52 protein-coding genes (2 of these 52 cut by a window edge) are annotated in these 57,671 nt (G+C 38.4%); 19 read left to right on the top strand and 33 right to left on the bottom strand.

All coding sequences use genetic code 11. From position 1 onward, the window contains the following. The 5 genes from JMN32_RS07435 to JMN32_RS07415 form a co-directional block, all read left to right on the top strand. Window positions 1–964, top strand: the 3' portion of a protein-coding gene (locus JMN32_RS07435; protein ID WP_202855680.1) for a 5-(carboxyamino)imidazole ribonucleotide synthase. The gene continues 179 nt to the left of window position 1, outside the view; only the last 964 of its 1,143 coding nucleotides appear in the window; the start codon falls outside the window, past its left edge; the stop codon is at window positions 962–964. 3 nt (window positions 965–967) lie between these two features. After that, window positions 968–1,489, top strand: coding sequence for a 5-(carboxyamino)imidazole ribonucleotide mutase (gene purE / locus JMN32_RS07430; protein ID WP_202855679.1), 522 nt, complete (start codon window positions 968–970; stop codon window positions 1,487–1,489). 99 nt (window positions 1,490–1,588) lie between these two features. Beyond that, the gene (locus tag JMN32_RS07425) at window positions 1,589–2,305 is read left to right on the top strand and encodes a sulfotransferase-like domain-containing protein (protein WP_202855678.1); all 717 of its coding nucleotides are present in this window, start codon (window positions 1,589–1,591) and stop codon (window positions 2,303–2,305) included. A gap of 1 nt (window position 2,306) precedes the next feature. Further along, on the top strand, window positions 2,307–3,218 hold the full coding sequence (locus JMN32_RS07420; RefSeq protein ID WP_202855677.1) for an aminotransferase class IV: 912 nt from the start codon (window positions 2,307–2,309) through the stop codon (window positions 3,216–3,218). Window positions 3,219–3,261: 43 nt separating this feature from the next. After that, window positions 3,262–4,539, top strand: coding sequence for a hypothetical protein (locus tag JMN32_RS07415; RefSeq protein WP_202855676.1), 1,278 nt, complete (start codon window positions 3,262–3,264; stop codon window positions 4,537–4,539). A 1-nt stretch (window position 4,540) separates the two neighbouring features. Here JMN32_RS07415 and JMN32_RS07410 read toward each other — a convergent pair whose 3' ends face one another. From JMN32_RS07410 to JMN32_RS07400, 3 genes are all read right to left on the bottom strand, one after another. Further along, entirely contained in the window at window positions 4,541–5,497 is a 957-nt protein-coding gene (locus JMN32_RS07410) for a TerC/Alx family metal homeostasis membrane protein (RefSeq protein ID WP_202855675.1), read from the bottom strand. A 176-nt stretch (window positions 5,498–5,673) separates the two neighbouring features. After that, the gene (locus JMN32_RS07405) at window positions 5,674–6,081 is read right to left on the bottom strand and encodes a Fur family transcriptional regulator (protein ID WP_202855674.1); all 408 of its coding nucleotides are present in this window, start codon (window positions 6,079–6,081) and stop codon (window positions 5,674–5,676) included. Between the two features lie 10 nt (window positions 6,082–6,091). Beyond that, a complete protein-coding gene (locus JMN32_RS07400) occupies window positions 6,092–7,888 on the bottom strand; it encodes an ABC transporter ATP-binding protein (RefSeq protein WP_202855673.1) in 1,797 nt (598 codons plus the stop codon). Window positions 7,889–8,048: 160 nt separating this feature from the next. On the opposite strand from JMN32_RS07400, the gene JMN32_RS07395 reads away from it, so the two are divergent. Then, a complete protein-coding gene (locus tag JMN32_RS07395; RefSeq protein WP_202855672.1) occupies window positions 8,049–8,960 on the top strand; it encodes a universal stress protein in 912 nt (303 codons plus the stop codon). Here the strand turns inward: JMN32_RS07395 and JMN32_RS07390 are convergent. Together JMN32_RS07390 and gpmI are read right to left on the bottom strand one after the other, a co-directional pair. After that, the gene (locus JMN32_RS07390; protein WP_202855671.1) at window positions 8,957–9,535 is read right to left on the bottom strand and encodes a hypothetical protein; all 579 of its coding nucleotides are present in this window, start codon (window positions 9,533–9,535) and stop codon (window positions 8,957–8,959) included. The genes JMN32_RS07395 and JMN32_RS07390 overlap by 4 nt on opposite strands. A 4-nt stretch (window positions 9,536–9,539) precedes the next feature. Then, window positions 9,540–11,060 (bottom strand): 2,3-bisphosphoglycerate-independent phosphoglycerate mutase, encoded by a 1,521-nt coding sequence (gene gpmI, locus JMN32_RS07385; protein WP_202855670.1) that lies wholly within the window; start codon window positions 11,058–11,060, stop codon window positions 9,540–9,542. A 247-nt stretch (window positions 11,061–11,307) separates the two neighbouring features. Here gpmI and radA point away from each other — a divergent pair, with 247 nt between their 5' ends. Both radA and JMN32_RS07375 read left to right on the top strand, forming a co-directional pair. Continuing rightward, window positions 11,308–12,687, top strand: a complete 1,380-nt coding sequence (gene radA, locus JMN32_RS07380; protein WP_202855669.1) for a DNA repair protein RadA — start codon at window positions 11,308–11,310, stop codon at window positions 12,685–12,687. A gap of 23 nt (window positions 12,688–12,710) precedes the next feature. Continuing rightward, complete coding sequence (locus tag JMN32_RS07375) at window positions 12,711–13,316, top strand: DUF2179 domain-containing protein (protein ID WP_202855668.1); 606 nt, start codon at window positions 12,711–12,713, stop codon at window positions 13,314–13,316. A gap of 19 nt (window positions 13,317–13,335) precedes the next feature. Here JMN32_RS07375 and JMN32_RS07370 read toward each other — a convergent pair whose 3' ends face one another. From JMN32_RS07370 to JMN32_RS07350, 5 genes are all read right to left on the bottom strand, one after another. Next, window positions 13,336–14,235 carry a 1-aminocyclopropane-1-carboxylate deaminase/D-cysteine desulfhydrase gene (locus tag JMN32_RS07370; protein WP_317191767.1) on the bottom strand — a complete coding sequence of 300 codons (900 nt, stop codon included), beginning with the start codon at window positions 14,233–14,235 and terminating at the stop codon, window positions 13,336–13,338. Then, window positions 14,232–15,536 carry an amidohydrolase gene (locus tag JMN32_RS07365; protein WP_202855667.1) on the bottom strand — a complete coding sequence of 435 codons (1,305 nt, stop codon included), beginning with the start codon at window positions 15,534–15,536 and terminating at the stop codon, window positions 14,232–14,234. Before JMN32_RS07365 ends, JMN32_RS07370 begins: the two co-directional genes overlap by 4 nt. 80 nt (window positions 15,537–15,616) lie before the next feature. Continuing rightward, window positions 15,617–16,771 (bottom strand): DUF4097 family beta strand repeat-containing protein, encoded by a 1,155-nt coding sequence (locus JMN32_RS07360; RefSeq protein WP_202855666.1) that lies wholly within the window; start codon window positions 16,769–16,771, stop codon window positions 15,617–15,619. Further along, the gene (locus tag JMN32_RS07355; RefSeq protein ID WP_202855665.1) at window positions 16,734–17,261 is read right to left on the bottom strand and encodes a hypothetical protein; all 528 of its coding nucleotides are present in this window, start codon (window positions 17,259–17,261) and stop codon (window positions 16,734–16,736) included. The genes JMN32_RS07360 and JMN32_RS07355 overlap by 38 nt, the downstream gene beginning before the upstream one ends. After that, the gene (locus JMN32_RS07350; protein ID WP_202855664.1) at window positions 17,245–17,811 is read right to left on the bottom strand and encodes an RNA polymerase sigma factor; all 567 of its coding nucleotides are present in this window, start codon (window positions 17,809–17,811) and stop codon (window positions 17,245–17,247) included. Before JMN32_RS07350 ends, JMN32_RS07355 begins: the two co-directional genes overlap by 17 nt. Before the next feature lie 134 nt (window positions 17,812–17,945). Between JMN32_RS07350 and JMN32_RS07345 the strand changes: the two genes are divergently transcribed. The 4 genes from JMN32_RS07345 to JMN32_RS07330 all read left to right on the top strand — a co-directional run bounded on the left by JMN32_RS07345 (window position 17,946) and on the right by JMN32_RS07330 (window position 21,061). Next, the gene (locus tag JMN32_RS07345; protein WP_202855663.1) at window positions 17,946–18,539 is read left to right on the top strand and encodes a DUF6134 family protein; all 594 of its coding nucleotides are present in this window, start codon (window positions 17,946–17,948) and stop codon (window positions 18,537–18,539) included. A gap of 63 nt (window positions 18,540–18,602) precedes the next feature. Then, the gene (locus tag JMN32_RS07340) at window positions 18,603–19,526 is read left to right on the top strand and encodes a sterol desaturase family protein (RefSeq protein ID WP_202855662.1); all 924 of its coding nucleotides are present in this window, start codon (window positions 18,603–18,605) and stop codon (window positions 19,524–19,526) included. Then, window positions 19,519–19,944, top strand: a complete 426-nt coding sequence (locus JMN32_RS07335; protein WP_202855661.1) for a VOC family protein — start codon at window positions 19,519–19,521, stop codon at window positions 19,942–19,944. Before JMN32_RS07340 ends, JMN32_RS07335 begins: the two co-directional genes overlap by 8 nt. 97 nt (window positions 19,945–20,041) lie before the next feature. Beyond that, window positions 20,042–21,061: a hypothetical protein gene (locus JMN32_RS07330; protein WP_202855660.1), complete on the top strand. Its 1,020-nt coding sequence runs from the start codon at window positions 20,042–20,044 to the stop codon at window positions 21,059–21,061. A gap of 94 nt (window positions 21,062–21,155) precedes the next feature. On the opposite strand, the gene JMN32_RS07325 is transcribed toward JMN32_RS07330, so the two are convergent. Further along, window positions 21,156–25,121, bottom strand: a complete 3,966-nt coding sequence (locus tag JMN32_RS07325) for a pectinesterase family protein (RefSeq protein ID WP_238354375.1) — start codon at window positions 25,119–25,121, stop codon at window positions 21,156–21,158. A gap of 678 nt (window positions 25,122–25,799) precedes the next feature. Between JMN32_RS07325 and JMN32_RS07320 the strand changes: the two genes are divergently transcribed. Beyond that, window positions 25,800–26,330 carry a hypothetical protein gene (locus tag JMN32_RS07320; protein ID WP_202855658.1) on the top strand — a complete coding sequence of 177 codons (531 nt, stop codon included), beginning with the start codon at window positions 25,800–25,802 and terminating at the stop codon, window positions 26,328–26,330. 41 nt (window positions 26,331–26,371) lie between these two features. On the opposite strand, the gene JMN32_RS07315 is transcribed toward JMN32_RS07320, so the two are convergent. Beyond that, window positions 26,372–27,334, bottom strand: a complete 963-nt coding sequence (locus JMN32_RS07315) for an App1 family protein (protein ID WP_202855657.1) — start codon at window positions 27,332–27,334, stop codon at window positions 26,372–26,374. 259 nt (window positions 27,335–27,593) lie between these two features. Here JMN32_RS07315 and JMN32_RS07310 point away from each other — a divergent pair, with 259 nt between their 5' ends. Continuing rightward, a complete protein-coding gene (locus JMN32_RS07310; RefSeq protein WP_202855656.1) occupies window positions 27,594–28,481 on the top strand; it encodes a diacylglycerol/lipid kinase family protein in 888 nt (295 codons plus the stop codon). A 54-nt stretch (window positions 28,482–28,535) separates the two neighbouring features. Here the strand turns inward: JMN32_RS07310 and JMN32_RS07305 are convergent, their stop codons facing one another. From JMN32_RS07305 to JMN32_RS07290, 4 genes are all read right to left on the bottom strand, one after another. Next, on the bottom strand, window positions 28,536–30,365 hold the full coding sequence (locus JMN32_RS07305) for an acyl-CoA dehydrogenase family protein (RefSeq protein ID WP_202855655.1): 1,830 nt from the start codon (window positions 30,363–30,365) through the stop codon (window positions 28,536–28,538). A 153-nt stretch (window positions 30,366–30,518) separates the two neighbouring features. Next, entirely contained in the window at window positions 30,519–31,691 is a 1,173-nt protein-coding gene (locus JMN32_RS07300) for a thiolase family protein (RefSeq protein WP_202855654.1), read from the bottom strand. Between the two features lie 84 nt (window positions 31,692–31,775). After that, the gene (locus JMN32_RS07295; RefSeq protein ID WP_202855653.1) at window positions 31,776–34,178 is read right to left on the bottom strand and encodes a 3-hydroxyacyl-CoA dehydrogenase/enoyl-CoA hydratase family protein; all 2,403 of its coding nucleotides are present in this window, start codon (window positions 34,176–34,178) and stop codon (window positions 31,776–31,778) included. After that, complete coding sequence (locus JMN32_RS07290; protein ID WP_202855652.1) at window positions 34,175–34,636, bottom strand: MarR family winged helix-turn-helix transcriptional regulator; 462 nt, start codon at window positions 34,634–34,636, stop codon at window positions 34,175–34,177. The genes JMN32_RS07295 and JMN32_RS07290 overlap by 4 nt, the downstream gene beginning before the upstream one ends. A gap of 244 nt (window positions 34,637–34,880) precedes the next feature. Here JMN32_RS07290 and JMN32_RS07285 point away from each other — a divergent pair, with 244 nt between their 5' ends. The 4 genes from JMN32_RS07285 (at window position 34,881) to JMN32_RS07270 (ending at window position 39,641) form a co-directional block, all read left to right on the top strand. Then, window positions 34,881–35,216 (top strand): PadR family transcriptional regulator, encoded by a 336-nt coding sequence (locus JMN32_RS07285; RefSeq protein WP_202855651.1) that lies wholly within the window; start codon window positions 34,881–34,883, stop codon window positions 35,214–35,216. A 4-nt stretch (window positions 35,217–35,220) separates the two neighbouring features. Then, the gene (locus JMN32_RS07280; RefSeq protein ID WP_202855650.1) at window positions 35,221–37,917 is read left to right on the top strand and encodes an ABC transporter permease; all 2,697 of its coding nucleotides are present in this window, start codon (window positions 35,221–35,223) and stop codon (window positions 37,915–37,917) included. Window positions 37,918–37,971: 54 nt separating this feature from the next. Further along, the gene (locus JMN32_RS07275; RefSeq protein WP_202855649.1) at window positions 37,972–38,547 is read left to right on the top strand and encodes a Crp/Fnr family transcriptional regulator; all 576 of its coding nucleotides are present in this window, start codon (window positions 37,972–37,974) and stop codon (window positions 38,545–38,547) included. A 263-nt stretch (window positions 38,548–38,810) separates the two neighbouring features. Then, on the top strand, window positions 38,811–39,641 hold the full coding sequence (locus tag JMN32_RS07270; protein WP_202855648.1) for an alpha/beta hydrolase family protein: 831 nt from the start codon (window positions 38,811–38,813) through the stop codon (window positions 39,639–39,641). Between the two features lie 62 nt (window positions 39,642–39,703). On the opposite strand, the gene JMN32_RS07265 is transcribed toward JMN32_RS07270, so the two are convergent. The 12 genes from JMN32_RS07265 to JMN32_RS07210 all read right to left on the bottom strand — a co-directional run bounded on the left by JMN32_RS07265 (window position 39,704) and on the right by JMN32_RS07210 (window position 48,827). Next, the gene (locus JMN32_RS07265) at window positions 39,704–40,030 is read right to left on the bottom strand and encodes a hypothetical protein (RefSeq protein ID WP_202855647.1); all 327 of its coding nucleotides are present in this window, start codon (window positions 40,028–40,030) and stop codon (window positions 39,704–39,706) included. Between the two features lie 97 nt (window positions 40,031–40,127). Next, on the bottom strand, window positions 40,128–41,114 hold the full coding sequence (locus JMN32_RS07260) for a hypothetical protein (RefSeq protein ID WP_202855646.1): 987 nt from the start codon (window positions 41,112–41,114) through the stop codon (window positions 40,128–40,130). Further along, complete coding sequence (locus JMN32_RS07255) at window positions 41,111–41,809, bottom strand: hypothetical protein (RefSeq protein ID WP_202855645.1); 699 nt, start codon at window positions 41,807–41,809, stop codon at window positions 41,111–41,113. The genes JMN32_RS07260 and JMN32_RS07255 overlap by 4 nt, the downstream gene beginning before the upstream one ends. Before the next feature lie 16 nt (window positions 41,810–41,825). Continuing rightward, window positions 41,826–43,148 (bottom strand): phospholipase D-like domain-containing protein, encoded by a 1,323-nt coding sequence (locus tag JMN32_RS07250; RefSeq protein WP_202855644.1) that lies wholly within the window; start codon window positions 43,146–43,148, stop codon window positions 41,826–41,828. 89 nt (window positions 43,149–43,237) lie between these two features. Beyond that, entirely contained in the window at window positions 43,238–43,402 is a 165-nt protein-coding gene (locus JMN32_RS07245; protein WP_202855643.1) for a hypothetical protein, read from the bottom strand. Between the two features lie 98 nt (window positions 43,403–43,500). Next, entirely contained in the window at window positions 43,501–43,881 is a 381-nt protein-coding gene (locus JMN32_RS07240; protein ID WP_202855642.1) for a hypothetical protein, read from the bottom strand. Between the two features lie 189 nt (window positions 43,882–44,070). Then, on the bottom strand, window positions 44,071–44,226 hold the full coding sequence (locus tag JMN32_RS27710) for a DUF4236 domain-containing protein (RefSeq protein ID WP_202855641.1): 156 nt from the start codon (window positions 44,224–44,226) through the stop codon (window positions 44,071–44,073). Beyond that, window positions 44,223–44,627, bottom strand: a complete 405-nt coding sequence (locus JMN32_RS07230) for a hypothetical protein (RefSeq protein WP_202855640.1) — start codon at window positions 44,625–44,627, stop codon at window positions 44,223–44,225. The genes JMN32_RS27710 and JMN32_RS07230 overlap by 4 nt, the downstream gene beginning before the upstream one ends. 101 nt (window positions 44,628–44,728) lie before the next feature. Next, window positions 44,729–45,850 (bottom strand): toll/interleukin-1 receptor domain-containing protein, encoded by a 1,122-nt coding sequence (locus JMN32_RS07225; protein WP_202855639.1) that lies wholly within the window; start codon window positions 45,848–45,850, stop codon window positions 44,729–44,731. An 89-nt stretch (window positions 45,851–45,939) separates the two neighbouring features. Then, window positions 45,940–46,665 (bottom strand): response regulator, encoded by a 726-nt coding sequence (locus tag JMN32_RS07220; protein ID WP_202855638.1) that lies wholly within the window; start codon window positions 46,663–46,665, stop codon window positions 45,940–45,942. A 6-nt stretch (window positions 46,666–46,671) separates the two neighbouring features. After that, on the bottom strand, window positions 46,672–48,552 hold the full coding sequence (locus JMN32_RS07215; RefSeq protein WP_202855637.1) for a tetratricopeptide repeat-containing sensor histidine kinase: 1,881 nt from the start codon (window positions 48,550–48,552) through the stop codon (window positions 46,672–46,674). An 89-nt stretch (window positions 48,553–48,641) separates the two neighbouring features. Then, complete coding sequence (locus JMN32_RS07210; RefSeq protein ID WP_202855636.1) at window positions 48,642–48,827, bottom strand: hypothetical protein; 186 nt, start codon at window positions 48,825–48,827, stop codon at window positions 48,642–48,644. A gap of 368 nt (window positions 48,828–49,195) precedes the next feature. On the opposite strand from JMN32_RS07210, the gene JMN32_RS07205 reads away from it, so the two are divergent. Continuing rightward, the gene (locus JMN32_RS07205; RefSeq protein ID WP_202855635.1) at window positions 49,196–49,957 is read left to right on the top strand and encodes a hypothetical protein; all 762 of its coding nucleotides are present in this window, start codon (window positions 49,196–49,198) and stop codon (window positions 49,955–49,957) included. A gap of 18 nt (window positions 49,958–49,975) precedes the next feature. Here JMN32_RS07205 and JMN32_RS07200 read toward each other — a convergent pair whose 3' ends face one another. The 5 genes from JMN32_RS07200 to mnmG form a co-directional block, all read right to left on the bottom strand. Further along, window positions 49,976–51,739 carry an AMP-dependent synthetase/ligase gene (locus JMN32_RS07200; RefSeq protein WP_202855634.1) on the bottom strand — a complete coding sequence of 588 codons (1,764 nt, stop codon included), beginning with the start codon at window positions 51,737–51,739 and terminating at the stop codon, window positions 49,976–49,978. Window positions 51,740–51,791: 52 nt separating this feature from the next. Next, on the bottom strand, window positions 51,792–53,630 hold the full coding sequence (locus tag JMN32_RS07195) for a tetratricopeptide repeat protein (protein ID WP_202855633.1): 1,839 nt from the start codon (window positions 53,628–53,630) through the stop codon (window positions 51,792–51,794). Window positions 53,631–54,019: 389 nt separating this feature from the next. Continuing rightward, entirely contained in the window at window positions 54,020–55,840 is a 1,821-nt protein-coding gene (locus tag JMN32_RS07190) for an Ig-like domain-containing protein (RefSeq protein ID WP_202855632.1), read from the bottom strand. Then, window positions 55,837–56,721, bottom strand: a complete 885-nt coding sequence (locus JMN32_RS07185; protein WP_202855631.1) for a class I SAM-dependent methyltransferase — start codon at window positions 56,719–56,721, stop codon at window positions 55,837–55,839. The genes JMN32_RS07190 and JMN32_RS07185 overlap by 4 nt, the downstream gene beginning before the upstream one ends. 2 nt (window positions 56,722–56,723) lie before the next feature. Then, window positions 56,724–57,671, bottom strand: the 3' portion of a protein-coding gene (mnmG, locus tag JMN32_RS07180) for a tRNA uridine-5-carboxymethylaminomethyl(34) synthesis enzyme MnmG (RefSeq protein ID WP_202855630.1). Its footprint extends 918 nt past the window's final position; 948 of the gene's 1,866 nt are visible here — the last part of the coding sequence; the start codon falls outside the window, past its right edge — the gene reads right to left on this strand; its stop codon occupies window positions 56,724–56,726.

Below are 57,671 nucleotides of genomic sequence, written 5' to 3'. Positions count from 1 at the left end.
TGATACAGTCTATAACTTTGGAAAGGACTGTGATATTATCAGCATCGAAATAGAAAATGTTAATACGGATGCCCTAAAAAGGCTACAGTCAGAAGGTAAAAAGGTGTTTCCTCAGCCTGAAGTTATAGAGCTTATACAGGACAAACGTATTCAGAAACAATTCTATCAAGCAAACAATATCCCTACTGCTGAATTCATACTTACCGAGAATCGAAATGATGTCAGCAACTACAAAGACTTTCTTCCCGCTGTCAACAAACTAGGAAAAGAGGGGTATGATGGCAGGGGGGTTCAGGTATTAAGATCAGAATCTGATCTTGGAAAAGCCTTCGATGCCAAAGGTCTGCTTGAAAAACTGATAAATTTCAAGAAAGAAATAGCTGTAATCGTTGCACGTAACGAACATGGTGAAATAACGAGTTTCCCCCCTGTGGAACTAGTCTTCCATCCAGAGGCAAATCTGGTTGAGTACCTCTTTGCCCCTGCTGAAATTTCTAAAGCTGTAGCTCTGGAAGCAGACACCATAGCCAAAAAGGTTATTTCCAAACTTAACATGGTTGGGTTATTAGCTGTGGAAATGTTTGTAGATCAGGACGATCAGGTTCTGGTCAACGAAGTGGCTCCGCGTCCGCATAATAGCGGTCACCAGACTATTGAAGCCAACTATACATCGCAATATGAGCAACATTTAAGGGCTATATTTGACTTACCTCTTGGTAGTACTGAAGCACTCATTCCTTCAGCGATGGTCAACCTGCTGGGGGAAGATGGATACTCTGGTCAGGCTAAATATGAAGGGTTAAATGCGGTTATGGAGCAAAAGGGTGTCCATATCCATCTTTATGGTAAGAAGTTGACCAAACCGTTTAGAAAAATGGGGCATGTCACGATAGTTGACCGTGATGTGGCCGCCTTGAAAGAGAAAGTAAATTTTGTAAAACAAACGTTAAAAGTGATCGCATAAGTTATGAGTAAGCCAGTAGTAGGAATAATCATGGGCAGTCAGTCCGACCTTAAAGTAATGAAAGAAGCTGCGGAAATTCTCGAGGAGCTTCAGGTTGCATACAAACTGACCATCGTGTCGGCTCATCGTACACCAGACCGAATGATTGATTATGCACGTTCTGCGCGTTCAAAAGGCTTAAAAGTAATTATTGCCGGGGCAGGAGGTGCTGCTCACCTTCCTGGCATGGTAGCTTCCATGACTACATTGCCCGTTATTGGGGTTCCTGTTAAATCCAGCAATTCCATTGATGGGTGGGATTCTGTTCTGTCTATTCTACAAATGCCAGGTGGCATTCCTGTAGCAACAGTTGCCCTGGACGGAGCCAAAAATGCGGGTATCCTGGCAGCGGAAATGGTAGGTGCTTTTGATGAGTCAGTAGCCAAAAACCTGGAAAAGTACAAAGATGAATTGAAAGAAAAGGTATTAAAATCAGCCGAAAGTATAGAAGAAAAAGGCTGGAGAGGAAGCAAGATAGGTTTTTAGATCTCAGACCCTTTTCTCTACATATTCAGGGGTTTAGCCTAAACGTAATCCGGTATGATTGCTATTGTATATTCTATACCTTTTTAATAGCTTTCGGCAATGAAAATTTTATCTCTATGGTCTGGCCCGCGTAATGTATCCACCGCACTGATGTATTCATTTGCGCAGCGCCCCGACACCAAGGTAATAGATGAACCGCTTTACGCACACTACTTATCAAGAACTATTGCAAACCACCCTGGTGAGCAAGAAGTCCTTAATAGTATGGATCATGATGGTACCAGAGTATTAAATGATCTACAAAAATACTCTACTGACCGAGACATACTTTTTTTGAAGAGTATGGGCCATCATTGGGTAGACCTTGATGAAAAGCTACTGGATAGCATGGAGCACCTTTTTCTAATCAGAGACCCAAAAGAAATGTTGCCTTCTCTGATCAACCAATTAGAGGAGCCTGCATTAAGAGATACAGGACTAAAAGTGCAAAAAGACCTATTCCAGGTTCTCGAAAAAAAAGGTAAAAAAGTTCCTGTAATTGATGCTAAGCATCTCCTTAATGACCCACAACGAATACTTCAAAAAGTTTGTGACGCATTAGACATTCCTTTTTATCCTTCAATGCTGAAATGGGAAAAAGGACCTCGGCCTGAGGATGGGGTTTGGGCTAAGTATTGGTATCACCGAGTACACCAGTCAGAAGGTTTTACACCATATGAAAGTAAAAAAGAGCCTTTCCCAAAACGATTAAAGCCTCTTTTAGATGAATGCGAACCTTATTATAAATTTCTATACCAAAAAGCTTTAAAAATCTGATATGCGAAATGTACAACTTCCAGACCCAAGAAACGAAAACATTCTCATCAATATAAATGGTAAATTGTATCCCAGGGAGGAGGCTAGGATATCTGTTTTTGACAGTGTGGTTCAAGGTGGTGATGCTGTTTGGGAAGGTTTACGAATCTATAATGGAAAGGTATTTATGCTCGAGGAGCATATTGACCGTATGATCTCATCAGCAAAAGCAATGGCTTTCACCGAGATACCATCACGAGACTACATAAAAGAAGAGGTTTTTAAAACACTCCATGCAAATAAGATGTACGATGAAAGTCATATTCGTCTTACCCTGACCCGAGGCAAAAAGGTAACTTCAGGCATGAGTCCTCATTTTAACCAATACGGCCCAACCCTTATAGTATTGGCTGAGTGGAAAAAACCTGTCTATAGTTCTGAAGGTATTAAGTTAATTACATCCTCTATCAGAAGAAACCCTCCTCAATGTGTAGATTCAAAAATCCACCACAATAACCTGATTAATAACATACTTGCGAAAATTGAAGCTAACCTTGCCGGAGTTGATGATGCGGTAATGCTGGATATAGACGGATTCGTTTCAGAAACTAATGCAACCAACATTTTCCTTGTGGATAACGGAGCAATAAAGACTCCTTTTGCTGACAGCTGCCTACCAGGAATAACCCGACGAAATGTTATTAATCTCGCTAAGGAAAATAATATGGAAATGGAGGAAAAACGAATTTCAATAGCCGAAATGTACATCGCTGATGAAGTTTTTGTTACCGGTACCATGGGCGAAATATCCCCTGTATTGAATATAGATGGAAGGACCATTGGCTCTGGCGAAAAAGGCGAAGTCACTAGCAATGTCCTTGCCCTGTACCGAGAAAAAGCTAAGAGTCAAGGTGTTGTTATCCCTCGCTCATAAATACCTTCTCGGGTGTTAAAATAAAACTGTTTAAATTCTGCCTATGAATCCTTCAAAAAAGGGCTGGCTTAGTGAGTTTCTTCATTATAGAAAGAACCTGTTCTTAAGGTCCAGAGAATTCGAAAAGACTAAAAAGGGGCAGCACCCAGACCAATCTTTTTATGGCATAATTCAGCCCACTGGTATTATGTATGGATACCCCATACACGTCTACGACCTTGAGAGGGATTATGGGTGGCAACAGCTTGACACCGTTAAGGTTCTACTTGCGGATAGTTTTATTAATATAACAGAGTTATACACATCAAGTCCCGTAGAAACATTAGATTCTTTTTATAAGCTTATGTATGAGACCATGGATAGCGTTAACCATTTCTACAATGGTGTTTACCCAGAAATCTCTACCGCATTGACCAATTGGCTGGGCCAAAAAAAGGATGTCTTATTAACTACTGAAAAGATACTAGAAAAACGGCTTGATATTATTTTTAAAAAGAGCAGAAACTTTTGGACGGATTTCTTCAACCACAGTCAGTTATTTCTTGATATTTATATTTTCGGACAATGGAGCCACACTAACCCAGACCGGGTATTATTGGAATTTTTTAAAGATGAAAAGGAAGAGTTAAGTTATACTGCTGTAAAAGTAATGGCTGCAGCCGCCCATGCTAATAAACGCGTAGAAAGTGAGGAAGAAAAGCTCTTTGAGCATTTTATAGAAAATTCCGGACTGCCTGCAGAAAAGAGGCGTGTTGCTTATGAGTATTTTGGACACGGGTTGGCTATTCAAGATATTCCTGTTGAAGCGACTGACCCATGGGTGATCAGGAAGTATTTTCTGGAGCTTGCCATACTTACTATTTGGTCAGATAAATTGGTTGAAGGTATAGAATGGGATTTCCTGAATAACTTTAATAAGTCGCTAGGCTTCTCGAGTGAGGACTTTGACAGTAGCATGATAGCTGTTGAGGGCTTTGTGCTTCAAAACTGGCACCAGCTGGATAGCCTTCAGCTCAACAAAGATCACCGAGCTATTAGTCTGGACTATGTTGGGCGTATAGCAAGAGTCACGGAGAAGTATAAGAATAGAATAAAGCTTGAAATGACTAATGATCTCGAGCTGATTGAAATCCTAAAGAAGGGAAAAATATCAGAGCTCTCTGAGGAAGAAAAAGAAATACTTCGGGTGAAGTTTATTAATATACTTAAAACTATCCCGAGCTTTAGGGTAATTGCACTACCTAAAGACTTTCTTTCCTATGAAGTTTTATTGAAAGTTGTACCCAAAAGTGTCATTACAGAAATGGCAAAGGGCAGCTAAATTAATTCACCGAATCGGCTTTTGGAATAACCAAAGACATTATTATCGATGCAGTCAGTGTCACTATAATAACAGTAAAGGAGACTACAATATCCACATGGATGTTGACTATCTCCAATAACATTTTGGCTCCGATAAAGATAAGTATGAATGAAAGTCCCTTTTGCAGAAGGTGGAACTTATCAATTATACCAGCAAGCAAAAAGAACTTGGCTCTCAACCCAAGTACAGCAAAAATATTGGATGTGTAAATAATAAATTCGCTCTGGGTAATGGCAAAAGCAGCAGGGATGGAATCGACCGCAAAGATTAAATCCGTGGTCTCAATCAATAGAATTACCAGAAACAATGGGGTAAACAAAATAGAGCCTCCCTTTTTAACGATAAACCTTCCTCCAAAGTCACTTTTTGTGATTTTTAGATACTTTCTTGCAAACCTCAATAAGGGGTTTTTGCCAGGATCAATGTCCTCATCTTCTCCCTCAAAAAATATTTTAATCCCTGAGTAAACAAGAAAAACACCGAAAATATAAAGAATCCAATAAAACTGACCAATGAGATATGCTCCTACGAAGATGAATATTGCCCTGAAAACCAGAGCCCCAAGTATACCCCAAAAAAGGATATTGTGATAGTATTCCTCCTTTACCTGAAAATACCTTAGGATAAGAAGTATTACAAAAATGTTATCAACCGATAATGCATACTCAGTAAGGTAGGCAGAAAAATATGTTAAGGCTTTGGTTGAACCTCCATCGTACAGGTAGATAAGATAACCAAATGCAACCGAGATCACAACCCAAAAAATAGATTGGTACAAGGCCGACTTAGTAGAAATACGATGGGCTTCCTTATTAAATATCCCCAAGTCAATAACAAGGAAAAGCAGTATAACCACCCCAAATACGGCGAACAGTATGGACTCATGTGTATTATCAAAAAGAGCAAAAAGGAACATACCCTGTACGTCTTCTACTGGAGTAATTAAATTTTAAATTAAAGGGTAACAACAGCTAAAAAGAACAAATTATTACCAACCATATCCAAGCAAAACTACAAAAATAAACCCATGATAATATCACGTAAACAGTTAATTTTTGAATCTTTAAAATGGTGCTCAATATAACATTTTAATCAGTTACATTGGTTACATATTCCTTGAATCAATAAATTTTTTTGGTGGGCTTTAAACCCCGCAGGCAGGCTTATATCAGGAATTTGTATTTCATCAAGACATTGCGTGTGCCCACATTGTTCACATTTAAAATGAACATGTTCATGGTTATGTTCTTCTTTGGAGCACTCACTACAAAGCGCATATTTAGTAACTCCCTCATCATCAAGAACCTTATGTATTAGACCCTTATCCAAAAAAGTCTTTAAGGTACGATAAACCGTGACTCTGTCAAAAGAATGGTCAACCTCTTGCTCTATGTCAGAGTGAGATAAAGCATGTTCATTATTGAAAAGTAATGTCAGGACCTCCGCTCTGCATGGAGTAGATTTAAGTTTGAAATTATTCAGTACATTCTTAAGGTCCATTTTCTAATTTTTAAGTGAGTTGAAACTGAAGCTTTAGCAGATAACTATATATACCCTCATCGTATCTGGATAGTTCCTCATGAGTACCCGTCTCAACAATTTCTCCTCCTTTAACTACAAAAATATTATCTACTTTTCTGATGGTGGCCAGCCTATGAGCAATAATAATCGTAGTCCTTCCCTTCATCAGCTCATCCAATGCCTCCTGGACCAATACTTCTGATTCCGCATCGAGCGAACTTGTAGCTTCATCAAGTATCAACAATGCAGGATCTTTCAAAATTGCTCTTGCTATGGCTATACGCTGCCGCTGGCCTCCTGAAAGCTTTATACCCCGGTCTCCTACTAATGTATCAAAGCCTTCAGGAAAACCTGTGATAAAATCATAAGCATTAGCTTTACGTGCAGCCTCAACTATTTCCTCGTCAGTAGCATTTGGCTTTCCATAAGCTATATTTTCTCTTATACTACCACCAAACAATATAACTTCCTGGGGCACTATCCCAACATTTCGTCTGTAATAGGCCAGATCATACTCATTAATATCATTCCCATCGACCTGTATAGCTCCGCTGGAAGCTTGGTAAAACCTCATCAGCAATTGTATAATCGTAGACTTCCCTGCTCCACTGGGGCCAACTAGTGCTACTTTTTGTCCTGCTTCAATATTTAATGACAGACTCTTCAATACTTTTAACTTTTTTCTGGAAGGGTATGCAAAAGAAACCTCGCTAAACATAATATCTCCTTGCAGCTTACCCTTGCCTACAATCCCCTCTGTGGTTTCAGCATCCTCATTAATAATTTCAAGAACACGCTCCGAAGCACCAATCGCACGCTGAAGGTGCCCATATATGTCGCCAAGACCGGCTATCGAACCCCCAATAAAAGTTGTGTATAACACAAAAGAAAGAAGCCCTCCAATGGTCATAACATCATCAGCAACCAGATTGGCGCCGTACCACATAACCCCAACTATACCCCCAAACAGAGCAAAAATGACGAAGGAAATAAATACACCTCGATATTTAGCCGCTTTTATAGCAGTATTAACGGTGTCTTTCAAAGCCTTGCCATATCTATTGATCTCTAGTCCTTCATTAGTATAAGCTTTGACCGTATTCACAGAATGCAGAGTTTCTTCAACAACCACATTGGCTCCAGCCAATTTATCCTGAGTAGATTTAGAAAGGTTTCTTATAAATTTTCCAAAGAACAGTGCTGCGATAATCAGTATGGGAAAAGTCGCCAACATAAATACGGTTAGCCTTGGTGCAAGATAAAGTATAATTCCTGTTCCAATAATCAATGTAGCAAACTGCCTGAATAATTCAGCCAAGGTAACCGAAAAGGTATCCTGAAGCATAGAAACATCTGAAGTAATCCTACTGATCAGCTCCCCCACTCTCCGACTGTCAAAGAACTTTACTGGCAACGTTATCAACTTACTGTAAGTGGATAGCCTTACATCAGCCATTGAGCGCTCACTTACCTGAGCAAACAGGTACACTCTGAAAAATGAAAAAATACTTTGAGTTAATAGTACGCCAACCAAAGCTACAGCTACTTTATTGACGCTATTAAGTACCCACACTTCTCCACTAGCTACATCTATCAGCTTACCTGTCAGGTAGGGAAAAGCTAAAAGTATAGTGCTACTAAAAAACAGACATACCATACCAAGAATAAACAAGCCTTTGTAGGGCAGCGTATATTTGAATATGCCTATTAGCTTTTTAAAGTTTGTTTTATTGAGTTTTCTTTTTTCCTCAGCACTCAGAGGGTCTTTTCCTCTACTTTTCGCCATTATGATTTATTAATTATGCCTTATATAGCGTTTAATCCGCAAATCTATTCAGATAAAGCGTCTTAGACTAATTTATAAATAAAAATCCCGGAAGTAGCACCGGATAACCTTCTGCAATTTATTTTTTTGGCCTAACTTTAGCCATCATAAATATAGACATATGTATCAGGTAAAAAGACTGTTAGTAGGGCTTGATCTATCCGAAATGGACGAAAAGCTTATTTCATATACTTCTGGGTTAGTTAAGTTGTTTGGCGTTGAGATGGTCTATTTTTTTCATGTAGCTAAATCATTCGATTTACCTAAAAAACTGATAGAGAAATACCCAGATCTCGTAGCACCTGTTGATGAAGCCCTGGAAAGAGATATTAGAGAGAAAGTTAAAAAGCATTTTACTGCTACATGTGATTTTCAGGTGGCCGTTCGGGAGGGTAATGCCGAGGATAAAATATTAAGGTTCGCTGACCTGAAAGAGATCGACCTTATGGTGATGGGCAGAAAGCAAGAGTTAAAAGGTCAAGGTGTGCTGCCTGGTAGGTTAGCGAAAACTATACACTGCTCTGTTTTACTTGTTCCTGAAAATGCAACTGATAGAATTACAAAAATTCTAGTCCCGGTAGATTTTTCCAAGACTTCTTCTATGGCCTTGGACGAAGCTGTTTTTATTAAAAAGTCAACAGGTGCAGATATTTTATTGCATAACTCTTACCGTGTACCTTCAGGTTATCATCTCAGTGGAAAGTCATATGAAGAGTTTGGGGAAATCATGAAAAGCAATGCTTATGAAGATGCCGTCGAGTTTTTACAAAGATCTGAGCTTAAAGCAAGTGATGTAGAAATCGAACTGACACTTGATGAGCATGACGACCCTGCAGAACTATCTTATGCTTTGGCTAAAGAAAAAAATGCTGACCTAATTGTAATTGGATCAAAAGGAAGAACAGGCCTTGCGTCTATTCTACTTGGAAGTGTAGCGGATAAAATGATCCAGTATGACAGTAATATACCTCTAATAGTGATAAAAGATAAGAAGGCTAATCTCGATTTTCTTCAGGCTTTGCTAAAGCTTTAAAGCTTTATCTCTGCCTTGATTTCAAAATTAACGGAATCTTTGAAGATCATTTTCTGAATACCCTTAACAGAATATTTGTGAAGCAAGGATGAGCCTGTAAAATCGTTAAAAACAAATTTTAGATTTCTTTTGGAATGATAGACAGGGTTATTTTCAACATATTCCGCTTCGATAATGCGTATATTATCCGGTGTATCTAAATAATACAGCTTAAGATAAGGAACCTCAAGATCATCTGACAGCCCTGCATATTCTTTAACCTTCAAGTTACTGTAAGGATCATTATATTCTTTTTCTTCGTAATATCCCTGCAATGCAGACTTATTAATATTTATTTTTTCCAGCATTTGAAACTCTCTATCCCAGGCATCAACGCTGTCCGGTTTGATTGTTCCTTCAGAAGTTTTATCATTGACCCTTGCCCATTTACTAATCTGGGCATTTCCTTTATATAAAAGCTGCTTTTGCCTTTGCATTAAGCTATCAGTGTCGAAATAGATTGACACAGTTCTGTCTGGCTTCGTTTGACATGAAGCCAGACAGAAAAGTAACATCAATATTAATAGGTTTTTCATCAGATCAGATCAATACTTCTCCTGTCATTTCTGATGGTACTGTTACTCCCATCATTTTTAGTATGGTAGGTGCCAAATCACCAAGTTTACCATCTTTAACAGGGCCATTAAAATTATCCTCAACGAAAACACAAGGCACAAGGTTGGTAGTGTGTGCTGTATTTGGTGTACCATCTGGATTGATCATGATATCTGAATTTCCATGGTCAGCTATGATTATAGTGGAATAGCCATTTTTTAAGGCTGCCTCGGTGACGGCCTGAGCGCAGCTATCAACTGTTTCACATGCTTTAACTGCAGCTTCAAACACACCAGTATGCCCCACCATATCGGGGTTTGCAAAATTAAGACATATAAAATCAGGTGCTTTGCTATCTAGTTCTGGAATAATCTTGTCCCTAATGTCTTTTGCACTCATTTCAGGTTGCAAATCATAAGTTGCTACTTTAGGAGAAGGGCACAGTATGCGCTTTTCTCCTTCAAACTCTCCTTCTCGACCTCCTGAAAAGAAAAACGTAACATGCGGGTATTTCTCGGTTTCAGCTATTCTGATTTGCTTCTTATGATTTATCTCAAGCACCTCACCAAGAGTATTTTGTAAATTATCTTTCTCAAAAATAACCTTCACACCATTAAAGGTATCATCGTAAGTAGTCATGGTCACATAATACAGATCTAACTTATGCATATTTTGATCATGAAAATCCTTTTGCGTTAATGCCTGGGTAATCTGCCTTCCTCTGTCGGTTCTAAAGTTAAAACAGATCACAACATCACCATCTTCAATTTTTGCCAATGGCTGATTGTTTTCGTCAACACATACTATCGGCAAAATAAATTCATCCGTAACACCTTCCTGGTAAGATTCCTTTACAGCCAAAAGCACATCTTCTGTCTGCTTACCTTCACCGTGGACCATTAGGTCATACGCTTTTTTTACACGTTCCCAACGGTTATCACGGTCCATGGCATAATACCTGCCAACAACCGAGGCTATTTTACCAGTAGTTTTCTCCGTGTGAGCCTGCAAATCAGTCAAATACTTTTCTCCTCCCTTAGGGTCAGTGTCCCGGCCATCTGTAAAAGCATGTATGTAAACCTGATCAAGGCCTTTCTCATTGGCTATAGAACAAAGCCCCTTTACATGATTAATATGCGAGTGCACCCCTCCGTCAGAAACTAAACCAATAAAATGAAGCTTCTTATTTTCTTTTTTTGCATAATCAAAGGCATCGTTTAAAACCGGATTATCATCGATGGTATGCTCCTCAAATGCCTTGTTGATCTTAACCAGATCCTGATATACCACTCTCCCAGCACCTATGTTCATATGACCTACTTCTGAATTCCCCATTTGCCCTTCCGGCAAACCAACAGCCAGGCCTGAAGCCTCTAACTTGCTATGGGGGTATTTCTCCCAAACGGAATCCATAAAAGGGGTCTTTGCCTTGGCAATAGCAGATATTTCCGGGTTTTCTCCTAAACCCCAACCATCAAGGATCATCAGAAGTACTTTCTTGTTCATAAGCGCATTTTTACTGTTAAAACGCAAAAAACGTTAATTTTAAGATGGTATTCAAAGCAATCCGTTAAAAGTTAATTTGTTGTGTACTATTAATCGTCGTATCATTCTTATCTAAAGCGGCCCTAAATCAAACACATACATTGGGCACAGTTAAAAAAGGTTCAATTAAGCTCTGCCTCTTTCAAAAAGTTATTACAGAGAAATACTTATATGTCAGAAAACGTATATTGTCTATATTTGGAGCGATATGGCTAAAACCAAAACCGTATATTTCTGCCAGAACTGTGGCTACGAATCTGCCAAATGGCTGGGCAAATGCCCTGCATGTAATACGTGGAATAGTTTCGTTGAAGAAGTTACTAAAAAACCTTCAGGAACAGATAAAAATGACTGGCGAAATAGTGGCGGAGAGAAAGTGGTATCCACACCGAAAAAGATTGAGGACATCACCCACGAAAAAGAGCAACGTATTAATACCAGAAGTGGAGAGTTAAACAGAGTGCTTGGTGGTGGGCTTGTGCCAGGCTCTGTTATACTTATTGCCGGAGAACCCGGCATTGGTAAGTCGACATTGATGTTACAAATAGGGCTTTCCGTTAAACAGAAAGTGCTCTATGTTTCAGGCGAGGAAAGTGAGCAGCAAATCAAGATGCGGGCCGATCGCATGACTGAGATCAAGAGTTCAGAAGAGTGCTACATTTTGGCCGAAACTTCCACTCAGAATATTTTTCAACAAATTGAATTGGTTAAGCCGGATATACTGGTTGTGGACTCTGTTCAGACATTACATTCTGGCAATATCGAATCAGCTGCTGGAAGTGTTTCTCAGGTCAAGCAGTGTACAGCTGAACTCATTAAACATGCAAAAGAAACAGCTACACCAGTTTTTCTCGTAGGTCACATCACTAAAGAAGGTGCTATAGCAGGACCAAAGGTGCTTGAGCACATGGTAGATACTGTACTCCAATTTGAGGGAGACCGACATTTGACTTATAGAATTTTACGAACCACAAAAAACCGCTTTGGCTCTACTTCTGAATTGGGCATTTATGAGATGATGGGTACAGGACTCAGAGAGGTAAGTAATCCGTCTGAAATTCTGATTTCACAAAAAGATACCGAGCTCAGTGGGGTAACTATAGGGGCCACCATTGAAGGTAACAGACCTTTGCTTATTGAAATTCAGTCATTGGTTAGCACAGCAGCATATGGTACTCCTCAAAGGAGTTCAACCGGGTACGATGCCCGCAGGCTAAACATGTTGCTGGCAGTATTGGAAAAACGATGTGGTTTCAGGCTAGGTTTGCAGGATGTGTTTCTCAACATGGCCGGCGGTATCAAGGTGGAAGACCCAGCCATTGACCTGGCTGTATGTTGCGCCATTATCTCTTCTTTGGAAGAGGTGACTATTTCGGACAAAACCTGCTTTGCCGCTGAAGTCGGGTTGGGAGGAGAACTACGTGCTGTAAATCGCCTTGACAATAGAATTGCAGAAGCACAGAAGCTTGGATTTGAAGAAGTTTATGTTTCAAAATTTGGTATGAAGGGTATAGACCCTAAAAAGTATCAGATAACTATAAAACCCTTTGCTCGGATTACTGAGGTATTTAACGACTTATTAGGGTAGCTTGTCAAGTTAATTAGAAAGAGATGGAAGAGTTTTTATCAACCTACGGAATAGACCAGGAGACATTCCGAATCATAATCTTGCCTTTAATGATTTTCTTTGCAAGGATAATGGATGTTTCCATCAATACGATAAGGATAATTTTTGTGATGACGGGCCGAAAGTTAATTTCAACAATTCTCGGTTTTTTTGAGTCCTTGATCTGGTTGTTGGCCATAGGGCAAATTTTTCAACACATCGACAATGTTTATTCATATATCGCTTATCCAGCAGGTTTTGCTGCTGGTATCATGGTAGGCATGCTAATTGAAGAACGACTCGCTTTAGGGAATGTAGTCGTAAGGGTAATTTCTTCCGAAGACCTATCAGGGTTAATCAATGTTTTGGAAACTCAAAAAGTCCGATATACTCTGGTATCTGCACAGAGCGGAACAGGTGAAGAAAAACTACTGTTCACTGTAGTAAAAAGGGATAATCTGCCATTGCTACAAGCCGAAATACAAAATCATGTACCAAGCGCTTTTTATACCGTTGAATCTGTAAAGAGTGCCTCTGAAGCAGGTATCTTAGCAGAGCAACCGAGTCGTAGAGGTATTGGCACCTGGTTAACTTCAATAAAAAGAAAATAATAAGTCCGACCTCAAGATCTTATAACCTTCTACCCTGTAAGCCTCCAGTATGGATGGCTAGTATTTTTGCGCCTTCATCAAAGTATCCTTTACTTATTTTATCGTAAACACCGTACATCATCTTGCCCGTGTATACCTGATCCAATGGAATGTCATGTGCAGCTTCAAATTGCCTTATAAAGTTGATCAATTTGGAAGTCGTTTTAGCGTAACCCCCAAAATGATAGTCTGTCTCAATTTGCCAATTCAGACTCAGCGGTCTGTTATGCTGATAGGTACTTAAAAAGTTTTTAACATCATCAATAAGAAAATCTCCTTTCAAAGCAGAAAAGCCAATCACTTGCTGATACTTATCAGATGCAGAAATAACTCCGGATATCGTGCCTCCAGTTCCTACAGGCAGAGCGATGAAATCGAAACTCCTAACTTCATCATCTACAATTTCTTCACAGCCTTTTATTGCCAAATCGTTAGTACCCCCCTCAGGCAATAAATAAAATTCTCCAAATAATTCCCGAAGGCTCGCTATGAACTGTTCCTCCCTTTTATTTCGGTAATTCTCCCGAGTTACAAAATGAAATCTCATGCCATTATCCCTGGCAAAACTCAACGTGGTGTTTAAAGGTTTGTCAGCAAGCTCGTCCCCGCGGATAACACCAATGGATTGAAACCCCGCTTCTTTCGCTGCGGCCGCTGCTGCATAAATATGGTTTGAATAAGCTCCACCAAAAGTTAGAAGCGTGCGGTGACCATCTTCGTGCGCCTTAAGTAAATTGTATTTGAGCTTCCTCCACTTATTTCCGGAAACATAGGGATGTATCCTATCTTCTCTTTTAATAAAGAGTCGAATCCCTTTCTCATTAATCCACGTCTCCTTAACCTCCTCAACGGAAGGGTTTTCATAAAGCTTAAGCATCATTTGTTCATTTCCATATAATCCAGAGTAAGGTTTAGCAGAGCTTTTACACCAGTAAGCATACCACTTTCGTCGATTATAAAATCAGGTGTATGATGCCCCCCTAAATTTACAGCGGGTTCAGAAGAGCCCAAAGATCGACCCCCTACAAATATGTACAGTCCGGGTATTTCTTTCTGAAAAAAAGAAAAATCCTCAGCACCAGTAACCGCATTAACCAAATTGACATTACCCTTTCCTGCTGCTCGCTCTAAAGATGAGACCATTCTCGAAGTTAACTCTGGGTCATTGTATGTGACAGGTACCAGCTTTTGTATATCAACATGAGCTGTAGCACCTGAGCTTTCGGCTATTTTGGTTGCAGTTAACCTCACCTTGTTATGGATCATTTCCTGCATCGAGGTATCCAAGGTGCGTATAGTACCAATTAATTCAACCTCCTCAGGAATAATATTGAAGCGCACCCCTCCTCTGATCATTCCAACGGTAAGCACGGCTGCCTCTTTAGTGAGTTCTGTTTGACGACTGATGATTGTTTGCAGACCGTTAATTATCTGTGCCGACACCACTATGGGATCTACACCTCCCCAAGGAGTTGACCCGTGAGCCTGCTGTCCTTTTACCGTAATGGTAAACCTATCAGAAGCTGCCATCGCACCTCCTGGTTTATAGTTGATCTGTCCTACAGGAGTGCCCGCACTAATGTGTAAACCAAAAATAACTTCCGGAGCCGGATTTTTTAAAACACCTTCTTTCACCATCAGCCCTGCTCCTCCCGTTTCGCCCGGAGGTGCTCCTTCCTCTGCTGGTTGAAAAATAAATTTAACGGTCCCGGGTAAATCTTCTTTTATAGACGATAGCACCTCGGCCACGCTCAACAAAATAGCTATATGTGTATCATGGCCACAGGCATGCATAACACCAGTTTCCACTCCGTTGTACTCCGTTACGACCGTTGATGCAAAAGGCAATCCTGTTTTCTCCGTAACGGGCAGCGCATCTATATCGGCTCTCAATGCCACAACCGGACCCCTTCTACCTCCTTTTAGTATTCCTACCACACCTGTTTTAGCCACGCCGGTCTGTACGTCCATACCAAGATTTTTTAAATGAGCAGCGATTTTTTTTGAAGTCTCGAACTCTCTGTTTGAAAGCTCCGGGTTTTCATGAAAATATCTTCTCCACTCAATAGTTTTCTCCTCAATCTGGGCTGCCTTTTGGCTGGCAATATCTTGTATAGAATTTTCTTGGGCTGATAGTTGTATTGCGATCAGCAAAAAGAAAAGCAAATAGGTAATTTTCATGGCGACGTGTTTATAAAGTATATAAAACTAACGATATAACTTTATTTTTAACAGTCGCAAAAAGATTAACTTCTGCCCGGCTACTTATTTACCGAATGTTGTAACCCTGGTACATTGATGGTCACATCACCACCGGATGTATTAATATAAACATTGCCTGGGTAATTGGATTTTGCTCCTATTCTCCCTTTTACCCTGACATACCTCTGTTTATCATCGGTATATACTTTATCCAGTTTTACATTTTCATGAGGTAGAAAAAGCGACTCGTCCTTCGCTGAAATATCTACCAGAAGATAGCTGTTTGGCATAAAACCAAGTGTTATATCAGTATACTTCCCGGAAAGGTCAATTTTATTGAAGCTGAAAGGTATTGATTTCACCCGCAATTCCCCATAGTTCATATCCAACTTCAGGGTTTTTTCCATTTCTTGCAGTTCTATTTTCGAAAATGTGGCCTTACCCTCCAGAATACTAACTTTATCAATATTAAAGCGTTGATCACCTCTCGAGTCCAAGGATATTTTATTAGCTTCTTTAATCGTTACTTCTGACGAACTACTCTTAATATTGACATTACCCAGTTTAATGATATCCGCTTCAACTCCTTTTAGCACCAACACACCCTCGTTCAGTTGCTTTATTCTGACATCTCCATACCCAACTTCAATATTTGAAGCAGCATTAAACTTATTGGCTCTAAGGTTACCATGCATCAAATTAATTCGGCATTTGCCACTCACCTCATGCATGTAAATGTCGCCGAATTTATTTTCAATATCCAACACCATAGTTTCAGGCATGTTAATCTCATAATCAATCTCAATCTTGTTTTTACTGAGAAGTGTTTTAGAATAATCGCTGATGTTGTTCCACAGCTCCTTAAAAAAACCTGACTTTCTATCTAAAATGGTCTCTATGGTCAGGTATGGACTGGTACTTCTGAAATCTATATCTACTCTTTCCAGCATTTTTTCAGCATCATCGTAGTCCTTTCCGTATGCAGTAATTTTTACTTTTACATTTACAGAGTCTTTAGACCAGGTGTTGATCACCACTTGTCCATATTTATTGATAAGTTCCAGATAGCCATTTTCGGACATACTGAAATCCCTTTCAATTGTTTTTGTAAGTTTGGTGTCATCGTTATCACCCGGTTTGGCAGCTGCCTGTAGAAAACAAGCGCATAATACTGCACTAAATATTAACCTCACTATTTTGTTCTCTATTATCATGTTGCTTGATTTCCTTTAAAATTTGTTCGAGAATGCTAAGTTTGAGCCTGTAATTAGTGATCATTGCTTCCACCACTTCTTCATTATCTGCATTATCCTTAAGGTCCTGTTTAAGGTCCTGATAAGCACTATCCAAGGCTATAAGATTATCCATTACTTCCTTATCAACGCCTGCTTTGCTGGCTTTAATAATACTTAGTTTTTCTGCGACTTGTTGAGAGTAATAATATTCGGTTTCGGCGAGTTCAGGCGAAATTTCATGTAAAGCCACACCTTCTGAGCTATCGTTAAACTTCAAACTTATAAAACCCCAGCCTACTATTACTAACAACAAAATTGTCGCAGCAATTTTGCCAGCAAAGGGCCAAATATTCCGGCGGGATTTATTCAACCCCTGTTCTACATTACTCCACATTTGGTCAAAATCGGCATCAAACAAGTCAAAATCTTCCCTTCTGCTATCGACTGACTCTTTAAGCTTGTCTTTCATGAACTTTGTCTTTAATACTCAAAATTTTTCTAACCTTACTCTTCGCCTTACTGTACTGAGCTTTTGACGCCGATTCTGTAATTCCGAGAATTTCCCCTATCTCCTTATGATCATAACCCTCAAAAAGATATAAGTTCAGTACCGTTTTACAGCCTTCAGAGATCTGATCTATAGCTTCAAGGACTCGCCTGGCTTCATACTTTGAATAATCAAGGTCTACTTCTTGTTCCTCTTCAAAGTCCTGATGATCTTCCATAGCCACGGTCATCAACTTTCTTTTTTTCAACGCATTAAGGCAATGGTTGACAACAATTCTCTTGATCCATGCGCTAAACGTAACTTCACTCTTCAAAGAGTTGATCATGCTAAATGCCGTAATAAAGGCATCCTGTAACACATCGCGAGCCTCTTCTTCATCTCCCATCATTCTACGGCAGATATTATACATAGCCTTCACATACAGCTTATACAGCTCGTTCTGCGCCTGTCGATCTCCTTGCTGGCTACGCTGCACCAGATATTTATGTATGGTGTGTTGTCCGGACTCCACTCAATTAATATGTTATAACAATGACAAGAATTTTAAATGGAGGTTTCCTTCCTATAAGAAAAGTTTTTATAAATCGTTATCTTTTCAAAAAGGTGGCTTCTATTTTTTAAGAATCTGTCATCATCAATTAGCAAATGACGATAAAAATTTCGGTTTATGTAGTGTTACTAGTGGCTTCATTAATCTCTGTAATCACAACTCATGCTCAAAAGCTAATTTACCGGATAGATTATAAGGAAGATTCGATTGGGTACATGATCGCTAAAAAGTCATTTGCTAATAATAAAGTTATTTACGAACTAGAAACCAAAGCAAAATTTAAGCTAATCCTCAATTTTAATCACACCGCATATTACAAAGCTGAATATGAAAATAATGTGCTAAAAGAGTCTTTATCAGAAAATTTTTTAAATGAAAAACAGCGATCTAAAACAACAGCTAAACTACTGAAAGGCAACTATAACATTAAAAAGGGTGATGAATTGAAAATAGAGAATCGTCTTATTAGTGAAAGCATTGCATATCTATATTTTAATGCACCTCTAAAAAAAGAGATTTTTTCAGAAAAGCATGGTCAGTTTTGCCCTATTCGGAAAGTGTCGCAAAACAAGTATGAGCTGCTCAAACCTGATAATCAGATTAATGTTTACCATTTTAGAAATGGTATATGTGACAAAGTAGAGGTAAACACTTCAATGGCTACAGTCTATTTAACCAGAATTAAATAGCAGATTCTATAGTATTGACAGACAATATCTTTAACTTTCAAGTTTTATAACTAAAGACAGAGGATGGAAAAAGAAAAATTAACGGTTGACCAGGTTCTGTCAATGGACCTGCCCAATATTATTTTATATGCCGCTCCGGTAATGATATCACTGGTTATCATCGAATGGATAATTAGCTTTCGTCAAAATAAAGATTTCTATGACGGTAAAGATACCATAGCAGCTACAGTAATTGGGCTTGTCAACGTTGGAATAAGTGCAGCAATAAAAATAGCAACCTTTGGTATTATATTATTTTTCTACAACCTCGTACCCTGGAGTATTCCCCATACTTGGTGGGCCTATGTGCTTTGTCTGATTTGGATTGACTTTTGGAGATATTGGGCTCATCGAGTTGCACACGAAAACCGTTTTTGGTGGGCTACACATGTTACACACCACAATTCAACAAAATACAACTGGTCTGTCTCTTTTCGATTGGGGTGGACACAACATATTAAAATCATTTTCTTTATTCCTGTGGCATTGGCCGGATTCAACCCTGTGGTATTCTTTATTTGCCATCAAATTGAAGTATTATATCAGTTTTGGATACACACAGAATATATCAGAAAGTTGCCCAGACCTATTGAATATATTTTCACTACACCTTCTCATCACCGGGTCCACCATGCTAAAAACGCCAAGTATCTGGATAAAAATTATGGTTCGACATTTATATTCTGGGATAGAATATTCGGAACATTTCAACCAGAAGAGGAACAAGCTGAATATGGCATAACTACCCCTGTTAACTCTTATAATCCTGTTTATCTGTGTTTTCATGAGTGGATCGATATTGTAAAAGATATAAGGAATTCAAAGTCAATAAAAGAAGCATATGCTATGGCATTTACGAGACCGAGCAAATTGGAAGAGCGAAAAAATGCTTTTAAGGATGCTGTAAAAAATTCCAGAGAAAGAAAACTATCCAGTATTAATGAATAGTACGACCCCATTGTTTCATTTAGCATTTCCGGTGGCTGACCTTGAAGCTACCAGAAAATTTTATACAGAGGTGCTGGGCTGCTCAACGGGCAGAAGTTCAGAGCATTGGATTGATTTCAATTTCTTTGGCCATCAAGTAGTAGCACACCTAAAGCCTGAGGAGGCAGGATCAGGCCATACCAACGAAGTTGACGGGGACAAAGTACCGGTCAAGCATTTTGGTGTTATTCTGGAATGGCATGCTTGGCATGAATTCGCTGAGCGGCTTAAAAGCCACAATATTAAATTTATTATTGAGCCCCACATTCGTTTTAAGGGGCAAGTGGGAGAGCAAGCCACAATGTTCTTCCTTGATCCTAGTGGCAATGCTTTAGAGTTTAAGTCTTTTAAAGATCCTGATCAGGTTTTTGCTCATTGAGTATATGAAGCCATCCGTTGCTCTTTTAATATTTCCTTTTGATTTTTTCAATAAATCATTTTTTCAGCGTTATTTGAGTTAAGATAAAAATTGTACAATGCTTAAATCTCAGCTAATATTTCTCCTGACTTTCTTCTTTTACCTTTCTTCCTTTGCTCAAGACGATGTCAGCATCATCAAAACATTGGACTCTCTACAGTATGGAGCCGAACTGCCTAAAGATATACTCCAGAATAAATCCGTAGCACTGGTACAAATTCCTCCTAAAGGTACAACTCCTATGGTGAGAGGTGATTGGAAAAAATTATCGGAGCTTACTCAACCCGGGTTTAAAAAAGCAGGTATCGATGTAGTAACGTATTATCATGTAGAGGACATCTATAGTGGCAAAGAGTCATACCTGGCCTTTATGGAAGAATTTAAAAAGAGGGAACTTGAAAATGTGGTGTTTATAGTTCAGAAAAATGGAACTTATCGAATTGTACTGACAAAAGTAAATGATGAAAAGCAGTTGATAAAAGCAGAGCAACCAGCATGGCAAACTCAAAACACTGATCTTTCTATTGCACTTGACAACCTCTACAAGGCCACTGCCAGTTCATCTCAAGATCGTGATAACCTTTTGATATTGGAAGTCCCTGAGTTTGGAGAAATGGCCAAAACCATTGATGGAAGGAGAGGTGAATATTATGACCTGAATTTCTCATCTGAAAAACTGGCCATTCCTATTTTTGCAGATACTTCAAAAATCAATGCCGTAATGACTAACTACCCATATAAGTTTGGCTTTGTAAACCCTGACCTGGAGGAGAAAAAGGTGAGAGCAGATGGTCACCAATATATTTTATATTACGTACATAGCACCGGAAAATCAGTAAAAGAAATGTTAGAATACACTATTACCGATACAGAGACTGCTTATGTCTCAGAGGTAGTACGTGATGACCAGGCAACAATACACTCTTATAGCATCAATACTCCAGTATACAAATTCTATATCAAGCACATCTATTCTGGCAATGTTTTTCTCGGAAAAAAATGGGATGCCGCTCCTACCTGGGAAGAAGCTCTTTCTAACTACATCAGTAATCTGCGAACAGAGCTGATCAGAAACTAAAAAACTACACTGTACTCCAAAGGAGTATAAAGTATACAAAGGCTGTCTATTATTTAGGCAGCCTTTTTATTTTCCTATATGGAACCCTCGATCATCAATCAACCATTAATCGCAAGGCAGCTGATTCATCTTCGGTCAGTAGTTTAATTATATACAACCCTGAAGGTAAGCCCTTACAGTCTATGGCATACACATATTCCCCGGATAAGAGCTTATGTTCAGCAAAGGATCTTACCATTCTCCCATCTGTTGTTAATATTTGTAAATCCACCATTGAAGGCCTAGATAAATAGAACGAAACATAGCTAGTACCGTCAACCGCTGGATTAGGGTATAGATTGAGAGGTGCCTTTTGTATTTTATCAATCGCTGTTGTAATCAAATGCCTAACGTCAATGGTATATTCCGTTTTACTGCCATCTTCAGCGGTAACTACAATTTTATCTGAACCAGGAATATTTTCAAATGCTCCGATACCTATCTGGGCATGCGAGCTGTTGGGTTCTGCAAACACGGAGATTTTCTCTATGTTTTCAGAAACCTCGACAATATAACTTTTGATCAGAGGATCAAATTCTGGAAGAAGTGTACCTTCTGCTACTGTCAGGGATTTAAGAGAGCTATCATCATCCAATGCCTCAAATTGGTTCAAAGGATTCCAGCCATCAGTACCTTTTGTAAAGTTATAGGGCGTAATTTCAGTACCATCTGCCAGAATGGAGGAATTTAATACAGTTGACCAAACCGCACGATTTGTGGTATTATCTTCGCCGGACTCCTCTATGGTACCGTACTCATACATTCCTGGAGATTCACCTCCCAGCGAACTTGTCCACCCTACAGGAGAGATCAAGGATTTACCTTCTGAACCAGGATAGTTTGATGTACCGATTTTGGTTTTGTAAAATACCACTTCACTGGTGCTTGCCCTCCAGGGACGACCAAAATATCCTGGCTTAGCTCCATAAACAGAGGCTGTCTCAACGCCCGGTGAAGTTGAAGTAACCTTGCATTCATACATGAGATACCCTCTTCCTTCAGTTTGTTGAGCCGCTGTCAAATATGATGCGTCATTAGATTGATCACTGGTATTCATAACGAGATCAGTTCTGTAAAAAACAGCCGTCATAGCACCAAAGATATAATCGACAGCTCCCATTACAGCTCCTTCATAAATCAGAGCTCTGGCACCTTCACCTCCAAAAAATGAGTCTTGCCGGCCAACTACTCTACATCTATCAAGTATTACTTTATCTGTACCATCTACTATTGCGATAGCCGCTGCTCTTTCAACAAAACTTCTGTTTTGTACAGAGGTGTTACCATAATCAGTGGGCCTTTCGCCCTTGCCTCCGATTTCCCACATTTCCAGCACATCTTCAGATTCTTTTCTTGATATATACTGATTAAATGAATTTTCGAAAATAATATAACTGGCTTCAAAACCATCCGCAACAACTACAACCGTAGCATTCCAGTAAGAGCCTGAGCCTTCATTGGTTGATGACAGATATCCATTTTGCTTATTCACTTCCAGTATGTCTGCATGCCATTTCCTGTCGGATCCCATGCTGTAATAATTATACCCCAAACCATAATACCCCGTGATCCTTACCGCTCCATCAGCAATATCAACCCCTTGGTTTTTTAAGTCTGTACACGGAACGGCCGCTGCGTTTTTTAAGGTGACATTCTTTTCATCTATGATCAGCATTTCCTCATAGTTTCCCGGATCAACCATTATAGTAACTCGCTCATCGTTGCCGCGATCCATCTTTGATATAGCATGCAATGCTTCATTAATGGTTTGATAATCTTTATCTTCTCCTACATAGATGATAGGAGAGTAATCCACCGCCTCAAAAACAGCTACGTCAGTAAGGTAAGTTGTTGATACACCATTACCAATAGTAATAGTCACATATCCTGCATCAGCACCTGAATAGTTGTAATCCATATGTTCAATCAGGCTTGTAGAGTTTGTAACCGTGGTAATATGCGAGCCTCCATCAATAGAAAAATCGGCACTAAAATAATAGGAGATCCTAAGTTTTTGACCTGTTTCTATTGGTATCTGAATGGTTGCACCTGACTTAGCCGAAAGATGCCCTTTGGATATATCACTAGTTATAGAGCCCGCTAAAATCATTCCCTTGTATGAAGTTGTACTGCTTGTAATGGTTTTATCATCGAAGGTCCATAGCGTAACCGGGGTAAAATTCAACACTTTTTTCGTGTCAAACTCACTTACATTTAAGTTAGAAGTTAAAGCCATTTGTACCGGATAGTCATCCAATCCATTGTAAGTGATAACATAGGTTCCATCTCGCAAAGCAACGCTACTTGCTGGTGTGAAACTATATGAATACCCAACCTCATATAAATTTGCAAAAGTCAGGCTCAGGTTAGTTAATTGAGAATTACTTAGACCAGACGTAGTAATAGACACATTATGAAGCGGCTTAGTGGAGAATATCACATCGCTACTCTGATCAGAGGCTCCTATGGTTATTTTATTGTCGAGAATAAGAAAGTCATTAACACCCAAAGCTGAAATGGTATACTCAACTCCTGGTTCTAACTGAACTGTATAGGTAGCAGAAACTTCATTAATCATAGGATCGGGTATATAAATTTTGTTAGCGGCCGAATCTGGGGTATAAATCAATTGTAAATCTGAAATGTTGCTCCCCAAGCCAGTAATGCTACCGCCTACAGTATAGAGTTCTATTTGCTCAATCGTTACATCAAAATTTATAGCTATTTCACTTACATTCAACGTTGTAGCACTGGTAACCAAGTAGCCTTCGGCATTGCGCAGGGCCAGGTTATAGGTATACCCAACGGGAAGCTGTATGCTATATTGGCCCGAGATGGGTGTTGATGTCCAGGCTTTGCCTGATTTATTGGTAAACTCAAGACTATAGTCATCAGGTATACCACTTGCCAGGCTTTCATCTATCAAACCCGTAATGGTAGAATAAGTGGCACCTTTTCTATATATTCTAAAATAACTGGGCTTTGCCTGAGGATCAAAAATATGATAAGTACCTGCGTTTTTCGCAACAAACCTGAGTTCTGTAAGGTCCTTGCCTACAACAATCTGATCTGTTTGGACAGCTGGGTCTGCAGCATACTGAAAATTAATTGTACCCTCAGCGTCCGTAATGGCCATCACGGTAAGTTCATCGTCTTCACTTAATGCTATACTCATATATCGATTGGGGTTAGCCCTTGAATTGACATAAACCCGACCCGTATAACCGGAAATTCCTGCTAAATTGTCATCATACCTTGTCAGGTTAGTATTAGAAGTTCTGAGTCTGTCTCCGGTACCTCCTACCCAGCTAAGCACACCCGATGAAAAGCTGGGCAATGTGTTACCAGGTGTACCGGGTGTAATAGTATTGTCATACCACAAATTAATTTCTGATTCAGACAGTATATTATTGTATGTAGCAGTATCAAGCTGTTCTGCTCCAAAGTCCCAAACGTCAATTTTTCCATTCCCAGGATTTACGGCAGCAGCATTTTCAATAGCAACAGCATGCATATAGACAGTACCTGACGATTGCAAGATAGCTGTTACAACACCCGCATTACCTGTATAAGCAAAGCTAATGGAGTAGCCATCCGCTCCGCCATTATTTTCAGCAACCATAGTACCTAGTGGGTTGCCATCAGGATCCGTCAATGCAAAAACAGCATTATCGGCACTGTAAGTGCAGGTTGTCAACGTAATAATTGCATCACCAGCAACAATTATTTCGAAAGAATTAGTATTATAAATAGCTATACCGTGTGATGGATCGTGCCACCAAATCTGCGTTCCTCCATTACTTTTCATGGTCAGAATGCTATCAGTAGTGACAAAAGTGTCATACTTAATATTGGTATCCTGAGGCATTTCACTGCCATCTGTCAAATTATAGGTGTAAGTTTTACCCTGATCGGGCTTCAGGGCATCAACACTTGTAGTTTTTGAACTTCTGTAGTTATGGGTTTGAGCTTGTGTAAATTCTATTACCATTACTGAAATCAACAGTAATAGTATCAGCATACGTGGTTTAGATCTGTGTTCCATTTCATCAATACTTTATTCATTATTTAGCTATTAAATTCCCCGGCAATCGTTTGCAGTATGTATATGTAATCGATTGCGCATTGAAGCAAAAATTTTTTATCTATTTAAGTTTACTGTTTTTAAGATTATAATATTACTCCCTATTCCCATATGCACAGGTGGCACCTTCGCAAGAGCAGAATCAAGAGTAGGGGATTACTCTGCTATTTCGCGAAGAAAAGGAGTATCTGAAGGTTGTACACTAAGAAATAAACCAACATGGAGTCGATAAATCCCTATTGAGACACTCATCTCCCAAAAAAAGAAATATATTTTTCATTTTCAAGATTTAGTTAAAATAAAATCGGCTTTTTATAAAATATCAAAATAAAAATTCGTCATAAATGAAAAACCTATTGCTTATTCTAAAAATCAAGAATAAGTACTGTTTAAAGCCACCTATGCATTTCTATACGGTTACCGTTTAAGGTATGGCACGAATATACTTTTAAGAATAGCCTGTTTTCTTGCATAAAACCAGGTAAAATATAAATATTAAACTGACTGGATATTGGTATCTTATAGATTAAAATGAGTTTTGGCACGTAGGTTGTTCTTCTATAAATTATTTAGGGATCTTCTTCGTTAACGTACGGAGATTAAAACTAGAGCAGTATGAAAAAGAAAAGTTTACTTATAGTTGGATTGCTGTTAATAATCGGGGATGCTATGGCTGAAATGGCAGCAGCTACTTTTAAAGCAGCAGAAGAAGGACAAAAGATACAGGTTATAATAGATAAAAAGGTTATTAATTCCCAGCCCAAAAGCGTCGTGAAAATCAAAGGGGCTGGCGGTGTACACCAAGTAAAAATAAAAGTTTTCAAGGGGCCTAAGCAATTCACAACAAAAGAACAGTTGAGGATAAAAGCGGGGTACAAAAATGAATTTACTATCTTTCTAAATGCTGATCGGAGCCTCAAGGTAAAAAGAACCCGATCAACAAGAATGTACAACTTTCAATACAAACGTCCTGATAAATTTTACAACCGACGGTTTTATGCAAAAATAAAAACACGCCATTCTAAAAGGCTTCCAAAAATAAGACTGCCTCTAGTCTGTTATAGTAAAGACTATTTGACACAAAGTACTACGGCCTACAAAAGCTATCTATTCTTAAGAGAAAGAGTCAAAGCTACTAGCAGTTAAAGTAAGATATTGACAATAATGTTCTAATATCCGATAGCACATCATCCACTATTATGCTGATGGCTTTCAGATCTAACTAACTGACCTACTAATGATGTAGGCCTTAAGCTTTGCCCCCTTGTTTCTTCCACAACATGAAGCATTTCTTCTCTTGTTATCAAACCATTCTCATATGCATGACGTGCGGCCTCCTCTGTATCAGCAACAAGTAGCATCTCAACATTATGAACCAAAAGTTCCCGTGCTATGGCATTAACTTTCTCATCCTTTCGGGATTTTGAAACATCACGTATGTAGATTGCTTTAACTCTCTCAGGAAATTGACGGGTAATTTCAGCATATAATAAGCTATCCCGTTGTCCACTATCTCCTATCAAGATAAAAGGCATATCCTCAAAAGTTAACATCAAGTGCTTTATTTTTTCGAGCTTGTGATAATGGTTACCTCCCCCAGATTTTATCAACTTCCACAAACTTGTTTTCAAATCCTGAAGTAAAAATGGACCCTTGGGGATGTTTCTCACCTCACAAAAATCTTCCAGAAAATCGTACAGATTCCATTCACTACTACTTACATAAAACACGGGATTTTGTACAGATCGGCCAGGCTCGTGGTGTAATGCGTTATAAAAGGCAGCAACACCAGTAAAAGGTAATCTAGTTTTTGAATTCTTGGTTAGAATTAGCCTGAGTTTGCTTAGTATTTTAGTTGCATGAGATATGAGTATCGTATCATCCACATCTGAGATTACACCGTATTTTGCCTCACCATTTCTATGAATATAAACCTCTCCCTCAACTTCAAGCTCTTCCTGCTCCTCTACGATCTTATCGAGTACTTTATACCTAACTTTATGCCAGCCGGATATAGCCAAAGGTTTGTTAAACATGAAATCCTTTTCGAAATATCCATTCTCATCCGTTTCAACAATGCACTCCTGATCAAACAAAAATATGCCCACACGCACGTCGGGTATCGGACTGCTCATATACCTGCTAAGCATGGCTCTGAAATTTTTACGGCGTTTGTCGCTATGCGCTGACTCATATAAAATGCGATCATCTAGCACGTGACCTCGAATATGAACAAGCCGATTCGTACCGTACCCACGATAAGGCAAGATGATAGGTGGAGCAAGCAGACCAAGGCTCTTCTTTATACGAAGCGAAAGCTTCTTGATCGGTTTACGAATAAACTTTTTAATTGTAGTTTAGTTTTATTTTATAACTTATAAGCCCATCTTAATGTTCCTATTATAACACATGAACAAAATACTATTTGTGGTCAATCCCATCTCCGGGGGAATTGATAAAGCTGACTTCAAAAACGAACTCAAATTTTGCTGTGCCGAAAGCAATGTAACATTTGATTTAATAGAAACAAAGGGTCAAAACGATCACATATTAATATCCGAAAAAATTGAACAGAGTAAGCCCGATGCTGTAGTAGCGTGCGGTGGAGATGGCACCATTAACTTAGTAGCTCGAATATTGTTGGGTAGGAATATAAGCATGGGTATCATTCCCTTGGGTTCTGCAAACGGGTTGGCAACAGAGCTACTCATCCCCAGAAATATACGAAAAGCTATTAGGGTGATATTGAAAAATCGTATCATCAACATAGATGTATTGCGCATAAACGATAAATACCTTTCATTGCACTTAAGTGATGTAGGCTTTAATGCGAAGTTGATCAAAAATTTTGAAGAAGGAGGTTCTCGAGGAAAAATGGCTTATGCGGCACACTTTTTTAAAGTGCTTTTTAAAAAGGCTCCCAGCAAGTACACTTTCATAGTAGATGAAACCCGTTTCAGACGAAGAGCAGAAATGGTGGTGTTTGCCAATGCATCAAAGTACGGCACTGGAGCTGTGGTAAATCCAGATGGGTGCCTGTATGACAGAAAGTTTGAAGTATGTATTTTCAAACCTTATCCATGGTACGCTATTTTTAGGATTGCCTTTGATTTCTTTACAGGAGGTATGAAACAATCTCCCTACGTTAAAATTTTTTCCACAACATCGATCATTGTAAAATCTAAAAAGATGGTGCCTTTGCAAGTTGATGGTGAAGTGGTAGGAGATTTCAGACAGGTAAAAGTTAAATTGGAAAGTACACAGCTGCCCGTAATAGTTCCTCCTCAATATAAATAAAAAAGAGAGACTGCATATTCACAGCCTCTCTCAGTGTTTAGGTTTAAGATACTCTTAGAAGGGATATTGATTCTTAGCGATCACGTGATCAGCTATTCTTCTCCTTGCATCCTTCAGATTATATGGTTCGAGTTTGGTAAATCTCTTTAGTCCCATCAGCATCATACGCTGCTCATCACCTTCAGCAAAAGCGTAAATTGCTTGCTTACCAGCAGAAGCTGCTCTTTCAACAGCTTCATATAGATATACACGCATCATATCTGATTCCAACTTCATGGCATCCTCACCTTTCTGGCTAATAAGTTTCTCTACACGTAACAAGCACGACTCAGCAACATATCCTTCGATTAGCATATCAGCCAAATTCATTAGTATCTCCTGCTCATGACTCAGGTTTTGCATCAGTTTTTGGACTGCGGCACCAGCTACCATTAAGCCTGCTTTTTTCAGGTTTCTTAATACTTTCTTCTCCTTTGCAAAAAGTTCATCTCCATCAGAAGCTCCGAAATCAGGAATGGACATCAACTCTTTCTGAACAGCCATTGCAGGGCTCATAAGGTCAAGCTGACCTTTCATGGCTCTCTTCAACAGCATATCAATGCAAAGCATTCTGTTAATTTCGTTAGTACCCTCAAAGATTCTGTTAATACGGGCATCTCGGTAAGCGCGATCCATTGGACCTTCAGCTGAGAATCCCATACCTCCATAAATCTGTACGCCTTCATCCGCTACAAAGTCAAGCACTTCAGAACCATGCACCTTAAGTATAGCACATTCGATGGCAAATTCTTCTACTGATTTTAGTCTTGCCTGGGCAGGCTCCATTCCCTGGGCAGTTAATGAAGCATAAGCGTCGTCTATATTCTGACCCACTCTATAGTGTGCTGACTCAGAAGCATAAACTTTAGTTGCCATCTCTGCAATTTTATGTTTAATGGCACCAAAATTAGAAATTGACGTTCCAAACTGCTTTCTTTCATTGGCATAGTTTGTAGCATTGTCAATGATTGCTTTACTTCCACCAATAGCAGCTATACCAAGTTTTGCGCGACCAATGTTCAGGATATTAACAGCTATTTTGAAACCATTTTCTCTCTCAGAAAGCATGTTTTCTACCGGTACTTTGCAGTCATTGAAGAAGATCTGACGGGTAGATGATCCTTTTATACCCATTTTCTTTTCTTCTTCGTTCATGGTTATGCCACCAAAAGCCTTTTCTACAATAAAGGCAGAAAGGTTTTTATCATCATCGATTTTGGCAAATACAATGAAGACATCGGCAAAACCACCATTAGTTATCCACATTTTTTGACCATTGATGATGTAGTGCTTACCATCTTCTGTCAATTTAGCTTTGGTTTTTCCCGAATTAGCATCTGATCCAGAATCTGGTTCAGTCAGGCAGTATGAAGCTTTCCACTCACCTGTAGCTAGTTTTGGTAGATACTTAGCTTTTTGCTCTTCATTTCCATAATACAAGATAGGCAAAGTACCGATACCTGTGTGAGCTGAAATAGCTACTGCAAATGAATGACCGGCACCCAAAACCTCCGATACAAGCATTGAAGTATTGAAGTCCATACCAAAACCTCCATACTGCTCAGGAATAGATGTACCCAAAAGTCCAAGCTCTCCCGACTTATCGAGTAATGCAGGCATCAACTCTGGCTGCTTCATGGAATCCAGATCGTCTAGTTTGGGGAAAACTTCTTGTTGAAGAAAATCCTTACAAGTCTGAGCAATCATTTTTTGCTCTTCGGTCCATTCTTCAGGAGTAAATATTTCCTTAGCTTCAGTTTCTCTGATTAAGAATTCACCTCCTTTTATTGCCGACGCAGTTCCTGTCGACGTTTCTTTTGATTGTTCTGTTGCTGTAGTACTCATAATATTAAGATTATTATTGTGGAAATCTTAAATGTCAGCTGCTGAAACTCACATTCAAGTCCATTAGATTATTTATTGCTTTACGTATTTTTGAAAAGTGAAACCTACTTTACAGAAGAACGCCTTTTAGGTTTCACTTTTCACCTCTGATCCTTATTTCAAAAACTCATAAATACCTGCTACTCCTTGTCCACCTCCTACGCAGGCGGTAACCATACCGTACTTATTTCCTCTTCTGCGCATTTCGTTGAGCAACGTTATGGAAAGCCTTGCTCCGGTACTACCCAGCGGGTGACCCAATGCGATAGCACCTCCATTCACGTTGATCCTTGACATATCCAGGTCAAGGTCACGGATTACAGAAAGAGACTGAGCAGCAAATGCCTCATTAAGCTCAATAAGATCAATATCATTGATTTTCAAGCCCGCTCTATCAAGTGCTTTCGGAATGGCGTAAGTAGGACCTATACCCATTACACGTGGCTCAACGCCCGCAGCGGCATAGCTTACCAACCTTGCCACTGGCTCGAGTCCCAACTCTTTTACTTTTCTCTCGGACATTACTACAACGAAGGCTGCTCCATCATTAGTCGGTGAAGAGTTACCAGCTGTTACTGATCCTCCTGCAGAAAATACAGGCCTAAGTTTACCTAGGACTTCTTTTGTTGTTTCCGGCCTTGGCCCCTCATCTGTATCAACTGTATATTCCCTGGTTTTCTTTTTATTGTCCTCAACGTAGGTTTCTTTCACGGTGATTGGTAAAATCTCATCCTTGAATTTTCCGGATTTTTGCGCCTCTACTGCCTTCATGTGAGAGTTGTAAGCAAACTCATCCTGATCATCTCGTGAGATTTTCCATTCCTGAGCAATTTGCTCAGCGGTAAGCCCCATACTGGTATAATAGTCAGGGTGCTCAGAAGTAATTTTGTAATTAAGGGCTGTTTTAAATCCCATAACCGGTACCATTGACATAGATTCGGTTCCTCCGGCAATTATTACATCCGCCATACCGGCATTAATTTTTGCAGAGGCAAGATGAATGGCCTCCAGACCTGAACCACAGTATCTGTTAATTACCATACCAGGAGTATCGATGCCAAGGGCCATGAGTGAGATCATTCTTCCCATTTGCATACCTTGTTCTGCCTCCTGCACAGCATTACCCACAATTACATCATCAACCATATTGTTTTCCAACCCGTCGATTGATGACATGAGATGTGTAATAACATCCACTGCAAGATCATCAGGTCGAGTGAAGCGAAAACCACCCTTCTTAGCTCGTCCTACCGCTGTTCTAAATCCTTTTACTATATATGCGTCCATTTTATTTTTTAATTTTTGAGTAGTACTATAAATACATCAGATTCTTATTACAGTCTCTGACTTCTGGTGTTTAGCTTTCAATAACTAGTTTCTAAGCGGTTTACCAGTAGTAAGTATTGACTGTATTCTTTCCAGAGTTTTCTTTTCCCCTGTCAATGACAGGAAGGCCTCTCTTTCCAGATCCAAAAGATACTGCTCCGATACTTCCTGTGGATAAGATAGGTCTCCACCACTCATCACATATCCAATCTTATTGGCAATCTTCACATCATGTTCTGAAATGTATTTCCCCATTTTCATACCGTTAACTCCGGCCATAAACAAAGCCATACCAGTCTTACCTTGAACTTTGATGTTGGTAGCCTGGATAGGTTGTGTATATCCTGCATTAGCCAACTCTAGTACTGTAGTTTTGGCATCAGCAATTTGTCTGTCTTTATTAATCGTGATTTTATCTTGCGGACGGATAATGTTCATACCGATAGCTTCATGTGCTGAAGTAGCCACCTTGGCGGTAGCAATATTCATAAATGCATTTTGTAAAGCATTTAATTCAACATCACCCTCTTCAATCGCATCGGATACCCTTTTAGTTAGCTCCTTAGTACCGCCACCGCCAGGGATAAGACCAACACCAACCTCTACAAGACCAATATAGGTTTCGGCAGCTGCCTGCACTACATCGGCATGCATTGTCATTTCACAACCTCCACCAAGTGTAAGGCCGTGTGGGGCCACCACTACCGGAACTGAAGAGTAACGTACTCGCATCATAGTATTCTGGAAATGACGTATCATGAAATCAATCTCATCATATTCCTGTTCTATGGCATACATAAATACCATTCCCAGATTGGCTCCCGCAGAAAACTGCGCGCCCTGATTACCAATTACTAAGCCTCGATAATCTTTTTCAGCCATGTCAATGGCTCGGTTTATTCCTTCAACAACTTCTCCACCTAAGGTGTTCATCTTGCTATGGAACTCCACATTGATTACACCGTCTCCCAAATCAAATATTGTAGATCCGGCATTGCTCCAAAGCACTTTGTTTTCTCTAATATTATCCAGAATAATATATTCGTCAGCGCCAGGAACAGGCTTATAAGATTTAGATTCTATATCATAATAGTTTCTAACTCCGTCTTTTGCTGTATAGAAAGACTCTATTCCGGCATCAAGCATATCATAAACCCATTGATTAGGTTTATAGCCCATTTCCTCCATTTTTTCAACGGTCTTCTTAACACCAACTGCATCCCATGTTTCGAATGGACCAACTTCCCAACCAAAGCCGGCGCAAATTGCATCATCAATTTTATATAGCTCATCGGCTATTTCCGGGATTCGATTAGAAACATATTTAAATAAAGCATAGAATGAGTCTCTGTAGAATTCTCCTGCTTTATCTTTTCCTGAGAATAAAGGCTTAAATCTTTCTTTAAGGTTTTCGATCGACTTGGTTGTTTCAAGCGTACCGAACTTAACCTTTTCTTTCGGTTTGTATTCTAAAGTTTTAAGGTCGAGAGTAAGTATTTGAGTTTTGCCTTTTTCATCTTTGGTTTTTTTGTAAAAGCCCTGGCCAGTCTTATCTCCCAACCACTTGTTCCCTTCAAGTTTGGCTACAACTTCAGGCAGTTTAAAGGTTTCTCTACCTTCGTCATTAGGCAAGCCCTGATACAAACCATTAGCAACTTTAATAAGGGTATCTAAACCTACAACATCAGAAGTTCTGAAAGTTGCAGACTTAGGTCTTCCTATTACCGGGCCAGTCAGTTTATCAATTTCATCAACATTAAGATCCAACTTCTGCATAGAATCAATCACCTTCAGGATAGCAAAAATACCTACTCTGTTAGCAATGAATGCAGGAGTATCCTTACATAATACGGTAGTTTTGCCCAGATAAAGGTCTCCGTAATGCATTAAGAAATCTGTTATCTCCGGATCTGTTTTTGGTGTCGGAATAATCTCCAATAATTTCAAGTACCTCGGAGGATTGAAAAAGTGTGTTCCACAGAAGTTCTTTTGAAAATCATCGCTTCGCCCATCTAACATCAGGTGAATAGGAATACCTGATGTATTAGAAGTAATGAGTGTACCTGGCTTTCTATGCTTCTCAACCTGGTCAAAAACTTTCTTTTTGATATCAAGGTTTTCAACAACTACTTCAATGGTCCAGTCACAGTCTTTAATGGCGGCCATATCATCATCGAAGTTTCCTAAGGTGATGCGGCTTGCGAATTCCTTATTATAAAGGGGTGCTGGTTTAGACTTCACAGCTGAATCAAAGGCCTGCTTGACTATACGGTTTCTGACCGCCTTATTTTCCAACGTTAAGCCCTTCTTCTTTTCATCCTCTGTTAATTCACGAGGAACGATATCTAACAACAGCACTTTTACTCCAATGTTCGCGAAGTGACAAGCGATCCGGGAACCCATGATCCCCGAACCTAACACTGCTACTTTGTTAATTCTTCTGGTCATTGTTGATTGATTGTTTTTCCGTTTTCGTATATATTATTTTTCTCTATAATTTCATTGATGTCATTAATCACCTCAAAAAAGACCTTAAGCTTAGACTCAGGAATTTTGGCTCGTACGGCCTCATTAAAAGTCAAAACTGTTTTTCTGGAAACTTCCTTTTTTTCTTTTCCTTTCTCCGTAAGGTGAATTCGTACAGATCTCTTATCATTTTCATCTGGCTGGCGATAGACAAGGCCTTTCTCCTCCATGTTTTTCAACACACGTGTCAAGCTTCTTGACTCCAGTCCCATCAGCGGAGCTATCTTCGTAGCAGGGGTACCATCTTTAGAAGAAATATTAAGCAGTACAAAACCGATCGAGGTTGTTATGTCTTGCTTCACAGCCTGCTGGTTATACATTCTAGCAATAGCATGCCAAGCAGTTTTAATATTGTGGTCAATTGTTTCTTCTCGCTTCATTTATTTGTATCTTAAGTGTACTACCAAAGGTTATTTCATATTCTTTGGTAAGCGGCACCTCACTATTTGGAATGATGGATAACAAATATAATAAAATTTGTTATGCATGCATACCAATTGTGAAGAAATTTTACTGCGCTTCATTTTCCTCTAAATAGCAACCTGTTACATTTTAAAGTATCAACGCGCAACCTTTTGAAAATTCACGCGTCTAATACATAAGACTCTAATGTATTAAAGACTTATGCATTCAAAAGAATTATTAAAAGGAACCCTTCAGATGATTATCCTGAAACTTCTGGCTGATGAGGGTAAAATGTATGGATATGAAATCACACAAAAGGTCAAGGAACTATCCGACGGTCAGATGGTACTTACTGAAGGTGCTCTCTATCCAACATTACACAAGCTGGAAGCTGAAGGTTTACTTATTACTGAAAAAGTTTCTATGGGTAAGAGAATTAGAAAATACTATCGATTAACAGAAACGGGCCAGTCTTCTGTATTGAAGAAAGTAGATGAATTTACCGATTTCATAAGTATGATGAGCCGCGTGTTACAGATCAAACCTGCTTTATAAAATCATGGAGCTTTCAAATGATCAAATAGATTATATACAAAAAGATATCAATTACAGAGGCATTGTACTGGAGGACCTTGAAGAGGAGCTTCTGGATCATGTCTGTACCCTGGTGGAAGAAAGAATATCTTCAGGAGAAAAGTTCATTGACGCCTATGACTCCGTGATAAAGAGCTTTGGCTCTGAACAAGAAATACAACAAGTTCAAAATCAAACACTCATTTTATCAAATAACAACGCAAAGATCATGTTTAAAAATTATTTTAAGATAGCGGTAAGGAGCTTATCCAAGCATAAATTCTACTCCTTTATCAATGTGTCTGGTTTAGCTGTCGGCTTGGCGTGCTGTATGCTGATAGCCCTATTTGTAGGTGATGAGCTAAGTTATGACAGCTATCATGCCAAAAAGGACCGGGTATTTCGTATAGTAAGGCATGGTAGTTTTAATGGAAATGAACTCCATTTTGCCGTTAATCCGGCTCCCTTAGCTCAGGCTCTTTCTGACGAATTGCCAGAGGTAGAAAGTGTTGTGAGGTTTCGCAGAAGAGGATCATTCATGGTATCTATTGATGGCATGACTGAAAGCTTTAAAGAAAACCGGTTAATATTTTCTGATGCTGACTTCTTCAGCATATTTAGCATTCCAGTGATTAAAGGTAATCCTGAATCAGCATTAAAAGACCCTATGTCAGTTGCTATCAGCAAAAGTACTGCATCTAAGTATTTTGGAACACAAGACCCTTTAGGGAAAACTATAACGCTTGATAGTGATGAGGAGTATCACGTGACGGCTGTTTATGATGATATGCCTGTGAACAGTCACTTACAATTTGATTTTCTAATGTCAATGTCCTCATTGGAGGAAAGCAAAAACAACGAATGGCTTAGCAATAACTTCTTTACTTATTTTCTACTTAAGGAAGGGGTTGATCCCGATGCTTTTGAGGAAAAACTGAATGAAATGACCAGGCGTCATTTAGAACCAGAAATCATGGCGTATATTGGTAAATCCTTGGAAGAGTTTGAGGCAGCAGGAAATTATGTAGTTTTTAACATCCAGTCATTGGATGATATTTATTTATATTCAAATTTCATTTTTGATATTGGTCCTACCGGTGATATCACTTATGTCTATCTCTTCTCGGCTGTAGCCATGTTTATCTTGGTCATTGCCTGTATCAACTTTATGAATTTATCTACAGCCAGATCTTCAAACCGAGCCAAAGAAGTAGGTGTGCGTAAAGTGTTAGGTTCATTTCGATCTCATTTAATTAAGCAATTTCTTTTAGAAACTATCTTGCTATGTCTTGTTGCTTTCGTTATTGCCATTGCGCTGGCTTCTATGGCTATTCCTTTTTTTAATGATCTTTCTGGCAAAGCCATGGAAATACCTCTCAGTAGTCCGATTTTTTATGGGGTTATCTTACTTTGCGCCCTTTTTATAGGCCTGCTCGCAGGTGTTTATCCGGCATTTTTTCTCAGTGCATTTAAGCCCATTAATGTATTAAAAGGGAAATTAGCTCTTGGTACAGGAAGTAGCCTGATTCGAAGTGGGCTGGTAATATTTCAGTTCTTTATAAGCATTTTATTGATTATCGCTACTGCCACTGTGTATCAACAACTAAGTTTTATCCAAAACAAAAAGTTAGGGTTTTCAAAAGACCAGGTATTGATCATCGGTGATGCCTACATGCTTAATGACAAGGTAGACCCGTTTAAGAAGGAGATTGAGCAAATTCCAAATGTAACGAGTGCCACGGTATCTGGCTACCTGCCTGTACATGGGTACAACCGCAGCGATATCAGCTTTTGGGAAGATGGCCAGGAGCCACGGCAGGATAACATGGTGAATATGCAAATTTGGAGAGTAGATGAAAACTATATTTCCACATTAGGTATGGAGCTTGTAGATGGGCGTGACTTTAATGAGGAGATGGCATCTGATTCCGATGCTATTATCTTGAATGAAGCAGCTTTCAAGGCATATGGCTTCAAAAAAATAAGTGATGCTAATAGCCTGTTAACCTTCCAGTTTGATGGTGAAACGGGAGCTGTTTCCAAAGATGTTTATGATAAGTATAATGTCATTGGAGTAGTTAAGGATTTTCATTTTGAGTCTATGAAAGAAAACATCGGCCCGGTTGGCCTGGCTCTTGGCAGAAGCACCAGCATGATATCAGCAAAATTTGCTACAGAAGATATACAAAGTGTATTGGCATCAGTAGAAAATACCTGGAAGAAATTCGCACCTGAATTGCCATTTAATTATAGCTTCCTGGATAGTGATTTTGGTACGATGTATAAGACAGAAAAGCGTCTGGCAAATGTGTTTACCATATTTTCTGGTCTGGCGGTGTTTATAGGTTGCTTGGGTCTATTCGCCCTGGCAGCATTTATGGCTGAGCAACGTACCAAGGAAATCGGTATCCGCAAGGTATTGGGTGCTTCTGTTGGAGGAATTGTATTCATGCTGTCAAAAGAATTCAGCAAGCTCATTATTGTAGCTTTTGTTATTGCTGCTCCTCTAGCATGGTGGGCATCGTCACAATGGCTGAATAATTACAGCTACAAAGTTGAAATCGGGTTTGGCTTATATCTTTTTGCAGGGTTAACAGCTTTTGTAATAGCATGGCTTACTGTTGGTTATCAGTCTATCAAGGCAGCCAGATCAAATCCTGTTAACTCTTTGAGAAACGAATAATTTTGTTGAGATTTTCAAGGTTTTCAAAAAACCTTGAAAATCTACTCTATTTAAATGTTAGGACTACTTAAAGACAAGTTACTCTCCGAAGAGCGTTTTAAAGCTGACCAAATAAAGACCCTCCTATCCTACTTCCAACCGGTAATCACCGAAAAAGGTGAACTCCTTCTCCACAAAGGGCAAACCTCCAAACATTTATATTTTGTAAATAAAGGTTGCCTGAGAGTGTTTTGCATTCAGCCCGACGGAAAGGAGTCTACTAGGTTCTTTGCCTTTAAAGGGCAGTTTGGTACGGCATTTCCAAGTTTTATTAAACAGGATGTTTCCATTGCTTTGATAGACACTGTGGAGAAGTCTGAACTATTAAAAATACATCACCACGATTTCCAAAGGTTACTGTCTTCTGTTCCGGGCTGGGAAAGTTTATATCGCAAAGAACTCGAGCATAACTATGTCGAAAGTATTCTTCGCATAGAGTCTTTTGTAACTATGAACGCCACTGAAAGGTATAGAAGAATTCTGAAACATGAGCCTCACTTAATCAATCGCCTGCCCAACCGTATTATAGCAAGTTATATGGGCATATCTCAGGAAACCCTAAGCAGATTAAAATCAGATCGCAGTTTTTGACATTTGTCAATGCTTTTTGTCTTATAACTCGATACCTATGCAAAAAAATTAAAGCATGAATAAAGCATTTGGTTTAGTTATTTTCACATTATATTCCTGGGTTGCTCAAGCACAGGGTTATATTGGTCAGCGTACGTTGGAATTACATGATGACGCAAGAAACCGACTACTAATTACTGAAGTCTGGTATCCAAGCAACGAGGCTCCAGGTGAAACAGACATAAAACTGCAATCGCCTTTTAAAAGGGAAACCACCAAAAGAAATGCTATCCCTACGGATAAAAAATTACCCCCTAGTTATAATTTCTCACGGCACCGGTGGTGGAAGACTGACTTTGGAATGGCTCGCCACCGGACTTGTAAAGCAAGGGTATGTAGTAGCAGCCGTAGATCATTGGGGAAATACATATGACAATAAAATCCCGGAGCAATTTCTCAAAGTCTGGGAACGTCCCAAAGATATTTCTTTTGTCCTTAGTGCATTGTTGGTCGATGATAAAATCGGCAAGATAGTTAATAAAGAAAAAATTGGGGTAGCTGGTTTTTCTCTTGGAGGGTTTACCGCAATTGCACTCGCGGGAGGTAGACTAGATTACGACCAGTTGCTCAGCTTTATGAGATCTGACAAAGGAGAAAAAGAAGCGCAAGTTCCAGAGCTCCAAGAATTATCTGATTTTCTGCATGATCAATTGTTTATAGATAAAATAAGGCAAGAGTATCTCGAAGAACAATCCCTGATGGACCGTCGTATAAAAGCATTTGTAGCCATAGCCCCTGCACTTGGGCAGGGCTTCAGTGTCAAAAGCCAATTTCAGGAAGTTGGCAGGCCTGTTCTTATTATGGGAGCTGAAGGTGATGAAATTGCTCCTGTCAAAACTAATGCGCTTCATTATCATCAGCTAATCCAAAGTTCTACTTTCTTTTTACATCGCGGAAAAGTAGGACATTATGCTTTTCTTAATCAAGCTCATGAACCTTTAAAAAGTGAGTCTCCAATGTTTTTTAGAGATCATAACACGGTTGATAGAAATAGCGTGCATGAAAAAACGGTTCTGTTAGCAGAGCAGTTCTTTTCAAAAAACTTGAATAATTAGATTAATTTGAAGATCGCTGCAGTTCCTAAATTGCAGCGATCTCTTGACAGGTCATGAACTGCTCAGCTACATTTACAACCTGAGCCAGTTACCCATTTACAGCAAGGCCCCCCACACTCACTTTTGTTCTTTCCTGAACATCCACAATTGGCGGTTGTAGGACATCCACTGCTTCCTGAGCCCGAAGTGCCTTTTTCGCATGCCGTGCCATCTCCATCAGCATCCAAATCCCCGTGGCATTGAGGGTCAGCATTATAGGCCGCCTGAGCATCAGCCTGAGTGGCATAATCTGCACAATTGGTATCAGGGCAGCCGCTCTCCTCTGTCGTACATCCAGAAAAACATATTAAACCTGCTAACACCATTAACGATAGTAATTTTCTGATCATGGTTCCTCTTTTTTCAACCAATTAAGGTCGGTGGAGAGGATTTGAGAAATTTGCTTTCCGAATGGCGAGGTTTGGTTTCCTAAAAAGATTAGCTTATTTACTTACTCAAAAAACTTGTAAGTATTGCATCCAATTCCTGTTCATTTTTAACTACATCGTGTATTTCGAAATGCTTTGGATCTATTCCTGATTGTTCAAACCATTCATGCCAAAATAGTTTAATGATCTTAGCATCAGTCGGAGAAACTGAGGTTACACCATTTTTAATTGTTCTGTCATCTATTTCCAATACAAGTAACTCAATCTCCGATATTAATGGGTTTTTAACAGGAATCAGACCATACTTATTAGTGGTATAGAACTTTTCCAGTTCCGCAAATTCCGAATTATTAAACTCACTGCGGAACTTGTTCAGTAAGCTGGTGCTTAAAAATTTCGTTCTATTTGGATTTCGTTTATCCAACATAGTTTTGTCATTGCCATATTTGCCAGCCTCAACATATCCATCCGTTATCAGTATTACCTTATTCTTCCTTCTATTCAGGTATACTCCCTGTTTGAAGGACGTTGTGTCTACAATAGTATTGTCAAGCACCTCGTTGAAGTAGTGCCACACATCAGCTGGCAATATTGTATTCCTGGCATTATTCCCATAAAGCTTTTTAACGGTGGCCTTAATCTTGGAAACATCACTGTCGTAGTTACGTTTTTGACTGCGGTATAAATAATTTGATAATTCAAGTTCATGATTTTTAAACTCAGCCAAATCAAGGTTGAACTTTGGATTCTGATCAATTAATCGATCAACGCAATATTGATTAATGGAATAGAAAGCGAACCTATCATATATATTGAGATCAACAGATTTCTCAAAAAATGGCTTAAGCTTATCAATTATATTATAGATAATCGTTGTGTCATGTAAGCTTTTTTGCCGTAGTACTCTATTGCTGAGATCAGCGAGAATAACTATGTTATGTCCGTAATTGATCCTTTTAATGACCTTATGCTCTTTATCTACCGCCTTTGAAGAGCATCCAAAAAATATTCCAAATGCTATTACATACATCAATAAATTTTTCATAGGGTAGGCTCCTTTAGATTCTGTAAATTATTTGATTTCCATATCAGAACTTGTTCATCTGCTAGTCTGGATTTTTGAATTGCTATATCTACGGCAAAGTGCTCATGCAAGAAGTCTTTCCAACCTCTCATGAAAGTAGAAACCCTATCAAGCATATATACTATTGAAAATGTGAAAGTTTCATTATCAACTCTGACCAGGTTAATTCGGGTAATATTTTCAAAAGTAAACTTATGGTGTTCGTATGTGCTTTGAACACTGTGTCGCTTATGCTCCAAATCACTTTCAAGTTGACTAATTGATCTTTTAAGCTTAGTGATTTCTTCGATTTTATTGTTTATATCAACCTTTTTCAGATTTATCTCATCATTCAAATCAGCAAATTCTGACTCTAGCTTGGCTCTGATTTGTTTTTGATGAACCAATTCATTTTGAGATTTATGATATTTGCTATCGCTATTGCGGCTATCCATCACCTTAAGCCAGTGTCCCAGAAGAAGCTCAAATGTTATTAAAGCCGACAAGCCAAAAACTAAAACCAGATAAAAATCACTGTTTGCCAAGGCCAGAGAAAAACTCCATGATTCGTCTGTCAGTCCTTTTAGGTATTTAATCTGATGGATGGACTCTGCTACTTTATAAGCCGTAAAACCATCAATAAAAATGATCACCGTGAATAAAACCAGATATTTCACCAGCTGGTTTTCAAATTTATTTATGACAAAAAATAAGTCCCATAATAAATATGGGTACCAGGAGTATGAATATTAGACTAATGGTACCTCTATCTAAGGCCCTGGGAATGGCATCTCCATAAAAGATGTCCGGACTCTTAACAATTTCTCCGTTCAATTTAGCTTCGGTGGCATCATCTTTAGAATATATAAGTATATAAGCAGCAGACGAATAAAATATGCCGCAATACAGCATGACTAGCAACATCAGTACGATGTTGGGGATAAAAGTATATAGCTGTATTTTAGGTCGGTAAGTACTATTTGATATTTCGATTATTTTATCATCAGTATCCTTAAGTTTTGCTTCCAAAGGTTTATACTGATTCGATTTTATATTATCAACTTCCACTTCGATTAAAGCGATATCGTTCTTTACCGTACCTATTTCATCCTCAATTACAGACCGCTGTATAGTTGCTTCTTTCTCCAGTAAGCCTATTTCACTTCTGGCTTTAAGGTCGGCTTCACTTTTAGACCGCTGTAGTTGTTCCTGAAGGGTTAGTTTTATAACCTCCTTTTTATCATTTGAAATTTTGATATCTCTGAGAAATCCTGAATAAACATTATCCAGTTCATGTAATAGATTCTCCGCATCACCCGCACACTTTTTACTTCTATCTTTTCCTTGCTCAAGCAATTTATTTTCATCGTAACTATGTACCTGTGTATATATGAGTCGGGTAATCAAATCTTCATAATTCGAAATATCATCCGCTTCTATCATCCTTAAGGTTGATTCTTCCGCCTCTTCTATTTTGTGCAAATTTTCGGGATCAAAATCTGTACTGGCTTCCAGAAGCGAATTGAACTTCTCAACAAACTCCATAACCAATTTAGGATCTTCCGTATATATGACATTTTCATCATTGTTACTCCTGGCATTTTTGCTCCAGTTGTAAGAGCCGGAAATCAGTTTCTGATTATCCACAATGCAAAACTTATCGTGCATTTGACCGTACGGTGTAGCCTTCTTTATAAGTTTTACCTTTGCACCATTATCTACAAGTTTTTTAAAGGGAAGATAAAAGTTATCCTTTTTCCCATCCAGTATTATCTGTATTTCAATTGAAGTATTATCAGTATGCTTTTGAAGAAGGGCATTAAACAAGTCATAATCTGTAAACCAAGAGGCGGCGATGTAAATGCTTGAGTGTGCAGCATTAATTTCCTTTCTGATTAAGTCATAAATCTTTTCTCCATTATGAAGAGAATATTGATTTTGTTGTTTTTGCACAACATTGTCCACACCATTTGTATGGTGATTTATACCATTTTTAAAAATTTTTGTCAGTTCCATTATATCGGGGATTTAAGTAAACTATAGATAGGATATCCAATTCATAGATAGCTGTAACACTTAACGCATTTTTCTTGGATACCGGAATTTCATCTTCTGATTGATATGGATATTAAGTCCATATCCTGTTGAGCAAATGATTTTGCTCTTTCAATATTGGACTTATCTGCACTTGCATATGTATACTCAAATGCTGAGTTGTCATCGAAAGCAACAATGACAGAAGAGACATTAAGGTTTAAGCAGTGTTCCATAACTATAGATTTTTAGTACTGGAACTAATTTGATAAAGATTGTCTTTCTTTATAAATTCTTTTTCCGAGAGTGCCGAGCTACTTTCCTAAAGCTTGTATTACTCATGTTGCCAGCACTTTCCACTTACATTCTTTGTCATTCGCCGACAACGGTTACCTGTAGTTTTGGCTCTGACTGAGCATTGTTTTGACACAACATTTTTTTCGATCCTTGGAGGTTCAATGATTTTGCTCTTTTCAATTTCAATTTCTTTCCGTGTTACGGTAGTGGTTGGTTTGCAAACTTTGCATGGTTCATAGCCCCGCTCTTTGGCATCAATCAATGCAATGGGATATTTGCTATGGCTTAAATATTGGCAGGTTTCATCATGGTATTTGCTACCGGTTTTGGTGATATATACAGCCTGGGCATCTGCTGTTTTTACAAAGAGAATAGTAAGAACAGTCAGCAGCATTAAATACTTGATGAGCTTTTTCATGGTGGGCGCTTTTGATCGTGATTAGCTTAATTTAGTCATTTTCAGGCTTTGCTTCTCATTTTTTTAATCAAAAAAGCTATGCCAAAGGCAAGGAGCCGAAGCAGGTTATAAACTACAATGACAGATAGCAACAATACTCCAAAAGCTAAGAAGAAGACCAATCCACCAGAGCTTTTGCCCCAACTTTTTCTAAAGGTCAACCTCGGGAATACCTGTTCTGATGGAAAAACCACGAGAACCTACCGTGCCAAATTTGGTGCGCTTGCTGTAGGAAACTCCCGTCTTGCTAAAATTCAAATGGGAGCCTTTGCCCAGGTTTACCCTTCGTTGATATCGAAAGCTCATAACTCCGCTATAGCTGCTTCAACTTTATCCACAAAACTTTCCACAGACTGCTCACCCATGCCTTTGGTATGAAACACCAAGCGAGAGCTGGCTGAAGAAATGGTAACAACGTGTTTCCTCGAACTTAAAAACAAGGCTGCTAAAATTCCGGCCGAGAACAGCGCAAGAATAGCAATCTCCGTCTCAGAATTGCTCAAAATAACTATTCCTTCCAACCCAGTTATTACAGCAAGTATGATTAACAACGGGTGGCTGGTATATTTTATATCAATGCTACTAATCTGTTTCAACATGATACTGGTTAGTTCTTTCTTATCCTGATAGCGGAGCCTATGTGTAGTAAGTACAACCACCTCTGACTCCGACTTTACGAGTATGGATTCGTTTTTAAAGAGATTCATTTTTAATGGTTTTCAATTTACTACAAGAAAGAGCAATGGCTTAAGTATATTGAATTATGTTTCCCAAGGACTGGGTTTACTTTCCCAGTGAGTAGAAACCGTCAATCTTCAAGGCCTGCAAAAACCCATTTGTCTTCTTCCTTTTTAAACTTGTAAGTTTCAGTAGGCATAAAGCCAAGCAATACCGTCTCTTTTCTTTTCATCCAATCAGAGCGCTTGGAATACGTAAGGGCTACGGACAGGTATCGAATATAATTTTGATAAATTACTTCTACCAGGTAGGTGTAGTCATCAACTTTATTTTCATCCACAATTTGATAATCTGCGGGCTGAGTGTTAATGAAGATATATTTTACGTCAAGGGTGTGCGGGCTGGGTTTATGGTTGATTAAATAAATATCAGGTTGCTCAAAGCCGTAAGCATTTTCCGGTGTCAGCAAATCCAGATTTTTATCCACAGCTGGTTCCACATTTTTCTTAAAGTTGAATTTTGCATAACCGGTCCCGAAAAAGTACTCATTGCGGTAGTGCGCTTTAATTCTATTATACCGGTCATAAAAGTTACTAATTGTTTCAAGGCTTGCTCCATCTCCTTCGCTGTTTTGTAGTTCAACTTGGTGATCAGTCATGATCTCAGTCTGGAAGGTACGGATACGATCTTTTATTGAGGTATTAATTTGTGCATCGGAAGGAAGATCTCTGATGAGGAAAAACCAAATGGCTACTGCTGATAATAACAAGAAAGTAAAGGTACCAGTATAAACTTCTGTAGATGTAGATTTTGACACAGGCTTAGACTGTACTTTTTGTTCCTTTTTGATTTCTCTCACCAAACGGTCTACTACATATTCCAACCCCTTTTTAGTGTTTAGCGCTGTATATTTTGCCAGCTGGCCATCATATTTTTCAATATCCTTTTCGTCTATATTGTGCCATACCGTAAATATCCTTGCTTTTTCTTTTGCCCATAACGCATGAAATTCTCTCTGTGGCCACTCTCGTCCAAGGTAATTTAGGGTAATTACCAATATACCATGCTTTGATTTAATTAACCCCTCCCTTATTGTCTCATCCAACTTCTTCCCTGCAATTAAACGTGTACTGGAACACCAGACTTTTATACCTGCTTCTTCCAGTTTATCAACAAGTGGAGTTACTATATCAATCTGATCACTTACAGCGTGAGAGATAAATACATCATATTCTTTATTATCTGAGGGCATAAAATTTTATTTTTTTGCCTCATTTTAAAATTCGTAACTACAGTTTCCAAAATCAATTTCCGATCAAAAGGATCTGGTTTCCAAAAGTTTCATTTGATCAGGTTAAAATAACTCATTACATCATCGCGATAGCTTTTGCTCATCTGCACTTCGTGCTTATCCCCAAGCTTGATCATGTTGCCATCAATACCAGTTACGCGATTAATATTCACGATATGTTTTCTGCTGACCTTTATAAATTCAGAGCTGTTGAGCTGATCAGAAATAATCCTCATGTTATTCGAAAGTTTATATTCCTGCTCGTCTGTCATTACTGAACTATAGGCACGGTCAGCTTCCAGGTAAATGATATCTTCATAAGGGATCATTTTCGATTTCTGATTATCTATCCTTATAAATATGCGGTCTTTCAGTTTAGTAGATGAAGCTTTCTTTTCCGGCCTGCCGGCATTTACAAATGCTATTTCAAGAGCCCTTAGCAAGTCTGCCGTTCTGAAAGGTTTGGATAAATAGTTAGCAGGAAAAGTTTTTTTTGCGCGGTCTACTGTATCACTATCGGTATGGTCAGAAAGGTATATGATGGGAATATCATGCTTTTGCCTGATCTTCTCTGCCGTAGCAATCCCGTCCAGCTCACCGGCCAAATGAATATCCATCAAGATCAGGTCAGGCAATGTTTTATTCACAATGTCAATGGCATCTTCTCCACTAACTACTGTTTCCAGTACATCAAAATCATGATCTGTCAATATTGTCTTCAGGTTTTGGGCTATTAGAAGTTGATCTTCAACGATTAAAACAGAAATTTTTTCCATGGGTGGTTAATTTAATGGCATTAATAAATAGAGTTTGGTTTTATTTGAAGTATCCCATTTAATAGTTGCATTCAATTGCCGGCTCAATGTTTCTATAATATTCAGTCCCATTGAACTTTCAAATTTGTCTGGCTTCTCGAAACCGGGGCCGTTGTCTTCTACACACAGATGTAATTGAGCTTTCTCTATATGTAAGATTACTTTAAGAACCGGGCTTTCTGTAGCTGGAAAAGCATATTTGAAGGAATTACTAACCAATTCATTGACGATCAATCCTACAGGTATCACTTTATCCACATCCAGTTCAATAGGTTGTATGTCTACCCGAATAGAATCACTTTCCGTTTGATCGTAGCCATAGCTATCGGCAAGTTGGCTGATTAGATCATTAAGATAGTCGTAAGTGTTAACTGATCTGCTTTCCGTTTTTCTGTAAAGCTTCTGGTGAATGATAGCCATAGCATTGATGCGGTTCTCTCCACTTCGCACCGCCTCCAGGGCACCTGCATCTGTTATGGTACGAGATTGAAGGCTAAAGATATTGGAAAGAAGCTGTAGGTTGTTTTTGACTCGGTGATGCAGTTCTTGCATGAGAAGTTGAATTTGCTTCTTGTTACGGTTCTCTGAACGGAATTTAGTATATATAGATAGCCCTATTACAAGAACCAGAACAACTGAAATGCCCAGGATGATGATCCATAGACGGCTCAAATCTATTTCAGCCTTTTGTAACTCTCGTTCAGTTTCCAGCATGGCTATGGATTGTTCTTTCTTTTCGGTCTCGTACTTAGTTTGCATTTCAATGAGGCGCTGTACTTTTTCACCATTAAGCAGGCTGTCTCTAACAGCCATTAATTCCTTGGCACAGTCGAGGGACTTATCATAGTGGCCGAGCTGCTCGTAGGCAGCCATACGAAAGTTGAGGTTATCTTCTCTCTCGGATAAAAAGCCTCCCTCCTTTATCAAGGCAAGTGCTGAATCCAGATAGAGAAGGGATTTTTGTGGTTGGTTGAGCAGGTTATGCACATTGGCCAAATTATTATAAGTAATCGCTCGACCACTTTTATCATAAACTGATCTCAGAATTCGTGATCTTTCCAAATAAGCTTTTGCTTCCGTAATCTGATCAAGATTGATCAATACACCACCAATATTATTGAGGGTACTCGCAACAAGTGATTGATCGTCTAATTGTTCTTTTATTTTTAATGATAGATTGAGATACAATAAAGCACTATCATACTCTTCCAGATTTCGATAAATTGTCCCAATATTATTTAGGGAAGAAGCTATTTCGTTTTGGATATTTAATGATTTTCGCATTGAAAGTGCTTTTCTATGATAAGCTATGGCATTATCATAATCTTCCTGACTGGCATAAATACTTCCAATGGTATTATAACAAGCTCCTAATGATGGTGTGTTTCCCAGAGGATCTAGTAATCTGACCGCAATTAGCAGGTTTTCCAAAGCCAGAGAATAAGAGCCAATTTGATTATAGACCATTCCCAAATTGGTAAGCGACGATGCTATATTAGTAGTGTCATTTTGATTTCGATAATATTTGATAGCTACTTTATAGTGAAAAATACTGCTATCAATTTTTCCTGTTTTGTTGAAAACAGTCCCGAGGTTGTTGTGTGTAAAGGCCATACCAATTTCATAGCTTTTCTCTGCATAGCCAGTGAGACATTTTTGGTAATAGGAAATAGCACTGTCATATAATCTATTCTGCTGATAAGTTTGGGCAATTTGGTAAAAAATCTGTTCGTGATTTGAAGTAGTTGTATCTAAGGGTTTCTTCAGATTAACAATTAAAGTATTATCTGAAACCTGAGCATGCAGTACAGAAGAGATGAATAAAGTCAGAGCGAGGCAGCGCAACATACTTTGGTTTTCTATATTTTAAAATTGTAGATTAATATAAAAAAAAACCACCCCTATCGGAATGGTTTTTTCATTTGTTTAAACATTAATTAAATGTTAAGTGTGTCTCCACCTTCAGTACTTTGCCCTGGCGGGGGTGGTGGTGGTGGTAAAACGATTGGATCATCATCCTCATCATCACCTCCTCCCAAAGGCCCAACAACATCTTCATTACAGGCAAAGGCAAAAGCGCCAAAAATTAAAGTAAGTATTGAAAAATATTTTATCCGTTTCATTTTAAAATAGTTAAAGGTTTGGAAATGGGCCGAGGCAGGATTGGATAGGTAACACGATTCCCGTTCTTGAAATCGGTCAGATTTCAAGTCATTGAAAATCAAAATGTTATTCTACATACTACTGGCCTCAGCCATTAAGTGTGAGAGGAGCCTTGCCGTGTGGATAAATGCCGCGTGACTCTCACATCCAGACTTTATTCATCCATTTGGTTCGACTAAATGAAGCACCTTCGCGAGTGATGCTTCGGGATAGTTGATCAATTATCTATTACAAAGATGGGGATTGCATAAGCGCTTTCTTAACCCTACTTTTTCCGTAGTTCTTTTTTTTCTACTTTAACTACACGATTTTAAACCGTATCTCTTTTATGAATCTCGAAGTGCCAGTACAAGATCTTGAATTGATGTTCAAGCACCTTAGTGACCATTTTAAAGTGAAGCTTGATAAAGCTGGGTTCCTAACTATTGCAGATGCAATTAAGGATGTTGATTATCGATACTTAAGTGAAAAACTTTATGGGCAAATGACTGAGGCTAACAAAAACAGTGTTGAGGAAATTAATCTGCGATTAGAAAAATTAAATACAATAGTAAAACACATTGGCTTCGGGAATTTTATAGATTTTCAGAACTACTTAAAAATTGATCCGCTGCTTTTACAATATGTTGGTAACTATTATTCTTTGATAAGAAAAAATGCACGTGAAACGGAAATACTGCAGTCACCGGTAAAAATACAGCGTATGGGGCATTTAGTCAGGTTAACATTAATAGGTCAGGATCGTGTTTATTTTGGAGATTTGGAAATTCAGGACGGATGTATGACTTGCCTCATGAGATCAAAGGAACGAGACAAGTCTTTTTACCATGTTTACAAAGTTGGTAAAATAAAAAACCCCCGCATTATGCAGGGGATCTTTGCAGGAGCGTCCTCTTTTGATGAGCCTATCGGGGGCAGATGCATTCTGTTAAAGCAGGAAGAGGAGTTTACGAATTTGGTTAACAAAAAAATCAATATGATAGCACTAAAAAGTGGCGATAACAACAACTATAAACAGCTAACCTCCTACTTTGAAAGATATGAGGAGAACAACTTGAAACTAGGTGTTATGGATGACTTCAGTATTTAGATTATTAATGAAGCTTTTTCACACTCCTTCGTATATCTTATCAATTTCATACTGATAGTGTTGTTTAATAATTTTGCGCTTTAAGCTCAACTTAGGGGTCATCTCACCTTTTTCAATAGACCATGGCTGCGCTAGCAGCCGGAATTTTTTTATTTTTTCATATTGGGCGAATTCCTCGTTGGCATGATCGACTTCCTCCTGATATTTCTGAATGATTTTCTCATTCAGGATCATTTCAGCAGGTGTGGTGTAAGTGATATGATGTCGGTGGCAATAATCTTCCATCTTTTCAAAGTTAGGAACAATTAAAGCCGCAGGAAATTTTCTGGATTCACCTACAACCATTACCTGGTCTATCATCAATGATTCCACCATTTTATTCTCTATCGGCTGTGGAGCAATATATTTTCCACCGGAAGTTTTGAACATTTCCTTTTTGCGATCAGTAACCTTCAAAAACTTACCGTCTACAATTTCACCTATATCTCCGGTGTGAAACCAGCCATCCTGATCAATAACTTCTGCAGTGGCTTCTGGTCTTTTGTAGTAACCCATCATTACATTGTCACCTTTAGCCAAAATCTCACCATCCTCAGCTATTTTAACCTGTACACCTTTTAGCATAGGACCAACACATCCAATTTTTATGGCATCTAGTCGACTGAAACTTATACCAGGTGAGGTTTCCGTAAGACCATAGGCTTCCAGCACTTTCACCTGTGCAGCCCAGAAAATATTTGCCAGGCTGGGTTGTAGAGCTGCTCCTCCTGAAATGATGAACTGTACATTTCCTCCCAAGGCTTCACGCCATTTGTTGAATATAATTTTGTTGGCCAGCTTAAGTTGAAAGTTAAACCATGCCCCTTGGTTCTTACCTAATTCAAATTTCTTGGCAAGCTCTAATGCCCAAAAGAATAAGGACTTCTTCAAACCATGTAGTTCATAACCTTTACTGACGATCTTCTCATAAACTTTTTCCAGTAGTCTTGGAACAGTGGCAAAAAAGTGAGGTTTTACTTCTTTCAGATTCTCACCAAGAGTATCCATACTTTCTGCATAATAGATGGATACACCCATTTGCATATAAGTGTAAAGAGCCGTTCTCTCAAAAATATGGCTCAATGGCAAAAAGCTGATTGTACGATGCTCAGGTCCACCTATAGCAAAAGCATCGCAAACAGAATCTGCATTGGACAAAATATTTTTGTGCGAAAGCATAACTCCCTTCGGGCTGCCTGTTGTACCTGAAGTGTAAATTATTGTCGCGAGATCTTCATAAGTTATCGATGCTCTCAGATCTTTTATTTTGAGAAGCGACTGTTCCGTAACCGGCTTCATCATTCGCTTCCAAAAAGACGCTGCTTCTATTTCATCAAAACAATAGACCTGGAGCTCATGCTCCAGCGACTGTTTTGCTTCATTTATTTTTGCCGTTACTTCAAAATCACCTGTAAAGACAAGCTTAACCTCTGCATGTTGCATTATAAATGCATAATCATCGGCTGTTGAGTTTGGGTACATAGGAACATTTATGGCCCCAATCTGCAATATCGCATAGTCTGCAAAAACCCATTCGGGTCTATTAAATGAAGCTATAGCAATTTTGTCTCCTTCCTTCACTCCCATTTCAAGCAAACCTGTACTTAACTGGTTTACAATTTCAACAATCTCGGAAGTTGAATATTTAACCCAACGACCATCAACTTTATTGGCTAAGGCATCCTGTTTAGGTCTGTCGGCTAATTGAAAATCTAGTACGTCAAAAATTCGGGTTATCTCCATAGGTAAGGTTTTGCAAAAATGGAGCTTAAATTAATCAAATCCTATCAATTTATTATAACTCATTATTTTGCAATTTTCCTTCATGCATATTGTAATCACCTCGCAGCTGTCTAAAACGCTTTCTGGCCTCTGCAACATAAACACTACCTGGATATTTGGTAAGAAAGGTTTTGTATATTTCCATGGCCTTTTGAGGATCATTAAGTTGTCGATCATAGATAGAACCAAGAGTAAAGTAAGCATCATCGCTTAGGATATCAGTATCGTATTCATCTACAATTTTCTGAAGTAGTGAAATGGCTACTTCAAAATGACCCAGTTTCTTTTGTATATCGGCCTCTTTCCATAAAAGCTCATCAGATAAACTATGACCGGCGTATTCTTCACGCATGGCTTGTATGGCGCGAAGCGCCGGCGCGATTTTATTTTGAAAGAGCATCAATTCTATGGCCGCATATTTTTTCATAGCGGTCTCAGTACTATCGAAAGCTATATTATCTTTTATCAATAGGCTTAATGCCATGGCATCGTTAGCTATTTCACGCGTAGTGGCTTGTTTCAGTATATCCAAGTGCTCCTGAGCAAGCTGAAAATCTCCCTTGTAGTACGAGAGTTTTGCATTTCTTAGTTTGGCTTCATAGCCCAGTAGATCCTCCTTGTGAGATTTTTCAACCTGCGAATAGAGCAATGTGGATTCCCATGGCTCTTCAGTCAATATGTAGATATCCCCTAAATCCAGCTTAGATCTGGCCTTAATATCCGGATTAGCACGTGGAGTAGCAATAATCTGTTTCAAGATAGTAATGGCAGAGTCTTTTTCATCCAAATAGAATGCATGCAACAGTGCTTTATTTCGCAAAGCCTCGAGTGTATTTCTGGTAATACCTAACTCGCTGATAAAATTGTTATAGTCATTAATTAGGTTACGTATCTCGCGTTCATCTATAGGATAAGTATTTCTGACGCGTTTCTCATAAGACTTTATCAGATACATTTTTGCTAATAGGTAATTATAAGTACCCGGAAACTCTTTTATGATATAGGTAAATACTTTAATGGCACTGTTGTAGTCATTATTTTCCAGAGCCATTAGACCAATGTTAATACTTCTGCTACCTTCAGTTCTCAGTCTTTTATCAATCGCTCGTGCCTGAATAAATGCACCATAGAAATTCTTTTGTTGAAGATTAACCCAAATAAGTAATTCACCATATATTTCGCTATTTGGTTCGTTCTGGATTTTGTCATAAAGCAACATTTCCAAACTTTGGAGCTCTTCGGGTTTTGCAAGCAGACTTTGAAGTGTATTCTTTACATAGTTCAGGTTAGAAGGGTTTTGACTCACATAATTTAAGTACTCCTGAACCATCAGATCCTTTTCATTCATGATTCGGTAAATATTGGCCATCTCCAGTGCATAGGCATACTGATTATTAATAGCAGTTCGTGCATCCTTAAATGTACGGATAGCCATGTTGGTTAACTGTTTATTTACAAAGTAGTCGGCAGTTATGCGTGTACGGTAGTTATCGTACTTAATCTCATCTATTATGTTATCAAAGTATTTTTGGGATTGTGATTCTTGACCGGAACTTTTCAATAATACTCCGAGATCGAGCTGATAATAGAGATTATTGGGAAAGTTTTTGATCAGGCGCTTAACATATTTTTCGGCCTCCTTGTACTCAGCCAGCTCTACCAACAAAAAGAAATAGTTATTGTGGATAAGTGGTATATTATTCAAATCCCGAGCAAGATCGTCGTATAATTTTTTAGCCTTCTCATATTCACCTTGAGAATAATATTCATTGGCCAACCGGACTTCCTGAGATTGAGCAGTGGCAATCAAAGATATAAATGTAAAAAGAGTAAAGATGAAAAATTTTTTCATAGATCCATTTATTAACAATTCACACAGCTCTATATTATATATTCTATTATATATTAAAGTTATTATTATCTATTATAATGTGGATACGTGGATAAATACTTAATTTATATCTTGTTTTTTTAAGTTGTGGATGTATTGATTGTTTTCTATTAGTTATCCACACTCATTAAATGTTGTAACTTACTGAAAATATGTGAGTTATAAGATGTTAACATTTTGACTTCTTAATTGTGGATAATTATACGGTACTGTATAAGTCTGTGGATTTTATAATTAACAAGTCAACTTAACTTTATTAATCAACAGAAGTTTTTGTTTTTTGACTCAATATTGAGGTTAAGCACATGTTAACTTTAGATTTCCACAGAGTTAATCCACACTTATCCACATCAAAATGATATAACGTTTGGCCCTAACTCCCAGTTTGCTCTTAGTGTAAGTATTTCGTTTCCTTCGCTATTTTTATAGAAAATAACGGGTTCTGGTTCTTGATTATTCTTTACATTACCTGAATCCCAAATTCCATTAAGATTACTATCCACAAGTATTCTTATCCTATATTCACTTGGTTCAATATTTTTAAATTGAAAGGTTTTGCCGTTTACTTCTTCAGCTATGACTTCATATTTAGAATTGATAAGCTGTACAAAGTAATGTTTGTAATCAGTTTGTATATCCATTAGTAGGACTCCTAACTCCTCTGGTTTAACGAAAGAGAGCTTTTCCTTTATCCTTTTGCTTGAATCTGATTCAGCACTAATGAAGGTTGAAGGTGCCGCATAAAAATGTGGTTGCTGTGGTTCCTCTAGTTTGAGCTTTGTTGAATCCTTATCAGTTGATGGCTTTTTATTTATTAGCTGGTTGTCTTTATCAGTTTCATTTACTGATTGTCTTAAATCTGATATATTTCTTCGGTTAGCTTTAAGAGTGTCTGCGTTAGAAGATGGTTTTTGTGTGTTTCTATTTCGTGATGCTATGTTTTCTGGCTTACTAATAAATAATGCTGGATCGATGTCGTACGTCAATGTAACCTCGTCTCGGTGTTGGTTCCAATTCAAATCTTTTGATTTAAAGTATACAATGTTGGCGCTATCGAGATAAAGATAGATACTGTCATAGTTTATCTTTTTTACAGGCTTATTGAATTTCAACTCAGCTTTAAATACTGGAGTTTTAGTTATGATTGTCGGGATAGTAGATATTGCTGTAAAGTCTGCAGGTTTGCGTTGGGTGGCTTCAAATTTGATTTTAATTGTATCTGTTATTTCATTGAAAAGTGAATCTTTTGCTAGTATTGATATGGCTATACTGTCCTGATATTTTATATCATTAAATAGTTGTATGGTGTTGTGTGTTTTATCTGTATAGTTGCTATATAGATGCACTGTTGAATCTAAGCTGTTTATATTGTAGTCTATTAGATGTTTGTTGTATTTGATACTATAGGTGGTACCCGAAGGTCTTGAACTTTGTAGCTCAACATCTCTAACATCCAATAGTTGTATGGGAATATCTATTTTAGAAAAATTACTATCTAAATGAATGTTTTCTGAAATAAATCCATACTTTTCAGATTTACTTTCTAGAGTTAGATTTTTATTTTTATCTTGCAAGGCATATATTTTATATACTGAGTTCTTTAGGTTTTCTATATTATATATACCTTGTGAATTCGTTTTAGTATAGTAAACAGGCGGGCTATTGAATATATCTAGTGTATCTTTTGCGTCATATATCGCGATGGTAATATCTTGAGCCTTACGATTGGTCATAAGGTCATATACATAACCAGATATGCTTAGTGAGTCAAGATAGCTACCTGTACTAAATGCTAGTTTAAGTGTATCTGCTGGGTTACCTTCAGTTAGGTCTTTGATTCCTTCACGAAAGTTGATGGAGTATGTAGTACTGTCATCAAGAGGTTTTTCAAACCGAATAATTACCTTGTTCTTTTTATATTTGATGTCGTATTCATCTTTAATTCTTGGTGTTATCAGAAACTGTTCTTTTGGATTATCGGTCTTTATTAGTTCATCAAAGGTAAGTATGATCTCATTACCTTGAAAGTTCAACTCTCCTTGATTGGGTATGGATGATACCAGGACTGGAGGAGTTTCATCTTTGTCACCTCCGGTTGGCGCTGTTTGATTGGCACAAGCTGATATGAGAGCTATATTTAATACTAAGAGTATGAAAATAATTCGATTCATTTTTTAGTTAGTATGTATATTAAACTTGAGTAGTTAAGATTATTGCTTTTGGCTTTCATGTTAGAAATAAATCCTCGATAAGGTGCTTTAATGTATTTTAATATGCCAGTCCCTTTATATGATTCACTTAATAAACTGACATAATATGCATCTAGAGACATGGGTAATATCTTATTAACTTTTAGCTGATATTTATCTGCAAGTTGAGTCATTGCAGTTTGATCGAAATGATACAAGTGACGAGGAACATCATAAGCAGCCCAATATTTTTTATAGTGTTGTGCATCATGACTTTTGTAATTAGGTACAGCAATTATAAGCTTACCATCTTTTTTAACTTTGCACAGCAATTGTTGAAAGAATTCATTTAGATTAGGAATGTGTTCCAATACATGCCACATGGATATTAAGTCATACTGTGTTTCATTTATATTGGATATATCATCCACTATATCAATACCCGTTTTTTGTGCTGCTATTGTACGTGCTTTACTATCTGGTTCAACACCTTTAATGCTCCATCCATCTTGTTGACATGCTGTAATGAAATGACCGGTTCCGCAACCAATGTCTAGTATTGTTCCTTTTTGGCTTAAGCTATTTACTAGTTTAACTTTCCGTTTGAGAGTGAAATTTCTAGCGAGTTTATAAATAAAGTTAATTGGACTGTTAGATTCATTACTATGTGATATATAGTCTTTAGACTCGTAATATAAATGCAGGTCTTGTGGTCGTGGTCTTGGATTAGTATAAATAAACTTACATTCTGCACAGGCGACCAGGTTGAAGTCTTTACCGGAGACTGTGTAGTCTTTGCACCTTAGATAATTATTAAAACGCCCACTATTACATAGCGGGCAGTTCGTTAGTTTTTCAAACATAATTATTTACTTAAATATACCATCAGTACTGAAACGTCGGCTGGAGACACCCCACTTATTCGTGAGGCCTGACCTATAGTCTGCGGTTTAATAGTTTTTAGTTTTTCTTTTGCTTCTGACGAAAGTGCTTTGATTTGATCGTAGTCAAAGTCCTTTCTTATTTTTTTATCTTCTAGTTGTTCCATCTTATCAGCCAACTGTTTTTCCTTATCTATGTAGTTATCATATTTTATAAGTATCTCAGCTTGTTCTAATACATGCTGATGATATTTGCTTAAATAAGTATTAAGATCGCTGTTCAAAGACTTTAGATGCTGTATGTTTAGTTCTGGTCTTTTTAGAAGGCCTATAACAGGTATTCTTTGTTTGATTGGTGAAGATTTTATACTTGTTAAATTTTCGTTAGCATCTTCCGGTTCTATTCGTTTTTGCTGTAGATCATTTAAAAGCTTTGATACTTCTTTTTTCTTATCTAACATATCTTTTAATCTCGTATCTGTAGCTAACCCTAAAGCATGACCCTTTTCAGTTAATCTTATATCGGCATTGTCTTGGCGTAGTAATATCCTAAATTCCGCACGAGAAGTAAACATACGGTATGGTTCTTTAGTCCCTTTGTTGATAAGATCATCAATAAGTACACCAATATATGCTTCAGATCTTTTTAGTATAAAAGGTTCGGTATCATTGATCTTGTTATGAGCATTAATTCCTGCCATTAGTCCTTGACAGGCAGCTTCTTCATAACCTGTTGTTCCGTTTATCTGCCCTGCAAAATATAGGTTGTCTATTAGTTTTGTTTCTAGCGTTAAGTTAAGTTGTGTTGGTGGAAAGTAATCATACTCTATAGCATAGCCGGGCCTGAACATTTTAGCATTTTCAAAACCTGCTATTTGGCGCATAGCTTTATATTGAACATCTTCTGGTAAGGATGTAGAAAAGCCGTTGAC

The organism is Fulvivirga marina (assembly GCF_016775155.1).
Classification (GTDB): domain Bacteria; phylum Bacteroidota; class Bacteroidia; order Cytophagales; family Cyclobacteriaceae; genus Fulvivirga; species Fulvivirga marina.
This window is presented reverse-complemented; position numbering and strand designations above follow the sequence as displayed.

Bases quoted from the DNA above. Each gene is read 5' to 3' on its own strand.
- purE (WP_202855679.1), top strand. From the start codon at position 968: ATGAGTAAGCCAGTAGTAGGAATAATCATGGGCAGTCAGTCCGACCTT.
- JMN32_RS07425 (WP_202855678.1), top strand. From the start codon at position 1,589: ATGAAAATTTTATCTCTATGGTCTGGCCCGCGTAATGTATCCACCGCA.
- JMN32_RS07420 (WP_202855677.1), top strand. From the start codon at position 2,307: ATGCGAAATGTACAACTTCCAGACCCAAGAAACGAAAACATTCTCATC.
- JMN32_RS07415 (WP_202855676.1), top strand. From the start codon at position 3,262: ATGAATCCTTCAAAAAAGGGCTGGCTTAGTGAGTTTCTTCATTATAGA.
- JMN32_RS07410 (WP_202855675.1), bottom strand. From the start codon at position 5,497: ATGTTCCTTTTTGCTCTTTTTGATAATACACATGAGTCCATACTGTTC.
- JMN32_RS07405 (WP_202855674.1), bottom strand. From the start codon at position 6,081: ATGGACCTTAAGAATGTACTGAATAATTTCAAACTTAAATCTACTCCA.
- JMN32_RS07400 (WP_202855673.1), bottom strand. From the start codon at position 7,888: ATGGCGAAAAGTAGAGGAAAAGACCCTCTGAGTGCTGAGGAAAAAAGA.
- JMN32_RS07395 (WP_202855672.1), top strand. From the start codon at position 8,049: ATGTATCAGGTAAAAAGACTGTTAGTAGGGCTTGATCTATCCGAAATG.
- JMN32_RS07390 (WP_202855671.1), bottom strand. From the start codon at position 9,535: ATGAAAAACCTATTAATATTGATGTTACTTTTCTGTCTGGCTTCATGT.
- gpmI (WP_202855670.1), bottom strand. From the start codon at position 11,060: ATGAACAAGAAAGTACTTCTGATGATCCTTGATGGTTGGGGTTTAGGA.
- radA (WP_202855669.1), top strand. From the start codon at position 11,308: ATGGCTAAAACCAAAACCGTATATTTCTGCCAGAACTGTGGCTACGAA.
- JMN32_RS07375 (WP_202855668.1), top strand. From the start codon at position 12,711: ATGGAAGAGTTTTTATCAACCTACGGAATAGACCAGGAGACATTCCGA.
- JMN32_RS07370 (WP_317191767.1), bottom strand. From the start codon at position 14,235: ATGATGCTTAAGCTTTATGAAAACCCTTCCGTTGAGGAGGTTAAGGAG.
- JMN32_RS07365 (WP_202855667.1), bottom strand. From the start codon at position 15,536: ATGAAAATTACCTATTTGCTTTTCTTTTTGCTGATCGCAATACAACTA.
- JMN32_RS07360 (WP_202855666.1), bottom strand. From the start codon at position 16,771: ATGATAATAGAGAACAAAATAGTGAGGTTAATATTTAGTGCAGTATTA.
- JMN32_RS07355 (WP_202855665.1), bottom strand. From the start codon at position 17,261: ATGAAAGACAAGCTTAAAGAGTCAGTCGATAGCAGAAGGGAAGATTTT.
- JMN32_RS07345 (WP_202855663.1), top strand. From the start codon at position 17,946: ATGACGATAAAAATTTCGGTTTATGTAGTGTTACTAGTGGCTTCATTA.
- JMN32_RS07340 (WP_202855662.1), top strand. From the start codon at position 18,603: ATGGAAAAAGAAAAATTAACGGTTGACCAGGTTCTGTCAATGGACCTG.
- JMN32_RS07335 (WP_202855661.1), top strand. From the start codon at position 19,519: ATGAATAGTACGACCCCATTGTTTCATTTAGCATTTCCGGTGGCTGAC.
- JMN32_RS07330 (WP_202855660.1), top strand. From the start codon at position 20,042: ATGCTTAAATCTCAGCTAATATTTCTCCTGACTTTCTTCTTTTACCTT.
- JMN32_RS07325 (WP_238354375.1), bottom strand. From the start codon at position 25,121: ATGCTGATACTATTACTGTTGATTTCAGTAATGGTAATAGAATTTACA.
- JMN32_RS07320 (WP_202855658.1), top strand. From the start codon at position 25,800: ATGAAAAAGAAAAGTTTACTTATAGTTGGATTGCTGTTAATAATCGGG.
- JMN32_RS07315 (WP_202855657.1), bottom strand. From the start codon at position 27,334: ATGCTTAGCAGGTATATGAGCAGTCCGATACCCGACGTGCGTGTGGGC.
- JMN32_RS07310 (WP_202855656.1), top strand. From the start codon at position 27,594: ATGAACAAAATACTATTTGTGGTCAATCCCATCTCCGGGGGAATTGAT.
- JMN32_RS07305 (WP_202855655.1), bottom strand. From the start codon at position 30,365: ATGAGTACTACAGCAACAGAACAATCAAAAGAAACGTCGACAGGAACT.
- JMN32_RS07300 (WP_202855654.1), bottom strand. From the start codon at position 31,691: ATGGACGCATATATAGTAAAAGGATTTAGAACAGCGGTAGGACGAGCT.
- JMN32_RS07295 (WP_202855653.1), bottom strand. From the start codon at position 34,178: ATGACCAGAAGAATTAACAAAGTAGCAGTGTTAGGTTCGGGGATCATG.
- JMN32_RS07290 (WP_202855652.1), bottom strand. From the start codon at position 34,636: ATGAAGCGAGAAGAAACAATTGACCACAATATTAAAACTGCTTGGCAT.
- JMN32_RS07285 (WP_202855651.1), top strand. From the start codon at position 34,881: ATGCATTCAAAAGAATTATTAAAAGGAACCCTTCAGATGATTATCCTG.
- JMN32_RS07280 (WP_202855650.1), top strand. From the start codon at position 35,221: ATGGAGCTTTCAAATGATCAAATAGATTATATACAAAAAGATATCAAT.
- JMN32_RS07275 (WP_202855649.1), top strand. From the start codon at position 37,972: ATGTTAGGACTACTTAAAGACAAGTTACTCTCCGAAGAGCGTTTTAAA.
- JMN32_RS07270 (WP_202855648.1), top strand. From the start codon at position 38,811: ATGCTATCCCTACGGATAAAAAATTACCCCCTAGTTATAATTTCTCAC.
- JMN32_RS07265 (WP_202855647.1), bottom strand. From the start codon at position 40,030: ATGATCAGAAAATTACTATCGTTAATGGTGTTAGCAGGTTTAATATGT.
- JMN32_RS07260 (WP_202855646.1), bottom strand. From the start codon at position 41,114: ATGAAAAATTTATTGATGTATGTAATAGCATTTGGAATATTTTTTGGA.
- JMN32_RS07250 (WP_202855644.1), bottom strand. From the start codon at position 43,148: ATGGAACTGACAAAAATTTTTAAAAATGGTATAAATCACCATACAAAT.
- JMN32_RS07245 (WP_202855643.1), bottom strand. From the start codon at position 43,402: ATGGAACACTGCTTAAACCTTAATGTCTCTTCTGTCATTGTTGCTTTC.
- JMN32_RS07240 (WP_202855642.1), bottom strand. From the start codon at position 43,881: ATGAAAAAGCTCATCAAGTATTTAATGCTGCTGACTGTTCTTACTATT.
- JMN32_RS27710 (WP_202855641.1), bottom strand. From the start codon at position 44,226: ATGAGCTTTCGATATCAACGAAGGGTAAACCTGGGCAAAGGCTCCCAT.
- JMN32_RS07230 (WP_202855640.1), bottom strand. From the start codon at position 44,627: ATGAATCTCTTTAAAAACGAATCCATACTCGTAAAGTCGGAGTCAGAG.
- JMN32_RS07225 (WP_202855639.1), bottom strand. From the start codon at position 45,850: ATGCCCTCAGATAATAAAGAATATGATGTATTTATCTCTCACGCTGTA.
- JMN32_RS07220 (WP_202855638.1), bottom strand. From the start codon at position 46,665: ATGGAAAAAATTTCTGTTTTAATCGTTGAAGATCAACTTCTAATAGCC.
- JMN32_RS07215 (WP_202855637.1), bottom strand. From the start codon at position 48,552: ATGTTGCGCTGCCTCGCTCTGACTTTATTCATCTCTTCTGTACTGCAT.
- JMN32_RS07210 (WP_202855636.1), bottom strand. From the start codon at position 48,827: ATGAAACGGATAAAATATTTTTCAATACTTACTTTAATTTTTGGCGCT.
- JMN32_RS07205 (WP_202855635.1), top strand. From the start codon at position 49,196: ATGAATCTCGAAGTGCCAGTACAAGATCTTGAATTGATGTTCAAGCAC.
- JMN32_RS07200 (WP_202855634.1), bottom strand. From the start codon at position 51,739: ATGGAGATAACCCGAATTTTTGACGTACTAGATTTTCAATTAGCCGAC.
- JMN32_RS07195 (WP_202855633.1), bottom strand. From the start codon at position 53,630: ATGAAAAAATTTTTCATCTTTACTCTTTTTACATTTATATCTTTGATT.
- JMN32_RS07190 (WP_202855632.1), bottom strand. From the start codon at position 55,840: ATGAATCGAATTATTTTCATACTCTTAGTATTAAATATAGCTCTCATA.
- JMN32_RS07185 (WP_202855631.1), bottom strand. From the start codon at position 56,721: ATGTTTGAAAAACTAACGAACTGCCCGCTATGTAATAGTGGGCGTTTT.